Genomic DNA, 57,671 nt, shown 5'->3' with positions numbered 1-57,671 from the left:
TGTCGGCACCGCGCTGACGCTGTACGGGCGCGGCACGTTCGGATTGCCAGTCGACGATATGTTGGTCTGAGTCCGAATCCGGACCCGGGTCACCACCAGCCGACGAGACGATCCATCAGCAGCGTCGCACTGGCGAGATAGTCGCCGTACCCGCCGCGGAAAAAGAGCAGCGGAGTCCGCACCGACTCGATATTCAGATCGGTGACCCGACCGACCACCAAATCGTGGTCACCGATCTCGACGACCTGTACGAGCGTGCAGTCGACCCATGCCACGATGCCGTCCAGCACCGGATTGCCGAGCGGTGACGATGTCCAGGGCACGCCCTCGAACCGGTCGCCATTCCGAGCCGACAACCGTCGTGACATCGGTTCCTGATTGCCGGCGAGGGCGTTGGCGCAGAATCGGCCGGTCTCCTGGATGGTCGACAGCGTCGATGAGGACCGGTTCACCAGGAAAGACACCAACGGTGGCTCGAGCGAAACCGAAGTGAAGGTGCCGACGATCAACCCGTGCGGACGCCCCTCTGGTGTCGCGGTGGTAATCGCGACAACGCTCGTCGGAAAATGACCGAGCACGTCACGGAAGCGTCTGGCGCCCATCGATACCGGATCCGGAAGCGGACTCATAGGGGTCCTCACCTCTCTTGCGGACGGCCCGAGCCAACGGCCGACTGGAACGCAAGTTTGGTCAGGAAACCGGGTGGACCTGTGGTCCTTTCCGCTCAGCGGAAACCGTCCGGGATAGGTGTGGGATCTCAGAACCACTCGCCCCGTTCGCCGAGCGCGACGATTCGTCCGAGGGTCTCGGTCAGTGCCGGGCTCTGCGGCTCGTCCTGCACGACAACGGGTTCGAAGCGTGCCGAATGTTTGCGCGCGGTGTCACCCATCAGCTTTTCCGATATCGCATGCGCGGTATTGGCGACGAGGGGTGCCAGCCGCTCGAGTGGTGCTCGCACGTCGCCGACAAGCGAGATCCCACCGACCGGACCCTTGGGACCGCGAACCGCCGCACCGACGCAGGCGATGTTCTGGAAACATTCGCCACGCTCGAAAGCCAGACCACGGCGTGCACGGATGCGAATCAATTCCTGATGCAGGACCTCGAGATCGCCGATGCTGTGCGCGGTCTGCTTGGCCAATACATCGCGGTACAGATCGTCGATCTGTTCCGGCGACAGCCACGCCAGCATGCTCTTTCCGATGGCTGTGCAGTGCGCCGGTACCCGGCCACCGACCACCGAGGGCACCTGGACCGCGGCCTTGCCCCCGAACTTGTCCAGGTAGTACGCCTCGGCGCCGTCCAGCACAGCCAGATGCACCACCATCTCCGTGCGCACCGACAGATTGTGCAAGAGCGGGAACGCCGCTGCCCGCAACGCACCGTGCCCCTCTTCCCGGCCACCGAACCCGAGCGCCCGTTGACCGAGGCCGTAGTCACGACCGTTGCGCTCGAGCCACCGCAGCCGAACCAGTTGTTCCAGAATGCGATGGGTCGTAGAGCGCGGCAGATTGGTGCGCCCGGCGACATCCTCGAGCGAGAGCCGGATCTGCGGACCACCGAACGCATCCATGATCAGCGTCATCCGCTCCACCATCGACGGTGGCGACTCATGCCGTTCGGCGGTGGCGACCGCATTGTCATTCACCACTGAGGCCATTGGCCAGCCTCCTTCTCAGAGCTCGAACCTCAGCCGCGAGTGTAGCGAAAGACAGCCACCCTGAGGTGGCGATATCGGAATTAAGTTCCCTCTTTAGGGGCAATATCGCCGATATCGATCGGACCACCGCAGGCCGCGCCGAGCAGGCCCGAGAAATCGACACCTGAATCGGTCAATGCGGCTCGGCAGGCGGCGACATCTTTGTGTAAAAAGGGTGCGACGGCGGCGGCGAAGGATTCGGATCCGCCGCGGTCGGCGATATAGCGCCCCGCCGTCGTACCGCCGCTGCTGATCGCGAGTGCTTCGAGCATTACACCTTCGTCTATCCCAACCCCGCGACCTAACGTCAGACCTTGCAGGGTCAGCTGCGAGACCGCGGCGAACAGCAGGTTGTTGATCAACTTCACCCGCAGTGCCGAACCCCGCCCACCGGTTTCGATGACGGTTCCGGCATAGCAATCGACGACTCGGCGCGCGATCGAGACGTCTTCGGGTGTGCCACCGAGGAAGACCACCAGCTCACCGGCGCGCACCGCCTCCGGTGTGCCGCTGAATGTCGCATCCACGACCGCGGCCCGTCCGGTCGGCGCGAACCGGTCCAGACTGTGCAGCACCTCCGGCGTCCCGGTGGTGTGCGACAGCAGGATCGTGCCCTCGGCCATGGCGCCGACGACCTCGGGCAGCAGCGTGGATATCTGGTCGTCGCCGAACAGGCAGCTGACCACGACATCCGCGGCCGCGATATCCCGGATCCGATCGACGGGCTCCGCGCCGAGTGCAGCCAGCCGGTCCCGTACCTCCGGCCGCCGCGCGGACAGCCGGACCCGATGCCCGGCCGCCAGTAGGCGCTCCACCATGGCCGCACCGATGCGTCCTGCGCCGATGAATCCGATCGTCAGTGCCGTCATGATCGGTTCCGTTGCTCCCGCACGATATCGAGCAGTTCCATCCGGCTCACCTTGCTCGATGGCGTGCGTGGCAGCTGGTCCAGAACCACGACTTGCACCGGCACTTCGTACGGCAGCAGGTGTGCACGACAGAGCGCGACGAGTTCGTCGCTGTCGGGAGGTATCAGTCCCGGTTCGATTTCGATCGCGGCAACGGGCACATGTCCGAGCCGGGCGTCGGGCAGTCCGGCCACCGCGGCCTCGCGCACCGCCACATGCGATTCCAGCACCCGCTTGACGGTCTCCGGCTGGACCTTGAAGCCGCCGCGGATGATGGCGTCGTCGGCACGTCCGTCGATCCAGAGGAAGCCATCGACATCGATCCGCGCCAGATCGCTGGTCTGGACCCACTCTCCGGCGCCTTCCCCGGTCTGCGCGGTGCGCACCTCGAGCCGTCCGGTCGTCCAACCGCCGAGTTCGACACCGTCCTCGCCGGTCACCCGCAACTCGACGCCGGGGAAGGCGCGACCGGCGCTGCCTGCCTTCAGGTCCCACCACTGCTCGTGCAAGGCCAACGTCCAGCCAGCCACCGCGCCCGCGAATTCGGTTGCCCCATAGGTCATGAGCACCGGGATGCCATATGTGCGAAAGAAGGAGTCCGCCAATTCTTTCGGGCAAGGCGCCGTTCCGGAGGTGACGACCTGCAGGCTCGCCAGTCGCTCCCGCGACACCCCCGAATCGAGTACGGCCCGCAGCGCCGCAGGCACCAGGCTCACGGCCCGCAACCGATGCCGCTCCACGGCGCTGACCCATGGTTCCAGGACGAACTTGGGCATGAGAATCATCCGCCGGCCCATGGCCAGGCAGGCCAGTGCCCGCCACAGGCCGCCGATATGCACGAGCGGCGCGTTCACCAGTACCGCGGATCGGGACAGCAACCGGTCTCCCCGTGCCGTCTGCCCTCCGGAAGTCAATGCCTGATCCAACTGCTCGGTCCGCAGATGCACCCGCTTGGGCACACCGGTCGTCCCCGAGGTCAGCATTTCCACGACGGTTCCCGGATTGGTCACGGCGCAGGCACGGAGCTGGCCACCCACTCGTCGCACCGAGCCGTCGTCCGGTAGTTCCATGGCGATACCGGCCGCCGTGGCGGCATCGAGCACGCCATCACGGGCGAGCAGCTCGGATCCGCACACGACCGCGGGCAGATCACACGCGATGATGTCGGCGGCCAGCCGCGGCGCCGGCTGCAGCGGAGCGAGCAGCACGACGCATCGACCGGACGCGATCAGCGCGGCGACCACCGCGACATGTTCGGGCCGGTTCTCCAGGACCACACCGACTCGGGACCCCACACCTAGACCGGCGGATTCCAGCGCATCGACGACCGAGCGCGCGGTCGCCTGGATCCGCCCCCAGGTCCACCAGATCTCCTCGTGCTCGATCGCTTCGGCGTCGGCCGGAGCCTCGGCGAGCAGCCGGGTCAGCTGGTCGCGAATCCCCACGTGGTAATGCCTTTCGATTGTGTTCACCAGTCGAGGCGCAGCGACATCAGGCCGTACATGTTTCCGGTCTGCTCGAGCTGCTGTCCGGGCGCGATCCGGTAGTCCGGAATCCGCTTGTGCCACTCCTCCATCGCGACATTCAGCTCCAGTCGCGCCAGGTGCGAGCCCAAGCAGCGGTGCGGACCCGAACCGAAGGCGATGTGGTTGTTCGTGGCGCGCTGCAGATCCACCTCGAGCGGATTGTCGAACCGCTCGGCGTCCCGGTTGCTCACCGCGAGCGGCAGCATCACCATCTCGCCGGATTTCACCGGACAGCCGCCGATCTCGGTGTCCCGCATCGCCTTTCGCGCCGGGATGACAAACGAATAAACGCGCAGCACTTCCTCGATGCCATTGGCGATCAGCGACGGGTCGGCGACGATGGCCGCGCGATCTTCATGGTGCGCGGCGAAGTGGTACATGGCCCAGCCGATGGCGATGGGGACCGTGTCGAAACCGGCCTGGAACATCAGGATGCAGAATGCGTGCATATCGGCGTCGCTGAGAAGCTCGCCATCGATGCGCCAGGTCATCATGCGGGACAGCAGATCATCGCGGGGGGCGTCGCGACGCAGCGCGATCTGCTCTTCGAAATAGGCCGACGCGGCGGCCATCGCGGCCATCTGCCGACGGTGGTCGGGATCCTCGGCGTGCGGTAGGTGCAGCATCTCGTGCACCCATTCCAGGAATTGCTCCAGATCCTGCTCGGGCAAGCCCATCAGCCGCATGAAGATCAGGGTCGGGAACCGGCGCGCGAACTCGTCGAGGACATCCGCGCCGCCTTTGGGCTGCAGCCGGTCGATCATGTCCGCCGCGATCTTGCGGATCTCCGGCTCGCGGGCGGCGACCCATTTGGGACCGAACTCGCTGCCCAACAGCCGCCGCCATTTGGTGTGCAGCGGCGGATCCAGCATTTCCGGAATCCAGAGGAACTTCGGATTCGGTTCGAGGACCGTCACCGAGGTGCTGGAGAACGTCCGCCAGTCCTGTAGCGCCTCTTGGACCGCCTGGCCGTCCGTAATGACCCAATAACCCTGTGCGACAGTGCTCCTGAACGCGGAGTGGGTGCCGGCGAGCCGGTCCCACTGCTCATGATGGCTCAGTAGCGGGCCGGATAGTCGATTGTCGTAGTAGTAGGCGGGCACACCCTCATGGGTGCCGCGGGGCTCGAGTGTCATAGGAGTTCCTCTCGCTCGTCACAATCCGGCCGACGGTGTGGTCGACAGAAACGCGCCGCCCGGACCGACATCGAGGGCCTCGCCGTACCACGTCTGTCCCCACTGCAATTCGGGGATCTTCCACTCGAGTGCCTGCCAATCCGGATCCATGATCAGGTAGCCGCCGGAGTAGAGTTCGACGCGGTGACCGGAGCCCGGATCGTGGATGTAGAGATACATCGCCTGACCGATGCCGTGCTTACCCGGACCGTGCCCGTAGTCGATCTCGAGATCACGGATCTCGTCCGCGGCTCGCAGAATGTCGTGGTAGTTCTCGATATTGAAGGCCACGTGGTGGAACGCCCCGTTCTTCTCCTCCCCGTTGACACCGATCGCGATATCGTGCACCTGCGGGGTCACCGACAACCATGAGGCCAGGATGGTCTCCGGGAACTGCGGAATCATCGCGAACTCCCGGCGCTTGAACCCCAGCGCATTGCGCAACCAGCCCTCGGCCTGGTTCACCGTGGTCGGGCTGCACTGCACGTTCAGATGGTCCAGCCGCCGCACTCCGAAACCGCGGCGGCGCGAGCTGTTGCTGAGCAGCTTCGAACGCAATTCCGGTGGGGCAACCGGCTTTTCGATGTCGTAGTAGAGCTCGAACGGATGCTCGCTGCCGGGGACCAGGAAGCGGATCGCGGTGCCGCGGCCGAGCTCGTGATCGGCGGGCAGCTCCACTGCCTCGATCTCGGACTCGGTCAGCTGCTTGTGGAACAGCTCGACATCCTGCGGCCGCTTCACCCGGAAGCTGTAGCTGTTCACCCGTGCCTCGTCCTGCTGGGTCAGCACCAGCGAGTGGTGCACCAGTTCCTGGTACCCGCGCAGATAGGCCACGCCGTCGGATTCGGCGACCACCTCCATGCCGAGCAGGTCCCGGAAGAACCAGATCGAACGCGGCAGATCCGGCGTCCCCAGGTTCAGGCCACCGGCGTGGGCAATCTGCGGGCCGGGATCGTAGTCGTGCGAACCAGCCATGCGAGCTCTCCTTCGAGTCGGAATGTCCTGCTGGCTGGCTAGTTTGAGGAGGAACCGGGCAGCACATGCCGGACTTCCCGGACACTGGGATCCGCCGGATTCCGACGAGCCGCCACGGACGGCTCCTGCACCACGACCGGTGCGATCCCGCTCAGCGGAATCTCACCCTCTGCTCGACATGGTCGGTCGCACACTCGACGGACATTCGATCCCCCACTCCGCTGCCGCACGGTGAAATCAAGGAGACAGCAATGGCCGCTGACGAGGAAACTTACGACGTCGTGGTAGTCGGTTCCGGCGGCGGTGGCCTGGTCGGCGCCTACGCGGCGGCCGCCCGCGGGCTGCGCACACTGGTACTGGAGAAGACCGCGCTGATCGGTGGCACGACGTCGTATTCCGGTGCGGGACTGTGGTTTCCGGGCAGCGCCCCGATCGCGCGCGCGGGCGTCGAGGATGATCCCGAGGCCGCCCGCACCTACCTGCGCGACGTTGTCGCCGACAACTCGCGCGAGCCGCTGCAGGATGCCTACCTGCGGACCGCACCCCAACTGATCGACGACCTCGAACAGAACCCGCTGTTCGGGTCCTTCGCCTATCAGCCCGTGCCCGAATACTTCTACGGGCGTCCCGGATCGACCGCGACCGGGCGAACCGTGTTCCCGCAGGAAATCTCGGTCGCCGAACTCGGAGACCTCGCCCCGCTCATCCGCCGCTCCGTCCCCGAAGAGCGCTGGGGTATCGACGAAGGACCGGTGCTCGTCGGCGGCCGCGCACTGATCGGCCGGGCGCTGAAGGCATTCCTGGCAACGGGCAACGGCTCCTACCTGCTCGAGACCGCCCTCACCGAACTGCTGGTCGATGACGGCCGCGTCACCGGTGTGGTGGCGGTCAGTGGCGGCGAGCGCCGCACATTCCGCGCGACCCGCGGCGTGATCCTGGCCGCGGGCGGTTTCGAACACAACCGCGAGATGCGCGAGCAATATTCACCCGTGCCGCTCACCGGCGAATGGTCCCACGGCGCGCCGGAGAACACCGGTGACGCGATCCTGGCCGGCCGCGCGATCGGCGCGGCCACCGATCTGCTCGACGAAGCCTGGTACGTCCCTGGTGTGGTGCAGCCCGACGGCCGGCCCGTCTTCCATACCGGCACCCGCGGCGGGATCTGGGTCAATGCCGAGGGCGAACGCTTCATGAACGAGACGCAGCCCTACGACCGCGCCGGGCACGAAATGGCCCGGCTGCAACGCGAAACCGGCATTACGCACAGCACCGCGCACTGGGTATTCGACCACCGGCAGCTCGAACGCGACAGCATCGGCGGCGACCCGGAGCAGCCGGTGCGTCCGGAGTGGTTCGCGTCCGGCGCTCTGCGCCGCGCCGATACCCTCGAAGAACTGGCCGAACTGATCGGCGTGCCGCCGGAGAAGCTGCGCAAGTCGATCGAGGAGTACAACGGCTATTCGAAATCCGGTGTCGACGAACGTTTCCACCGCGGCGAGGCGCCGTGGGACCAGATGTTCCAGTACATCGTCGGATACCCGGCCGATCCCCGGCAGAACTACCTCGTGCCGCTGGCGACCGACCTCCCCAACCCGTTGCTCATCCCCGTCGACACCCCGCCCTACTACGCGGCCACTGTCGTGCTGTCCGATATCGGAACCAAGGGTGGTCTGGTGACCGACGAGCACGCTCGCGTACTCCGCTCGAACGCAACGCCGATCGAAGGTCTCTATGCGACCGGCAACACCATGGCCGCAATGTCCGGCGGCGCGTACCCCGGCGCCGGCACACCGATCGGTTCGAGTCTCGTCTTCGCGTATCTCGCCGCACTCGACCTCGCCGGATCAACCGCATAGGAGTCGGCCATGACCCGCGTAACCGAATCGACCCTGTCGGGAAGGTCGTTCCTGCCTGCCGCACTCGAGATCGCACTGCGTTGCCCAGCCCGATCCGACTACATCGAACTGCGCTTCACGACCTCGGCGGGCCCCTGGCAGTGGTGCTTCCCCGAGCCGCAGCACCGATACGCCGACCCGAGCGCCGCCACCTCGATCGCGTTGGCATTCGGGCGATACGGCGCACAGGCGCATCTGATTCGAGCAGGTGGACTCGGCCCCGCCCTCCCGAGCTCCGCGGCCCTGCCACTGATCCTCGCCGACGCCCGAATCCTGGTCGAGCGCAGACTGATCACCCCCGGCTTGTCCCCGGTCTCCGCCAAAGGCCCTGCCGCATAATGAAATACGGTCGTTGCCCGGGCACTCGTCACGGGCAACGCACCGGGCTTCAGGAGAGAAAATGGCTACACCCGTGTGGCGCGGATGCCGCGTTGTGCGATGACGTTGGTACTCAACGAGAACCGTGAAGTTCTGTTGATGTACCGGCATCGGTTCATCATCGACAAGTGGGTGTGGGAATTGCCCTCGTGCCATACCTGCGGCATCGTGGGCTGGACGCTTATTCGCGATACGCGCGAAGACGGTTGATGCCATCATTCCTTTCTGAACTGACTCAGCCAGCTGTCGAGCTGGCTGTCGAGAAGCTCACGCGACTCGGTCAGCTTCTGGAGGGCGTTGGGGGTGCCGACGAGTTTCCCGAGCGCCTTGGCCTCTCCTTGCCGGTCGCCGAGCTCGCGGTAGAGGTTAAAAGTCTGCTGATACAACTCGACTGCCCCCGCGTGGTCACCACCCGCACGACGCGCCTGCGCGAGTTCATAGAGGGCGTCGGCTTCGCCGTGCCGGTTGCCGAGTTCGCGGTAGATGACCAGGGCCTGCTGGAGCAGCTCGCCCGCCACCGGATATTCACCAATCGCAAAGCGCACTCGGCCAAGCTCGTAGAGGGTGTTGGCTGCGTTGCTCCGTGCACCGATCTCGCGGTCGATGGCCTGTGCCTGCAGATACAATTCGACAGCGGAAGCGTAGTTTCCAGTCACGTAGCGACCGAAACCGAGCTCGAAGAGGGTGTTGGCTTCGCCGTGCCGACTGCCGACTTCGTGGTAGATAACCAGGGCCTGCTGGAACAACTCCGCCGACGCCGAATACTCCGCACTCGCACGATGCATTCGGCCGAGGTCGTAGAGGATGTCGGCTTCACCGAGCCGGACACCGAGTTCGCGGTAGACGACCTGCGCCTGCTGGAACAACTCGCCCGCCACCGAGTGCTCACCGGTCGTCGAATGTATTCGGCCGAGCTCGTATCGGATGTCGGCTTCACCGTGCCGGTCGCCGAGTTCGCGGTAGATGACCAGGGCCTGCTGCAACAACTCGCCCGCCACCGAGTGCTCACCGGTCGTCGAATGTATTCGGCCGAGCTCGTAGAGGATGTTGGCTTCGCCGCGCCGGCTGCCGAGTTCGCGGTAGATGACCAGGGCCTGCTGCAACAACTCAGCCGAGATCGGATATTCACCAACCGCGAAGCGCACTCGGCCGAGCTCGGAGAGGATGTTGGCTTCGCCGGGCCGGTTGCCGAGTTCGCGGTAGATGGCCTGCGCCTGCTGGAACAATTCGGCCGCCGTCGAGTATTCACTAACGGCGAGACGCACTCGGCCGAGGTCGCAGAGGGTATCGGCTTCGCCGAGCCGGTCGCCGAGTTCGCGGTAGATGGCCTGCGCCTGCCGACACAACTCGGCCGACATCGCAAGCTGACCCTTTGTCTGATGTATCAAGTTCAGCTGGTAGAGCGTGTCGGCTTCCGCTTGGCGGTTACCGAGTTCGCGGTGGATGTCCAACGCCTGCTGGAACCACTCAGCCGCAACGGAATACTCCCTGATCATGTAACGGGCACGACCGAGCTGGTAAAGGGAGTCGGCCTCACCAAGTCGAATGCCGAGTTCGCGGTAGATGTCCAACGCCAGCTGAAACCACTCAGCCGCGGCCTTGTACGCATCTGTAGCAAAACGGGCCAAGCCGAGCTGGTAGAGGGAGTCGGCCTCGTCGTACCGGTCTCCGATTTCTCGGTGGATGTCCAACGCCAGCTGAAACCACTCGGCCGCAACGGAATACTCCCTGATCATGTAACGGGCACGACCGAGCTGGTAAAGGGAGTCCGCCTCACCACGTCGATCACCGAGTTCGCGACAGATGCCCAACGCCAGCTGAAACCACTCAGCCGCAACGGAATACTCGACGGCCCGGTACCAGGTACGACCGAGCTCGTAGAGAGCAAAGACTTGATGATGACGATCACCGAGTTCGCGGTAGATGGCCAACGCCAGCTGATAGAGCTCTGCCGCCGCCGAATACTCATTTGTCTCGGAACGTACTGCCCCGAGACCGACAAGAGTGGTGGCTTCGCCAGCGGAGTGGCCGAGTTCGCGGTAGATGTCCAACGCCAGCTGATACCACTCGGCCGCCGCCGAATAGTCACCTGCTGTACTTTGGGTCCAGCCGAGCCCGAAGAGAGTGTCCGCTTCGTCGCATCGCTTGCCGAGTTGGCGATAGATGCCGAGCGCCTCGTGATACCACTCGACGGCCGCCGAGTACTCACCGAGCGCATAGTGGGTCCAACCGAGGTAGAAAAGGGAACCGGCGGCATCGGGCAGGCTTGCGATCCGGCGGGCGGTCGCGGCGGCGCGCTGGTGGAGTTCAATCGCCAGGGGCCAGGGGCCGTCTGCTACGAGCAGTTCGGTGAGCATGCTGGTCAGGGCGATCAGCTGAGTCGGCCGATTGTGGGCCGCAGTGTAATCAATACAGGCCAGCAGGTTTTCGCGTTCGATCCGCATCCAATCCAACATCGGCTGATCGGGGTTGGTGCCGGTGGTCTGATAGTGCTCCAAGAGCCGATCCACAGCATCGGTGCGGTCTTGGATCGGGTCGCCATCTGCAACGGCGTGGGCGTATTCGCGTACCAGATCGTGAAGTCGGTAGCGGCCGGCACCAATCTCGTCGAGCAGGTGGTCGGTATAGAGCGCGTCCAGTTCGTTGCGCGCGACCTCGGCGGGCATTTCAGCGAGAGCAGCGACAGCATAGGCTTCGAGGTCCGGGCCCGGGTGCAGCCCCAGCCGCCGGAACAATCGCTGCCGCCCAGCGGGCAGATCCTCGTACGACAGCGTGAACGAGGCCTTCACCGCGCGATGGCGCGCATCGAGGTCTATATGGATCAGGCGGTCGTTCGTCGCGGCAAAATCGGCGGCCAGCGCGGGAACCGTCCAGCTCGGGTGAGATGCGAGCCGTCTGGCCAGCAGTGTGATCGCCAACGGCAGATACCCACACAACCGCACGATCTCCGCGACCGCGGGCTGGTCAGCATCGGCCGGGGCGCGGCCTGCCATCGTGCTGAACAAACCCGCCGCAGCACCGGGGTCGAGGGTATCGACCGAGACCGTCACCGCCGCGCCGAGCGTGCTCAGGCGCCGTCTGCTGGCGATCACCGTCAAACATCCAGTCCCCGACGGCAGCAACGGTTCGACCTGCGCCGGGTCGAGCGCATCGTCAAGCACCAGCAACACCCTCCGATCACGGGTCCGGTCCACCCACAGATCTCGGCGCGCACCGACAGGTTCGGGAATAGTGCCTGGCTCGACACCCAGATTGGTCAGCAGTCGTGCCAGCAGGTCGGCGGATTCGGCCGGTGTCTGTTCAGGGGTATGGGCGTTGAGGTCGAGGAAGTAGCGACCATCGGGGAACCTGTCGGCCAGCAGATGCGCAACCCTGGTCACCAGCGCGGTCTTACCCGCACCAGCCATACCATCCACCGCGACCACCCGAGCTGTTTCCGCGGCGGCGAGGATCTGCTGTACCTCATTGTCACGGCCGACGAAAGTATCCAGATCAGGGCGTAATGTGTCGATCACTCCCGCGTGCGGGGGAGGACGTTGCTGCTGATCACCATCGGGGGTGCGCCGCCGCTGAAGATCGGTGATCGCGTAGGCGACACGGTTTTTCAGCGTGAGGTAGCTGCGGTGACGAACCGAGTCGGGACGGACGATCGAGAAATGGTCTCCTGGCAACGCGCCCACGAACCGGTCGGGGAACACCGACCTGGCCGACTGCGGCGACACCACTCCGTCGCTTTCAGCGGCGAACAGCCACATCGGAATCCGCATCGCTGGATCCTCGGCGTGCACGATCCGATTCAGCACCTCCTTACGGTTCGCGGTGATCTGCCGGTTGATCGGACGCAGCGACCGTTCCTGCCGGTTACGCAGCATCGGCACCATCGACAGCCACTTGCGCGCGGAGTACAGCAACAACGATCCCTCGTTCGGACAGGAGAACATCACGATCCCCGCGATTGACGCCAACTCCTCGGTCGTCCCTCCACGCACTCGATCCGCCAGATACTGCTGCACCACCAATCCACCCATACTGTGGGTCACCAACACCACCGCACGCCCCGCCGGGACTTCATCGACAAGCTTGACCCGCAGACTCTCCGCCACCTCCGACAACGCAGGAATCCGCCGCAATGGATGCAACTGGAACGGGCGAGTGTCATAGGCGAATTTGTCCACCTCGACACTGCCAGCGAATTCCTTATCATCAGCGATCACCTCTTCGAACGCCTCCCACGTCTGCGCCCCCGAGATGAACCCGTGCACGAACACCACGCTCGTCAGCGAACCCACAACCCCTCCTGACATCGCCGACATCAGCTCTCCCCGACCGGCATTCGAGGCGCACCCCGGCTTCACCCATTCATCGTGACCGACAAACCAGCGTTACGACACACCGATCCACCTCGTCCACACCCGGTGAACCCGCAGCCCATAGCGTGTTTTATGGTTCGGCCGTGTCCCGATCCGCTTCGTATGACGTATCTCGATCTCCCGTTACTGCAGACGATCTCGACCGTGCCGTGCAACTTGCCGTAGCGACCCTTGGTGAGGCGGACCCAATGGCGTGGCACGGCAAGGCCGGATCGCTGGAATGGGACTGCTGGGAAACCGTTGAGCACCTCAGTGACGATCTCTTCGCGTACGCCGTTCAACTGGGTCCCCGGACACCACCCTTGGATAGCGAGGTTGCCTTTGTGTGGGAGAGTCGACGGCCTGGCGGCCCAGCGAACGCCATTCACGCGAACCGCGCGGCTGGGCCCGCCGGTCTGTTGCAGGTACTCGAGGCCAGCGGCGCCCTGCTGGTTGCCATCGTGCGCACGACGTCTCCGCAGACCCGCGCCTACCACGTTTTCGGGGTCTCGGACCCAGAGGGTTTCGCCGCAATGGGAATCGTTGAGGCCCTGGTACATACGCATGATCTGGCCCAAGGGCTCGAGCTCGCCTGGAGCCCGCCCGCCGATCTGTGCTCGCGCGCACTCACCCGGCTATTTCCGGACGCACCGGCGTCCACTGATCCGTGGACCACTCTGCTGTGGGCTACTGGACGCGCCGAACTAACCGGATGCCCGTCCCTCACCACATGGCGCTGGGACGGCACACCCCGGGCGTAGGACTCGGGTTCCTGGCTCCCAGGAGAGGCCCGCACCGACAGAGAACGATCACCGCGAGCATCGCACCGCCACCCACGATGACCAAGCCCGTCGGCCATGCCCGACGGCTCGCCGTTGCGCGGGGCACGGCACCCGATCAGTCGGATGCTGGGAGGGGCCTGGCTTCCTTGAGCACCAGCACTTCGCCGTCGATGGCGGGGACACCGGGACCTGGCTTGGTGCACAGCAATTCGACTGTCGCATCGGCGTTTGTGTAGCGCTTGCCTATGGCGGTGCCGCCGTTGGAGGCGTTCGGGGCGGTGCCGTTCTTTTCCGCGGCGGAGAGGACTGCGGGGACGCCACCAATGGTGAGTTCGATCGGATCGGCTGGGATCCGCACGACGATTAGTTCTGTTGAGTCGACTGCGCTGAAGATGCGGGTGCCGGGCTTCAGGGATAGGGGCATGGATTCTACCTCTCTAACGGGCGCTCAGGTCTTCGAGGACGAGTCTGCGCAGGAGCTTTCCGGTGTCGGTGTGCGGCAAGGAGTTTCGGAAGACGATTGTTTCCGGGGTTTTCGAGCCGCGGAGGCGGGACCGGACGAGGGTGCGTAGTTCTTCGTCGGTTGCGAAGGCGCCTGCGCGGAGTACTACTGCGGCGGCGAGGGTTTGGCCCCATTCGTCGCTCGGGGGGCCGACTACGCAGGCCTGGACTACTGCGGGGTGGGACAGGAGGACTTCTTCGATCTCTGCGGGGGCTATGTTTTCGCCGCCTCGGATGATCGTGTCGTCGGCTCTGCCTTCGATGTATAGATATCCCTCGGGGTCCACGTGGCCCTTGTCGCGGGTGCAGAACCAGCCGTCGGCGTCTAGCAGACTGCCGGTGGCGTATTCGCCGGAGATCTGGTCTCCGCGTAGGAAGATGACGCCTGACTTCCCCGGGGGCAGGGCGTGGCCGTCGTCGTCGCGGATCTCGATCTCGATTGTGGGGAGGACCTGGCCCGCCGAGGACAAGCGGGCTTGGATCAGTGGGTCGTTGGAAAGGAGTGCGGCTCGGTGGTCTTCGGGGGCGAGGATGGCGATTGTCGATGCTGTTTCGGTCAAGCCGTAGGCGTTGACGAATCCGACGTCGGGGAATCGCGTAAGTGCCTCGCGCAGTATGCGTTCGGAAACTTTCGCGCCGCCATACGAGAGGGAGCGCAGCGTCGGGAGGGGCGCGCTATCGAATCCGGCTACCGCGTCCACGATGCGCGCCAACATTGTCGGGACCACCATCGCGTTGGTTATGGCTTCCGTGCGGACCGTGTCGAGCCATGCCGATGGATCGAAGGCGCGCAGGTACACCAGTCGGCGCCCGGCGAACAAGTTCGACAGCATGTTGGCGACGCCTGCGACGTGGTAGGGCGGGACTGAAACCAGTACTGCCTCTTCGGGATCGGCGCTGCCGAATTCGACGGTGTTCAGCAGGTAGGCCATCAGGTGTCGGTGCCTGAGCAGCGCCGACTTGGGGGCTGCCGTTGTGCCGCTGGTGTACAGCACGACCGCCACCGCGTCGTCGTCGAACCACGGATCCATGGGCGGCACGTCGGTGGGCAGACCGGCCAGCCAGTCGTCGAAGACGAGTGCACCTGCTGACACTCGCGGCGCGGTCGCCGCGTCTGCCAGCACGAGTGCCTCTGGCTGCCGTTCGATCAGACTGTTCAGTTGGGTGTCGTCCAACCGGTAGTTCACCGGCACGAACGGCACCCCCGCGCACGCCGCGGCCAACAGAGCCACCGGCAGCAGTGGATGGTTCTCCCCCGCGTAAACCAGCGCGGGAGAATCGCGCAGCGTGGCTGCTCCACCCTTCGCCATGGCACCGAGTTCGGCCCCGGTCACTCGCCGGTCGGCGTCGCCCAACAGGATACGGTCGGCGAAGCCCGACTCGATCATCTCGACCATTGCTGAGAGATGCATGTCTTCAACAACTTTCGGAATGTATGGTGGCGTGATTCGCTGCGACATAACCGAATACCGCTGAGGCGGCGATACTCGCCCCCGCTCCGAGGTACTTCCGTCCCATCACAGAGGCAGTGCAGTTGCCAGTCGCATACAGACCGCTGATCGGCTCCCCATCGGCATTCAATACTCGGGAGAACTCGTCACAGAGCAGCCCGCCACTGGTACCGATATCGCCGGGGTAGAGCGCGGCCGCGTAGAACGGCCCCTTCTCGATCGGACCCAGGCTCGGATTCGGCTGGTGGGTGCGGTCACCATAGAACCGCTCGTGGTCGCCCTCGCCGCGATGGAAGTCCTCATCGACGCCGGTTTCGGCGAACAGATTGAACCGATCGATCGTCTCGCGGAGCGTGTCGGCGGGGATATCGCACTGGCGCGCAAGCTCTTCCAGGGTGTCAGCACGCTTCAGCACACCGCCGGTGATCAACTCCTTCGGGGTCCAGCCCGCGGGGGCCATCCCGAACGTGTAGTGCGACCGATGACGCGAATCGATGATGAGCCAGGACGGAACCGCCGCGCCGTTCTCGCGATGCCGCGCGTACATCTGCTGACCGGCCTCCTGATACGAGCACGCCTCGTTGAAATATCGAAGGCCTTGCGCATCGACGATGAGCGAGCCCGGCTTGCACCGCTCGGACAGGCACATGCCGGGGGTGCCGTCGGGCATGATCCACGAGGGCATCCACCATGCCTCGTCCAGCATGTCGGTCGCGGCTCCCAGGCCAGTCGCGATCTGAATGGCCTCCCCGGTGTCCCCCGGGTTGGCCGAGGTCCAGTCGGCGCCGACAGGTAGCCCGTCCGAGTGCTCCTTGCGCATCGCCTCGTTGCGGGCGAAACCGCCTGCGGCGAGCAGGATTCCGTCCCGGGCACGAACGCGCACGTCCTTGCCGTCGCGATGGATGACGGCACCGACGACCCGGCCGTCTTCGACGACGAGATCCGTTAGCGCGGACTCGGTCCAGATCGGCACCTCGCGCCGCAGCAGCGCATCGATCAATCGGGCGATCAAGGCCGCGCCATTGGCCGCCAACTTCTTTCCGCGAATGCGCCCGCCGACCGTGCGCCGCCCGACCCTGGCCAGGGTGGCCATGCCGATTCGCGTGCGCATCAACGACATCGCCCCCGCCTCCACGGTGTAGATCACCATGGCGCCTGAGAAGCCGGGCCGGATCCGGTCGAACCACGCACCGAGCTTCTTCTTGTCGAAGACCTCCGGTTCGATCGACCTGCCCCGCGCAGATCCGCCTTCAATCCCACGGACTCCGGCGTAGTAGTCGCTGTACCCTTCGCAGCGCCGAAATTCCAGACCCTCGGATTCGAGGAACCCGACCATCTCGATTCCGGAATTGATGTAGGTCAGTCTCCGGGCCGGAGACGATGCCGGGCCCGCATCACCGACAACGGAGTCGAAATAGGCCAGGGCGGTGTCGAGCGAATCGGATACATCCTCGCGCTGCATGAGTAGATTGTTGGGCAGCCACATCACGCCACCCGACATGCAGGTCGATCCGCCGAGCAGGTCGGACTTCTCCACGACGAGAACATCTTTGCCGAGGGCACGGGCACGCAATGCGCCGACGACCCCGGCACCGCTGCCGACGACCAGGAAGTCGGTCGTGTGGTCCCAGTCGTTCATCACTTTCCCCTGCCCATTGCAGGCGCCTGCCCTATGACACCGTCGTTTGCCAGTGCGGCGATCTCGGATTCACTGAGTCCGAGTCCTGCCAGCACTTCCTGGTTGTGCTCCCCCAACAACGGCGCGTGGCGCGTATGCCACCGTTCAGGACCGTCCGACAAGGTGAACGGCACCGTGCTGTGCCGGACCGTCGGGTTCACCGGATGCTCGACATATTCATAGAAGCCGCGCGACTCGAGCTGCGGCAATTCGGCGATGCGATGCGGTTGCATCACTTTGGCCACCGGAACTCCGGCATCCCACAGGATTTGGACGATCTCCCCCGCGCTGCGCTGCCCACACCACGCGGCGAGATTCTTGTCGATGAGGTCGTGCTGCTCGCGACGCCCGCTGGCGGTGGATAACTCCAGCTCCGTCGCCCAGTCCGGTCGACCGATCGCTTCGCGCAGACCCGACCATTGCTCATCGGTGGCGACCGCGACTGCGACCCAGGAGTCGTTGCCGCCGTATTCGTCGACATCGGCGGTCCGGTAGAGGTTCTGCGGCGCCGCCTCCGGTCCCCGATTACCGTCGCGCACAAGGAGTTGCCCGTATGCGGAGTGCTCGATGACCTGTTCGGCGGCGACGTTCATCGCGGCGTCCACCATCGCCGCCTCGACGAGCATGCCCGCGCCGGTGCGCCGCCGATGTTCCAGCGCGAGCAGCAGCGCGTTGAGGGCGTGCAGACCGGCATTCGGATCGCCGATCGAGAACGGCTCGACCGGGTTCTGATCGGGATGGCCGGTCAACCAAGTGAGTCCGGACGCATCCTCGATGATGTAGGCGAAGGCCGGATTGTCCCGCCACGGCCCGTCGAGGCCGAATCCCGGCATCCGGACCATGATCGCGTCGGGGCGCAGGCTGCGCACCGTCTCGTAGTCGAGCCCGATCTGCTCGAGCACCCGGGGGGTGTAGTTCTCGACGATGACGTCGCAGCTCTGGATCAGCCGGTGCAGCACCTCGATCCCGCGCTCGCTTCGGAAGTCCAGCGTCACGCTCTTCTTGTTGGTGTTCAGGCTCGAGAATATCGGCGAACGTTCCCACCACTGTTCCTCACTGAGCGGGACACCGGCGATGAGCCGGGTTCCGTCGGGCCGGGTGGTCGACTCGACGTGGATCACTTCGGCACCGAGCATGGCGAGCAAGTGCGTGCAGGACGGCCCGGCCCAGAAGGCGGTCATATCCAGCACGCGAAGTCCGTTGAAGGGCAACCCTTTCGCGCCGTCTCGTCGAGCTGCCGGGGGTGTGGCGCGATATCGTTCCCCGTGCTCGTCGAGGCGGGGGGCGGGCCGAGGCGCCGGCGGTGGCTCGGATCCCAGGCGGAACGGCGGGGCGGGCTGGGTGTAGCCGTCGCGGGGGTTGGCCACGAATGATCCGCGCGCCCGGTAATGCTCCATCTCGGCGATGTTCTCGCCATTGGCCACCAGGGAATTGGGAATTCTGAAAGCCGTTGCCAGCTCCCGGATTTCCTCGACGGTGTGCTCGGCGAACCAGGGGGCGATTTCACTCGCCAGGTCGCCCGCCCGCCCGCTGATCGAGAACGGCGCGCTCTCGTCGATCCACTCCGGATGCCCGACCATCGCGCACAGGTCGAACCACTGCTGCGCGGTCCCGCACCCGACGGCCACCATTCCGTCCTTGGCGCTGGCCACTCCGGGCACCATGAGCCCTCGCCCCGGCCGCATCAGCCGACCCAGCGCCTCGAAGAAGGTGACGGAATAGTAAGTGAGACTGAGGATTTGGGTCTCGAGCATGGAAAGGTCGACCAGCTCGCCCACGCCGGTACCGAGTGTCCGCGCCCGCGATGCCAGGGTGCCCGCGGCGGCATAGGCCCCGGCAACCCATTCGCCGATTCGGCCTCCGACATAGACCGGAGCACGGTCTGGCGCGCCGCGACCGAGCCCGATGATCCCACCCGACCACGCCTGCAGCGTGAACTCGGTAGCCGGTCGATCCTGCCAGGGACCGTGCAGACCGAATGGGGTGATCGAGGTGACCGTCAGATGAGGATGCCGGTCATGAATGGCTTCCGGAGTGAACGACGGATGCTCCGCGACACTCGATCCGCGACTCCAGACCACCGCGTCCGCCCCCGCCAGCAGTCGGTCCACGAAGTCGATCTCATCCGGATCGGCGACGACACTGCGCTTCGAGCACGCGAGGAAACCGAACAGCGCGCCGTCGGCGCCGGCCGGGATTTCGGTGTGCGACGCCGACCAGCTGCGCAGCCGATCACCTTCCGGCGCTTCGACTTTGACGACCTCCGCGCCTGCATCGGCCAGCAGCTTCGTACAGTAAGCTCCGGCGATCCCACTGGAGAAATCGACGACGACATAACCATCGAGCGGTTCCACGAGCTAGTCCTTCCGCTCCCGAGCGCGCTTGCTCAGCCGCCATTCCGGCGGAAATTTGCTGTCGTTGTCCTTGACCGCGTTATTGATTCCGCGATTCATGGCCTGGTCGAACATCATGTCGTCGGTGTCGGGCGCCGCGAAGCCGCCGACCGTTTCGAAAAGTCCGCTGATCATGCTGCCCAGGTATTCGCCCTGGTACTGCTTCATGAACTCGAAGAAGGACTTCTGCATGAAAACCGTGTCCGTCGGCCGATTGCTGGCGCAGGCCTGTGCGTACTTGTCCACTTCCGCTTCCAGCTGGTCCCTCGGGACGACGCTGTTGAGGAAGTTGCACTGGTACATTTCGGCGGCGGTGAACGCTCGCCCGGTGAATACCATCTCCTGGAATTTGCGCAGGCCCATGGTCTGCGCCCACCACCACATGCGCGGCGCCCACCCGACGTAGCGGAAGGCCGGATGGCCGAACAGCGCGTCGTCGGAGGAGATCACCAGATCGGCGTCGGCGGCCTGATAGAAGTGCCACCCGTAGCAGTAGCCCTTCACCTCCAGAATGCTGATCTTCTTGAAATCCTGGAGGCTGCGAATTCCGGAGTGGGAGTTGGCATACCACGAGCTGAGTGTCGCGCCGTGCCGGAACGAACCCTGGGGCGGATAGGTGACTTCGTCTGCGCCGATGCGGAATTCGGCGAGCTTCGGCCCCTGATCGGGGCTGGTGTGCGCCGCCATGAATTCCGGCAGGTCGGCACCGGTGCCGAGATCATCGCCCTCGCCACGGATTACGAGCACCTTGACGTCGTCGTCGACACTTGCGCGGTGCAACAGGTCGGCGTAGCGCACCCGGGCGGCGATAGTCGGCGCATTGAGGTGGTCGGGCCGGTTGAAGGTGATCGTGGCGATCTTGGTTTTGGGATCCTTCTTGTAGAGGATGATTTCCTCGGCGGACGGCGCGGACTCACTCATTCGCTGCTCCAATCACGATGCCCGCGTTGGGAGTTCCACGACGGGCCGGACGTCAGCACCTCGGGTCCGTCTGCGGTGATGAGCACCATCTCCCGTCCGAAGACGGCGCCGATGCCCTGCTCCCAGACGTAACCGGTGACGGCTAGGACCATCCCGGGTTCCAGATGCTCCGCGGCGGCGGTGGCCGGAAGTTGCGGCGATACCACGGGTGCGTCGAACCCCAGCCCCAGCGCATGGGCCACCGGCAGTGGCGGCAGCGGTTCGCCCGCGGCCTCGTATGCGCTGAGGAACTCGCTGGCGAGTCGACCCGGCCGACAGGCACCGAGCAGACGCGACCAGAGCTGATCCCACCGCTCGTAGAGCGCACTTGTGCCGTCTTTCGGCGCCCACGTCGGCCAGGTCCGGCCGATCTGGGCGATGTAACCGTTGCCGATGACTCCCGCGGAGAAAGCCACCAGGTCGCCGGGCTGTGCGCGCCGGTCACCGGACGCGCGCCGCCACGGGTGATCCGGTGCGGTCACCCAGGCAGCGTCCTGGGTGGCCGGGGTACTCATGCCCCCGGCCGCCATCGCCTGCAACATGACTCCGGTCAGGGTCTTCTCGGTGACCCCGGGCCGCAGTTCGGCAACCGCCGCCGCCAGGCCCGCTTCCGCGATGCGGATCGAATCCCGAAGCACCACAATTTCTTCGGGAGTCTTGATCCGCCGGGCGGCACGCATGGCCTGTTCACCGTCGACCAGTTCCGCCTGTGGAAATGCCATCGGCAAGAACTGGGAGAACAGCGGGGACAGGGCATCTGTGCCCACCCGCCTGGCGGTGGCGGCACCGCCGATCTGGCGCAGCACCCCCACGAGGTTGAGCGGATTCCACATGATCCCGTACAGGTTTTCGTGCGGAATATCCTCGGGAACGCCTTCGTCCCAGGTGCTCAACAGATGAATGTCGCCGGTTTCGCGGACGAGGACGCATCCAGGACCGAACGGCCTGGTACCCGCGGTCCACAGCTGCGGTGTACCCGTGACATAGCGAATATTGGCCTGCCTGCCCAGTACGAGCAGGTCGAGGTCGTGGGCTTCCATCTGGGCCAGCACGCGCTCCCGTCGCCCGAGACGGAGTGCGCGTTCGTCGGCCAGGATCTCAGTTGCCATAGGGCGCGTAGGTGTAGTCGGTCAACGGAATGAAGCCTTCCTCGGTGATCACGATGATCTCCTCGCTGCGGTAGCCCCCGGTGCCGTCCTCCCACACCACCGGTTCCAGCACCACCACCGTGCCCGGCGCGAGGACGAAGTTCTTGTCGAAGTCTTCGCCCAGATCCGTACCGATCATGGGCATCTCGGCGGGGCCGACACCGATGCCGTGCCCCAGATAGAAGTGGGGCAGCCAGGGCTTTTTACCACCGTTGGCGTCGATGGCCGCCCTGGCCAGTTCATTCAGCGAGGCTCCGGCGCGGGTCACCGAGAGGACCGCGTCCAGGATCTCCCGCCATCTGGTGAATTGCGCCTGCTGTCTAGGGGTGGGGTCCTGGCCCACCACCCAAGTCCGGCCGAAGTCGGAGCAGTAGCCGCCGTAGCTGATGCTCACGTCGGTCCACAGGACATCGCCGCGCGCCAACTCGCGTTCGGTCGTCAGCAAGGGCAGCGCGAGATCGTCGTGTACGGTCCAGACGCCTTCTGCCTTGCTTTCCGGCATGACCTGCCAGATGGGGTCGAGAATATTGGCGGTGGCGCCGAGTTCGAACGCCCGCCGCACGAAGGCCGCCGACAGATCGATCTGCCGGATTCCGGGTGCCAGCGCCGCGTGGACATCGACCATCGCGGTGTCGGTAATCCGGCACGCCGTGCGGATACAGGCCAGCTCGTCCTGGGTCTTGACCAATTTGGCCGCGCTGAGCACCAGAGCGGCGTCGGTGGGCGGACCGGACGGGAACAATTTCTGATCCGCGCGTCGCATCGCACCCGTGGACTGGTCCACTGCCACCCGCGCCCCGCTGGGGACGAGCTCGGCCAGGATCCGCGCGAAATCCGTTACACCTTCGTCGAATTCGAGATAGACCGGTCCGTGGACATAGTCCGCGGGCAGCTCGGATTCGGTGGCCGCGCCCTCCCGGAAGGGCAGGAACAGGTGCGGCCACTCGTCGTCTACCAGGACCACCGCGACCGGGCACTCGATATGCGAAAGACCGGCGTCGCCGAGCGGCCAGCTCGCTCCGGTCGCATACATGACGGATTGATCTTCGAGGAGTACCAGCGCGTCCACGCCCTGCTCCGCCATCGCCGCCCGTAACCGGGCTCCGGTTTCGCGCCGCATGCGGGCGCGATCCGGTTCGTCCGGAATCCGGATCGACGTCCCTACCGCTGTCGGAGAATTAGTCATTCGATACCCAGGAATTTCTTGATATTGCCGCTGACGATTTGAGCTGCCTTTTCCGGGCCGACGGCGTCGATGACCAGCTGCAGCGACTTCTCCGAATAGCCGAAAGTGCTTTCGTTATGCGGATAGTCCGTGGACCACATCACGTTGTCCACGCCGATCTGGTCGATCTGCTGCAAGCCGAGCGGATCCACCATGAACGCGGCGCTCATATGCTTGTTCCAGTAGTAGCGCACGTCGTGCTGCAGTTTCGGCTCGCACATGTGCTGGTAGGACGCATACAGATGCTCGCCGTCCTGCAGTGCCGACGGAACCCAGGCAATCCCGCCCTCGAACCAGCCGATCCGAAGTTTCGGATGCCGGTCGAGAATGCCGGAGAAGATGTACCTGCCGAACATCTCCCGGAACGAGTCGACATTGACCATCATCCCGACCACGATGGTATTGAACTCGCAGGGGGCCTTGAGCCCGGTCTCCCCGATGTGATGGGAAATGGGCACGCCCGAGGCTTCGATCTCGTCCCACACCGGGTCCATCGCCGTGCTCGCGTAGTCGATCTGGTTGCCGTCGGCGTCCGTACCGGGGTTGAGTGGCAGCAGAAAAGTCTTGAGCCCCAACGACTTCAGCTCTTCAAGGGTCCGGCGCGTACCGGCCGGATCCCACCAGTTGATCAGGCCCGCAGCGTAGAACCGTCCCTTGGAACGCTCCTGCAGCCCCGCCATGTACTGGTTGTAGATCCGGAACAGGCGCTCGCGCATTTCCTTGTCGGAATGGAAGAACAGCGCCAGGACGGCATTCGGAAACGCCAGCTCCTTGTAGACGCCGTCTTCGGCCAACTGCTCGATACGGGCCTCGAGGTTGCCGCTTGCCGCGCCGACGAGGTCGTCGTATTGCATCAGGACGGCACTGAACTCGGGCGGGAGGAACGAATGCCCGACGGCGCCGACCTGATAGGCCCCTTCCTCATACCAGATCCGCGGTGCCTGAGCCTTCAGCTCATCGGGAAGATACTGGAAGAAAATATCGTCCGAGAGCGAGATGTGATTATCGGCCGAGAACACCTCCGTGCCCGGGGGCAGACCCACGTCGCCCGTGGCGTTACCGTGCCGGTTCTTCGGCGCGCCGTAGCCCTCGGGTGGGTATAACGAGACGTTCTTCGTCGGGCTTGACATCACTTGCCTCCATGCATTTCTTGTAGGAATTGGTCACCACTCGACCGGCAGCTCGTAGACCCCAAAGGCCAGCCGGTCGTGCTTGAAATCGATCTGGTCGATCGTCGTCGCCAGCCGCAGCGTCGGAATACGCCGGAACAGTGTCTGGAAGACGATCTGCAGCTCCGCACGGGCGAGCTGCTGGCCAGGACATTGATGCCGCCCGTGACCGAATGCCATGTTCTGGTTGGCATTCGGGCGGTCGGAATCCAGCCGGTCCGGCTCGGGAAAGGTGTTCGGATCCCAGTTCGCCGGAGCCAGGTCGATGATGACGCCCTCCTCGGCACGGATTACCTCGCCACCGATCTCGATGTCCTCCATGGCAACTCGCCGCTGCCCGGTATGGATGATGCTGAGATACCGCAGCAGTTCCTCGATGGCGTTGGCCAGCACCTTCGGATCGTCGGTGTCCCGGACGACCGCCAGCTGTTCCGGATGCTCCAGCAGGGCGAGCACACCGAGACCGATCATGTTCGAGGTGGTCTCGTGCCCCGCGACCAGCAGGCCGACGCCCTGCATCGCGGCTTCCCATTTATCGATCTCACCGGCCTTGACCCGCTCCGCCAGATCGGACACCGCGTCCTCTGCCGGATTCTCGGCCTTGGCCTCCGTCAGCTCCGCCAGATAGTTGAGCAAGCCGAGGACATTCTGCTGCGACTCCTCTGCGGTGGTGTATCGACCCAAGCCGACATCACTGTGGCGCTGGAAGAATTCGTGGTCGGCGTAGGGCACGCCCAGCAGCTCACTGATGACCAGCGACGGCATCGGCAGCGCCAGCGCCGCGACGATATCGGCCGGTTTCGGACCGGCGAGTATGGCGTCGATATGCTCGTCGGTGATCTTCTGTATCACCGGCCGCAATGCCTCGACCCGCTTGAGCGCGAACGGTTTCGTCAGCATTCGCCGGTACCGGGCGTGTTCCTCCAGGTCCCGGTTGAACACCGACGCCGGACGCGAGTGCGACATCGCCTTCATGCCCTCGTTCCAGTGCGGAAATCCTGGGCGGCGATCGTCGACGCTGACCCGCGGGTCATAGAACAGCGACCGCGCTTCGGTGTATCCGGTGACAACCCACGGCTCGCTGCCGTCCCAGATCCGTACTCTGCTGAGCGGTTTCGCGGCGGCCATATCGAGCAGCTGAGGTGGCGGCGCGAAGGGGCAGCGCATCGAGCGCTCCATCGGATATTGGGGCACAGCGGCGTCGGTGGCGGTACCGATCGATGTTTCGGACATGGTCTCCGTCATTCCTCGATATGGATGGCGCGCGCGGGGCAGGCCGCAGCTGCCTGATGGACGTCGTCGGCCCGGTCTGGCGCCGGATGTTCGTTCAGCAATACGACGACGCCGTCCTCGTCGCGTTGGTCGAATACGTCGCCCGCGTACAGCGCGCACTGACCGTTCGCAAGGCATTTGTCTTGGTCGACAATCACTTTCATCGAACGTCCTTGACCTGGCTCTTCATGCCCGCGACGGTGCCACCGTCGACCGGCAGGATCGTGCCCGTCACATACGCCGACCGGTCGCTGCCGAAATACAGCGCGGCCTCGGCGACATCGCGAGCTTCGCCGTCTCGCCGCAGCGGTTTGGTATTTCGCATGATCTCGCGAGCGGCGCCGACAAATCTGTCGGCTTCCTCCGCACTCATGTTCGCGACGGCCGAGGCGAGCAGGGATGTCGGAATGTTTCCGGGTGCGATGCAATTGATTCGGATATCGGCGGCGGCGAATTCCATCGCGGCCGATTTGGTGAAATGTATTACCGCCGCTTTGGATGCGCGATATGACATCACGCTGGCGCCCGCCTGAATACCGCCGATCGAAGAGACATTGATGATCGAGCCGCCCCCGTTGGCAACCATATGGCGTGCCGCCTCCCGCGTTCCCGCCATCACACCGAGCAAGTTGACACCGAGCACCTGATGGAAATCGGCGAGGTCGTCATCGAGGAATCCGGCATGCATCGCACCGGAAATGCCCGCGTTGTTGACCATGATGTCGAGACCGCCGAATCGCTCGACGGCGGTGGCGACCAGCTGGGTGACCTGCTCGGGGTCCGCGACATCGGTCTTGGTGAAGATGACGTCCGCGCCGAGGCGTTCGGCCAGTTGTTCACCGCCATCCGAATCCCGGTCGGCGATGACGACCCGGGCGCCTTCGGCCGCGAACAGCTCGACAACGGCCTCACCGATTCCAGCCGCGCCGCCGGTAACGATGGCGACTTTGCCAGCTAATTCATTCACCACAGCGTGTATGCCTTTCATCGACGGCCGAATGAGCATTGGCGACCGGCTGCCGCCCGATACTCGGCGTGTGATACGAAAAATCTTGGACAACAAGGGATCCCATGCAGACTGGTCGAGTTTCACCAGGCGCTGCGCTCATGGCCGATGCTATTGACCGCACGAATTTCGCGGGTCGCCGTCTCACTCAGTAGAAAACCGAGTTACCGACCCGTATCGCGGCGATCAGCAGCTGGCCGGAGCGCCGCCCTGCAACTTCAGCAGACCGCAGAAGGTCGCCGCGGCGACCTTCCACTTCCCGTCGACGCTGATGGCCTTGCCCGCCTGATTCGGCAGGGCCGGGTTGCCGTTGATCAGGACGGTGTAGGTGACCGAGGCATGCGTGCTGTCGTCGAGCTTCACATTGGACACCGTCGCCGTGGAACCGGCAGCCATCGGACTGCTCGCCTGCGCCGCCAGCGTCGGGGCGAATGTCGAACCGTTCTCCACGAGACCGGCTTTCGTGTCGGCGGGGGTCTTGCCGTCGAAGAATGCGACGAAGGCGTCGGTGATTTCCTTGACCGCCGGGTCGTTCGAATCGGCCTGCGCGGAAGTGGCCTGCGCCGCCGGGGCGCTCGTCGCCGTCGTGGTGGTGCTCGCGGAGTCGTCGTTCGAGCTGGAACAACCGATGACAGTTGCCGAAACCACTGCCATGGCCCCGGCGGTGGCCAGTACACGGCGAACGAACAGATGGGTCATAGTGCGTCCTTGTGAAGGGGGGTGTGTTGGAAGACACATGAAAGCCCTCGATGACGCATCGCATATCCGTTGTTCCGCTCAGCGGGCAAAGCGTGCTCTTAGCTCATCGGCGCGACGGCGCTGAGTGCGACAACCACTACCGCCGTGCCCCGGTCTCGACCGCATCACCAAAGGTCGCCGCACGGATATGCACGAATTTCCGGTGAGTAGGACGAATGCGCGGACGACGGATGCGACCTCATATCGTCCGCCGCCAAGAGCCGCCTCATGTGACTCCCATCTCATCGTTTCTCCCCCTGGAGCGTTCTATGTCCGCTACCACCACTCCTCCACCGGATGAAGTCGACATCGCCGTCGACACCGGTCGGCTCGAGAACGCCTCGCGACTTCGCATCTACGCGGTGCTCGCGCTCATCGTGCTGATGACCGAGGTCGTCCCCGTTCAGTACACGATGATCACCCCGGCACTGCACGATATGAGCGCCACCTTCCCCGACGTCGGGGCCAACATCAACTGGGTGGTCATCTTGATCGGCCTGGTCGGTGCCTCCGCGACACCGCTGCTGGGCAAAATGAGCGACATCTGGGGCAAGAAGCGGTTGTTCGTGGCGTGCGGCGCGCTGTTCGTCGTCGGCTCGTTGATCGACGCGGTCACCGACAACTGGACGCTGTTCCTGATCGGACGTGGTCTGCAGGCGTTCGCCGTCGCCAGCCAGTTCATTGCCTTCGGCCTGATCCGGGATCTGATGCCGCGGCGGTTCGTGGCGACCGCGCTCGGTTTCGTCGGCGCCGGGATCGGTATTGCCGCTGCGATAGCGCCGGTGATCGGCGGTGTGATGCTCGACCACTTCTCCTGGCGGTCGTTGTTCTGGGGTCTGGGCGGTTTCACCGCCGTGATGACGCTGCTCGTCGTGCTCGTAGTTCCGGAATCGAAGCTGCGGGTACGCGATCGGATCGATCCCTTCGGCGCGGTGCTGCTGTCCGTCGGTACGCTGCTGGTTCTGCTCTACCTGGACAACGGCCAAAGCTGGGGTTGGGGCCGCGCGACCAGCGTCGCCTGGCTGGTTGGCGGACTGCTGCTGCTGGCACTTTTCTTCGTGGTGGAAACCCGGGTGAGCCGCCCGATGATCGACCTGCGGCTGTTGTTGAACCCCAAGGTCAGCATGGTGCTGCTGATGTCCTTCTTCGGTGTCGGCATCATCGCGATACAGCCGCTGACGCTGGCGTACATGACCCAGACCCCGAATGCTGACGGACTGCGCGACCAGGTCGCACAAGGTGTCGTGGCCAAAGCCCATGAGATGACCGGAGCCACGCTCCCGGTCGACATGGTGAAAGTGGTCCTCGATCCCAGCTACAGCTATGGCAACGGCTTCACCATGTTGCAGTACGCGCTGCACGTCGGACTCTGGGCCGGACTCGTCGCCGTCATCGCCGGTCCGCTCGGCGGCTGGCTGGCGCACCGATACGGCGCCCGCATTCCGGCGATCCTCGGCTTCGCCGTCAATGTGGTCGCGGGCGTTGGCTACCTCCTGGTCGACTACAGCTGGGCCACCTATTCGGTGTTCTACGCGCTGTCCGGGATCGGGTTCGGCTTCTTCTACGCCGCCGTGGCCAATCTCGTCGTCGACGCGGTACCGCAGGAACAGCAAGGCATCAGTACCGGCATGCTCGGTGTCACCATCAACCTCGGCACGTCGGTCTCCCTCGCCGTGGTCACTGCCTTGCTCAACAACAACCCGATCAAGGCGAACATCGACGTCATGGGCAACCACGCCGTCCAGCCGATACCCCAGGTATTCGCCGACAGCGGCTACACCCAGACTTTCTGGCTCGCAGTGGGCACCGCTGTGATCGCACTGGTCCTAGCGGTAATCCTGCGGCACGGCCGCGCGGCGGCGCGTGGCGGCGCCGACCACGCGGAGTAACCCACTCCCGCAACACAATCCCCCGCCGACTGCCGTCACCCATCGTGCCCACGTCTGGTCGGCGGGCCCGACCTCCCACGGATGTCGTCAACCCCCTGCACCCACCGACATCCGTGGGAGGTCCCTCGAACCCCCGCGCGAAATCCACTGCCGCGGTCCGGTATTCCCTATCTCAACTTCGTCGTGGGATTCGACGCCGGAGGTCCCCGAGGCCCGTGCGCGAATTCACTTCCGCAGGCCAAAATTCCTTCCCCTCGACATCGCCGCGGGAGTCCCCGAGGCCCCGTGCGCGAAGTTCACTCCCGCGGGCCGGTATTCCTTCCCCTCGACATCCCGCGGAATTCGCCGCGGGAGATCCGCCGAAACCCCACGCGCGAATCCACTGTCGCGCGGGTCGGTATTCCTTGCTCTCAACATCCCCGCGGGATCCGATCCCCGCGGTCTGGAGGTCGATCAATCTATGTCCGCATTCCCGCGCCGGTCGTTTCTCGGTGGCACCGCCGGTGCCGCAATCGCATTGGCGGGTACCGGAATTGCTGCCGGTAGCAGCGGTATCGCAACAAACATGAGGACGGTCCCGCTCGTTCGCGAAGACCATCGGGTCATCGTGATCGCGTCTACGGCAGTTTGAACTGGGACGATCCCACGAAAGCGGCCACGGTCATCCAGGCATCGATCCCGCCGGCGGGCATAGATGCGCGCACCACCATGCTGGTCGGCTACGGCGTCAGCAATGCCCGTGGACGCTTCGAATACGACTCGGGCAAGGACGAGGCCGTGCTGCGCTGGCCCAAGGACGGCGACGCGGTGATCCAGAACGGCACCATCGGTCCGCTGGTGCAGAAGATCGCCGGTCCCGCAAGCGTTCTCGGCGATACGAACCTGGCGGCACCCTCCACCTGGCACCCGCTCGGCGGTGCGAATATGGGTCCGGTCTGCGATCTGGAGGGCCGCGTGCACGGACAGCGTGGACTCTATGTGCTCGACGGTGCGCTGATCCCGGGTAACAGCGCGGCCTGCAACCCATCGATGACCATCGCCGCCGTCGCCGAACGCGCACTCGACAAGCTAGTGGCGCAAGACGTCGGTTCGATCATCTGACCACCCGGCGGGGTCGCCCCCTCAGAGGGCGACCCCGCTAGTGCGCGCGCCCGTTGCGAGCCGACGAGAACGCGTCGAATCCTTCATCGAGCAACCCCGCCAGATCGAGTTCGCCATTGGATGCCGACCAGCGCTCGACGGCGATATTCAGACAACTCGTCGCCGCGGCGACCTTGATCTCCACCGCGATGGGGACCGGCCCCGACACGCCTGCCCGCTCGGCCAGCGCCGCGGTGAGTGCCGGTCGCCAACTGTGCTGTTTCTCCAGCTGCCGCCCGGACAACTCCGGGGTGTCGAAGATGAGTCGCGTCATGGCGAGCGCGGCGACCGGGTCCTGCAGATAGAACTCGATGACCCCGCCCAATGCCCGGCGCAGCGCCGTCCAGTCGTCCTCTTCGGCGGGCCGGGCGCGTAGCGCGTCCGCGAACTGGTCGGCGTGCGCGTCGAACGCGCTCAGCACCGCTTCCTCCTTGCTGCCGAAGTAGCGCAGGAGTGTGCTGCGGGATACCCCGGCAGCCGCGGCCATGTCATCCACGGTGACGTTGTGGAACCCCCGCTCACGGGTCAGCTCATAGGCGACCTGTGCGAGGTCGGCTCGCACTGCGGCGCGGGCGATCATTCTCGTGCGCTTGGTTCCGCTCATGGGCATGACGCTACCCTTTGCAATTTCGTGACATAACTGAGTTCTGCGCGCTAGTCTGACACTTAGTCTCATTAATGAGGCTAAGTTTCTAATCGCGCCGGTGCGCGGAACTGCCAAGAAAGCAAGGTGTCAACGTGTCGGATTTCTTCGTCGTATCGGGCGATACACACATCATCGAGCCGGTCGACCTGTACAAAACCCGGCTGCCAAAACATCTTCGGGACCGCGCACTCTGGGAGGAGGAGTTCACCCTCGACGAGCCGATCGTGGCGGGCGGACACACCGAGTTCAAGAAGCTGCACACGGTCGGGTTCGACGGTTGGACCATCTCCAAGTACCGGCAGCTCGGCGGGCGGACACCGGACGGCGAGCCGGAGAACATCATCCGGGATATGGATCTCGATGGCGTCGACGCCTCGGTGATGTTCCCGAACCTGTCGCTGTTCGTCCTGTTCACCGACGACCACGAGCTGTCTATGGCACACGCGCGCGCGTGGAACGACTATGTCGTCGAACGCTATCTCCCGTACAAGGATCGGATGCGCCCCACGGCGGCGATCCCGCTCACCGACATCCCGGACGCGGTCGCCGAGATCGAGCGGTGCGCACGCATGGGATTGGGAGCGCTCCTACTGCCGGAGATCCCGCCGCTACCCTACTGGTCGCGGGAGTACGACCCGGTCTGGGCGGCCGCTCAGGCGCACGGGTTGCCGGTGTTCTTTCACGTCGCCACCGGTGGAGTAATGGTCAAGGAGTCGGTGTCGGAAACGGCGACCACCGTCAAGGGCCTGATGACAGCCATGAACATGGGTAAGGGACAGCTGACCGACGATATGGTCGCGGGCCGCACCATGGGCGGCGGGAACACCGCATCGGCCAGCCCGCAGGCGATCATCGCATCGCTCATCGGCGGCGGTGTGTGTGAACGATTCCCCGACCTGCACTTCAACCTCACCGAGTTCGGTGCGGGCTGGCTGGTCTCGTTCATGGGCATGATGGACAAATCCTGGCGGACCGGCATCGGCCAGGACGCCGATTGGTGGCTCGGATTCTGGGACGACACTCGCCCGCCGAACGACCAGCCGACCATGGGAAGGCTGTTCGCCATCAACGGGAAATGGCCCTACCCCCTCTCGCCCAGCGAATACCTCCAGCGTCAGATCCATGTGCAGTTCGCGGACGACCCGGTAGCCGTCAAGGCCCGCCACATCACCGGCATGTCGACCGTCATCTGGGGCAACGACTACCCACACGCGGAAGGCACCTTCCGCAGCAGCAAGGAGTGCATCGACTTCAACTTCGCCGGGGTTCCCGACGACGAGCGGGCGATCATCCTCGGCGGCACTCTGGCCGATGTCGTGGGCTTCGACAAGAGCGTGAAGAAGGCCCCGGTCAACGTCGCCTGACTGGTCAGCGCCCCCGCCACCGCGGTGGGCGCTTTTCCAGGAATGCGGCAACACCTTCTTTCAAGTCTTCGCTGCGCATTACCCGGGCTACGGCTTCGGCGGTGGCATCCCAACCGTCGGCATCGGACGCGTCGTGCTGAGACGCGATCGCCGCCAATGTCGCGCCGACGGCCACGGGTGACGAGGCACAAATGTCATCGGCGATTTCCAGTGCCGTATCGAGTGCGTGGCCCGCTTCGGTGACGCGGTTCACCAGCCCGAGTTGATGAGCGCGTTCGGCGTCGAATACGGCGCCGGTGATCAATAGCTCCTTGGCTATGTGCAGCGGCAGGGCCCGCAGTGTGCGGAAGAGCGCGCCCGAGGAGGCGACCACACCGCGCCGGGTCTCCGGGAGTGCGAAACGAGCTGTGCGCGAAGCGACTACGAGATCGCAGGCGAGGACGATCTCGAGACCACCACCGAAGGCAGGCCCCTCGACCGCCGCGATCAGCGGCTTCGCCTGGCGACGGCGAATGATGCCGTACTCTCCGCCCCGTTCGGTGCCGCCACCGGCCCCGTCCCTCAGATCGGTGCCCGCCGAGAACACCGACGCGGTCCCCGTAAGTACGCCGACCCAGAGCGTCGGATCGTCCTCGAGCAGGTTCAGCGCCGCGTCGATGCCCTCGGCGACCGCTCGATCGATGGCATTGCGTTTCTCCTCGCGGTCGATCCGAACCACGAGCACGCGGCCGCGTCGTTCCTGACGGACAGTCATCGAATCGCCCTGTTCGCGGGGATGGCCGTGGCCGAGCCAGTCGTGCCTTTCATGCGGGAATCCTATCGACGTCAGCATAATGAGGTCACCTCTACATCGATCCTGCCAGCAAGTTACTGAACTCGTTGTAACTAGTACACCCATTAGCTAACTGGCCGAAGTCGGTGACACGACCGGGCACTTGACCAGCCGAGTGCCGCTGACCGAGAAGTGGCCGCATACGCCCTTCGGCGGCGTCGGGATCAGTGGTTACGGCAGAGAAGGCGGGCAGGCCGGGATCGACGAATTCCTGCGCTACAAGACGGTTTCCATCATCGAACCGGAGTGATCCGAAAAGGGGCCGAGGCAATGCGCCTCGGCCTCTTTTCTATGCACACCTCAAGCCGCGGTGGCGTCACCTAGATAGCCGCGCAGCAGTTCGTCACCGGCCTGATCGGCGGCACCCGACCAGGCGATCCGCCCACGCTGCAGGATGAGGCAGTGATCGGCGAAAGCCAGTGCGCGACTGGCGAACTGCTCGATCATGATCACCGCGACACCGGCCGCCCTGGCCCGCTGCAGGCTCTCGAAGACCACATCGACCATCTTCGGCGCCAACCCGAGCGACATCTCGTCGGCGATCACCAACCGCGGTTCGACCATCAGCGCCCTGGCCAGCGACAGCATCTGCTGTTCACCGCCGGAAAGGGTGCCCGCGGCCTGACGCTGCCGTTGCTGCAGCACGGGAAAGATCTCGAAGGCATGCTCGATGGCCGCGGCACTGCGCCGCCGATCGGCCGCGGTGGCCATGCGCAGATTCTCCAGCACGGTCAGGGTCGGGAATACGCCGCGGCCTTCGGGCAGATGCACCAGGCCCGCGCGCCGGATCCGGTCCGGCGTCGCGCCGGTGATGTCGCGGCCGTCGAGTTCGACGATTCCGTCCACCGGCGTCACGAGCCCGGACAGCGCCCTGGCCAGGGTGCTTTTTCCGGAACCGTTCGGCCCGAGCACGGCGAGCGCGCTGTTCGGATGCACATCGAAGGTCACGCCCTGCAGTGCCTGTGCGGCGCCGTAGCGGACGCTCAGGTCGCGGACGGCGAGCAAGGCAGATGTGGGGGTCATGCCGAGGTCCTTTCCTCGTCGGGGCCCGCGCCCAGGTACGCGGCGCGCACGGCCGGATCCGCGCGGACCTCGGCCGGGGTTCCTTCGCTGATCTTGACGCCGAAGTCGAGCACATGGACGACATCGCTGAGCCCGAGCACCAGATCGACATCGTGCTCGACCAGCAGCAGCGAGACACCGTGGTCGGCCACGACACGGGTGAATGTGCCCGCGAGCTCATCGGTTTCGCGTGCGTCCAGCCCCGATGACGGCTCGTCGAGCAGTAGCACATTCGGATCGACGGCCAGCGCCCTGGCGATCTCGACGAGCCGGCTGGTGCCCAGCGGCAGCCCGGCCACCGGCAGATCGGCATGCCCGGTCAGTTGCAGTGCGGCAAGGATCTCGTCGACCCGTCGGTCCTCGTCGGCGGGGGCGCGGCGGAAACCGCCCGCCGTCACGAGGTCGGTCCACATCCGGCTGCGGGCGTGCCGGAGCCGGTAGCCGAGCACTACGTGTTCGCGGACGGTGAGTCCGGAGAAGAGCTCCGGATGCTGGAAGGTGCGGGCCAGGCCGCGCCGGGCCCGCGACTGCGCACTCGCCTTGGTGACATCGTGACCGTCCATCAGGACGGCGCCGGAACTCGGTTTCAGCAGTCCGGACAGCACCGCGAACAAGGTGCTCTTGCCCGCGCCGTTGGGGCCGACGAGACCGACGATGGAGGCGGGTGGGACCTGGAGGTCGACGTCGTTGAGGGCGACGAGTCCACCGAAGCGGACGGTCACACCTTTGGCCTCGATCCGCGGTGGGGTTGGGTCGGTGGTCATGCCAGGTCTCCCGGGGTCAGCTGTGGTTCCTCGACGCGCTCGCGGGATTGCTCCACCGCCGGTGTCGTCTCGGAACCCGTTGTTGCCTTTAATATTTCGGAGCTTTCGACGGCGGGCCGTCGGCGCTGCCACCAACGAATGACATCGTCGAGTTGCCGCGCGTGCATCGCGACGATCCCGTCCGGATTGCGGGCGAGCATGATCGCACCGAAGCCGAACATGATGACCGGGATCTCGGCCCAACTCGTGGGCAGGTAGGTCTGGAACACGCTGGGCAGCACCGCGAAAGCCACCCCAGCGACCAGCGCGCCCATGATCGACCGTGCGCCCAGGGTGACCAGAACGGCCAGCCAGACCAGACCGGTGAACGCATTGAACGAATCGGGCAGTGCCGACTGGTAATTCAGCGCGAGAAATCCGCCGCCGATCGCCGCGACGAACGTGGCGAGGGCCGATACCAGCACCTTGATCGGAAGAATGCTCAGGCCGAGCGTGCGCGAGCCGGGTTCGCTCCACCGGACCGCGGTCACCGCGAGTCCCGCGGTCGAACGCCGCAGATTGACCACGAGCAGACCGAGCCCGATGAACACCACCAGGGCGAGCAGAGCGAATGTCGCGTTGTCCGCGGCCCATTCGGGGCGCGGCATATAGATGCCCTGGCCGGAGTTGTAGAACCGGTCCCGCATGAAGATCAGGTTCTGGGCGAGCAGGCCGAAGGTCAGCGTGACCAGGGCGACGTACAGGTTGCCGAGGCGGATCGTCAGCAAGCCGAGGATCACGCCGATCGGCACGATGCACAACGCACTGACCAGGACCGCCACCAGCGGCGACCACCCGGAATTGGTGGTCAGATCAGCCGCGAAGATGGCACCCAACCCCGCGAAAGTGATCTGACACAGCCAGATCATGCCGCCCTCACCGGTGACCAGCGTGAACGACAGCAGCGCGATCGCGAGCGCGATACCGGCACCGACCAGACCGGCCCAGAAGTCCTCGAGAACCAGGGGCAGTACCGCGACGATGACCAACGTCACCACGGCCGCGACGGGTGCGGCCGTCGGTCGGGTCCGCCCGGTGCGTGATCCGCCCGAGCTACCGGGCGCTCCGGCATTGGCCGTGCGGATCGCGCGATCGAGCGCGCCGCCCGCCGTGGTATCGCCCGCCTGTCCACGCACCGCGTAGTACAGCAGGAAGACCAGCATGAACATGAACGGAATGCTGGGCACGATCTGCGCCGAGAACGGGCTCTGCGGGTCGAGGTAACGCTGGATGACATTGGTGACCACACCCATTGCGAGCGCGACCGAGACCGCCATCGGCAGACTGCGCAGCCGCGCCGCGACCACCGCCGCGAAGGCGGCCGACATCAATGAGGTCATGCCCTCGACCGTGAGTCCCGCGGTCGGGGCGACGAGAACACCCGCGAGTCCGGCCAACAGTGCACTGAATGCCCATACGCCGAGCGACACCCGGGTCGGGCTGACTCCGGACATAGCGGTCAGCGCCTCGGAGTCGACCAGGGCACGAACCCGCAGGCCGATATCGGTATACCGGAGCAGCCCGGTGCCGACGAGCAAAACCACCGCCAGGCCCGTATAGGTGATCACCTGGTTCATATCGACGACCGCCCCGAATACGTGCAATATCCGCAGCGGTTGGGGAGCAAGGCCGGGTGCCGTGGTGTTCACCAGGTGTCCCAGCACCAGGTTGACCAGCGGTGGCAATGCGACCGACAGGCCGATCGTCGCGACGATCTTGACCAGCGGTGAGCGCAGTCGCAGGTAGCGGAAAAGCAGCACATAGAGCGCGATGCCGAGAGCCGGGCCGAACAGCCCGATCGCGACGACGGCCGCGAGCGGCATCGACCACCCGTGTTCGACGTGCAGGAAGTAGTAGAAGCGGGCGACGGCGAAGGCCATGGCGCCGAAGGCGAAGTTGAAAACGCCCGAGGAAACGTAGGTGACGACCAGCGATGCCGCGGCGATTGCGTAAATCGCTCCGAGGGCTAGGCCGGCGAGAACGTAGGAGAGCAACGGTGAGGCCCCTAAAAGTTCGACGCTCTGAAGGTACGGGTAAGAGTGCGCTAATAGAGGGTCATCGTCAAGGATTTTGTCCGGATTCTTCGTGAAAAACGGATACAAAGGGTACTGAATATGCTCCACTGTAGCCCTCAGAGCCGTTCCGGCACCGTAGCTGGATCGGCGATAGCTAGAGGAGTGCAGATGCGCAGAGTCGGTGCGATCGCAGCATGGGTGTGCGCCGCAATGTTTCTTGTTCCTGCGTGCGGCAGCGGCGGCTCCGGCGGCCCGGCCGATACGAGTGGGCCGGTCAAGGTGGGCGTGCTGACCTCGCTCAGCGGCGCCGCGACCGCCAACTACGCAGGTACCGAACCCGGGGTGAAAGCCCGCTTCGCCGCATACCAGGCGGCGAACGGCAAGTGCGCGGCGCGCGGCTTCGACGTCGTCATGGGTGATGACCAGTCCACACCGCAGGGCGCGTTGACCGCAGCACAGAAGTTGGTGCAGCAGGATCACGTCTACGCGGTACTGCCGGTGAGCACGTACTTCTACGGCGCAGGCCAGTACGCGGGCACCCAGGCGAGCAAGACGCCGTTCCTCGGCGCCGGCTTCGACGGCGGCGAGCAGTGGTTCAACCCGAAGTACGACAACCTCTTCGCCGCGACGGGTGGTACCGACTACAACAAGACCGCGACGACCCTGGGTGACTACTGGAAGAAGATCGGCGGCACCAAGGCCGCCGTGCTCTCCTACAACACCCCGAGTGCCACGAAGTCGGCGGAAGGCGCCGCGCTGTCGGCCGAACACGCCGGACTGACGCGCGGTTATGTCAACATCCGCATTCCGTTCGGGACTACCGATGTCGGTCCCTATGTCCTCGGCATCAAGGAATCCGGTGCCGATGTGCTGTACGCGCCGGTCATTCCGGATACCGGATTCGCGCTCATGACCGGTCTGCGGCAGGCCGGGGTCGAGATGAAGTCCGTGCTGCTGGCCACCGGCTACGGGGCGGATCTGCTGAAGTCGCCGCCGGCGATCGCGGCGGGCCAAGGCGTCGGCTTCATGACGTCATTCGCACCGACGGAGATGAATACCGAAGCGACTCGGGCATTTTCGGCGGCGCTGAAGCAGTATGCGGGCTCGGAGAGCGGTATCCCGTCCTTCTCGATGGCGGTGGGCTGGGTCAGCGCCGACCTGCTGATCGAGGGGCTCGAGAAGGCCGGTTGCAACGCAAGCCAGGAGCAGTTGATGTCCGCGCTGCGTACCGACAAGACCTGGACTGCCGGTGGATTGTTCCCGAAGCCTGCCGATTTCGAGAACCGCGGCTCTTACTCGGTCGGCTCCCCGGGCAACTGCACCTTCATCTCCATCCTGCGCGGCGACAAGTTCGTGCCGGACACGAATGGCGCTCCGGCCTGCGGCGAGCAGATTCCGGACCTGAAGGTCGTGCCGAAGTAGACGTCCCTCCACATCGAAGTCCGAGGGATCCGAAAGAAAGAGAACACAGGATGAGGAAAATCGCAGCCACCGGTGTGTTACTGGCAACCGCGCTCGCTGTAACCGCACAGGCCGGTGTCGCCGCACCACAGGCCGACGACGGCGTCCATTACACGACGAACGTCACCGACAAATCCACGATCGTCAGCACCGATGCCGGTTCGATGGCCGTGGAAGACGGGATATTCAAGATCAAGGCAGCCAACGGGATCACCCTCGCCGGTGCCGAATTGGCTTTCCGGGTGGACGATTTCGTCTTCCCCATCGCCGCGGAGATCACCGATCGCACCGCCACACTGACCCCGCAGTTCGACGTTGAACACGCGGTGTACACCCCGGTCGCCCTGCCCTATGAGGACCAGGCCCCCTGGAAGACCCCCTACGACCGGGAACAGGCCGCGTTCGGCCGGATGATCAGCACCATCACGGCGGGTTCGACGATCGGCACCATGGTCGGCGGCATCGCCGGCGGGGCCGTCGGCTGTGTTCTGGGCGGCATCGCAGGCGCCACCGTCGCCTCGGCGACGATCGTCGGTTTGTTCGGCGCGTTCATTCCCGCGGCGGCCATCGGCTGTATCGGCGGGATCGTGGCCATCGGCGCGCTCGGCACCCTGGCCGGACAGCTCCTGGTGACCGCACCGGTCGCGATCATGGCGGCAATCCAGTACTTCACCACGATCAACTCGCCGATGCCCGCACCGAAGTAACCCGAATCGCCGAAGGCCTGACAGGGACGCCCGCATCGCTACCGCGAGCACTCTGGCCGCCACAACCAGAGTGCTCGCCTGAGCGATGACGCCGATCAGCGCGACCGGCGCAGACAAAAGCCCCGTACCTCGCCACCAAACGAGGTACGGGGCTCTTGATGTCAGCGGCGCTCAGTCACAGTGGAAGGGTTGTCGCACAGTTACTTTCGGTTGGTCCGAGCCGCGAATCGGCGCGCCACGTCCACCACATCCGAACGCCAGCGCAACTTCGCCCGCGCCTCCAACGCCAGGGCATGGGCCAGGCTGGTGCCTTCACCATCGGCAAGCAGTTCGAGTGTCCCCGCGACGGCATCCGGGTGGGCTAGGCGGATCAAATCCGCTAGCTCCCAGGCTCGGTCGAGCAGCCGATCGTGTGGGACGACCTCGTTCACCAGCCCCACCACCAGGGCCCTTGCCGCATCGATCCGCTCCCCCGTCAGCATCATCTGACGCGCCAGACGCACACCCACCGCGCGGGGCAGCAGTGCGCTCATCCCCCACCCCGGCGGCAATCCGATCGCGGCGTGCGTGTCGGCGAAACTCGCATGCTCCGAGGCGATGAGGAACGAACAGGACAGCGCCAATTCCAATGCGCCGGTGTAGCACAACCCGTTGATGACCCCGAGTGCCGGCGTGCGGGCCGCCCGTACCACCGCCGCCGGATCGGTGCGCGCCCCGCGCGGTGACCCGGCACCGTTTCCCAGCGCCTCTTTCAGGTCGATACCCGCCGAGAATGCCGGATCGGTTCCCGTGAGCACGACCAATCGGGTCGTCACATCGGCATCGGCGGCGCGCATCGCCGCGATCAATGCCCGGCGCATTGCGATCGTCATGGCGTTGCGCACCCGCGGCCGGTCCAGGGTCAGCCACAGCACGCCGTCCACCCAGCGGCAGTCCAGACCTTCCGTACTCAACTCCTCGGCGTTCAGCCCCGCAGCACCCAGTCCTTCGTCCGGCCTCTCGATCACGGCCGCTCAGACCGTCAGGACCAGTGCCGACCCCATGCCGCCGCCCGCGCACATGGCCGCGACCGCCGTACCACCGCCGCGACGGCGCAATTCATGGGCCAGGGTCACCACCATCCGGGTGCCGGTGGTCGCGATCGGATGGCCGAGGCTGCAACCGCTGCCGAACGGATTGACCCGCTCGGGATCCAGGCCCAATCCCCGCACGGCGGCCACGGTCACCGATGCGAAGGCCTCGTTGATCTCGAACAGATCCACATCGCCGATGCCGATCCCGGCGCGGTCCAACGCCTTTCGGATCGCCTCGATCGGCGCGAGGCCGGTACGCACCGGATCGACGCCGACGCTCGCCCACGACCGCACGGTGGCCAGCGGTGCGAGCCCGTGTTCGGCGGCCAGTTCGGAACTGGCGACGACCACCGCGGCCGCACCGTCGTTCAATCCGCTGGAGTTACCGGCGGTGATCGAGAAACCCTCGATCTCCGGATGCAGCGGCTTCAGCGCCGCGAGTTTCGCCATGCTGGAGCCGCGGCGCGGATGTTCGTCGACGTCGAAGACCGAGACCCCGCCGTCCCGGTCGGTGACTTTCACCGGGACGATCTCGTCGAGGAACCGGCCGGCGTCGATCGCCGCGATGGCCCGCTCGTGCGACCCGAGGGCCCAGGCGTCCATCTCCTCCCGGGACACCCCGGCCAGCCGCGCCGTATTCCAGCCGACGAGCATCGCCATATCGTTGCTCGGCGCCTCGGGCGTCGACACGTGCGACGGCGAGCTCCATGGGTCCTGCCAGTCGTCGGTACCGGGAATCCGCCGACGCGAAACGGGAGCGGTCGAGAACGACTGGGTCCCACCGGCGATCACCGCGCGGTCCATCCCGGCCAGCACGCTCCCGGCGGCGGTCGCGATACTCGCCAATCCGGAGGCGCAGTGCCGATTGTGCGCCAAGCCGGGAACGTGCGTGAGCCCGGCTTCGATCGCGGCATACCTGGCGATATCGCCGCCACCGGCCACCGATTCGCCGAGCACGATGTCATCGATCAGCTCCGGCGGCACGCCGCTGCGTTGCGCCGCCTCCCGGACAACGACGGTGGCGAGATCGAAGGCGCTGGTGTCGCGCAGAGTGCCCTTGCGGGCGGTGCCGATGGCGGTACGGCAGGCGGAGAGTAAAACGGCGTCAGTCATATAATTCGTTGTACTCTATTACCGCGCTGCCGGAAAGATTCGCGGCGAAAAGCGTGGTGAATCTCGACTCGAGATGTAAAAAAGGATACCTTCGCAATGACGTTTATGTCTTCGGCATCGGGTGGTGACTGATGAACTTCGAGCTCAGCGACGAGCAGACGATGTTGTGCGCTGCCTCGCGCGACCTACTGTCGGACCGGGCGCCGATCGCGGCGTTACGGACCTGGATGGAGCGCGACGAAGACGTCGACCCACAGCTGTGGCGGCTGACCGCCGAGCTCGGTTGGCCCGGCTTGGCGCTACCCGAGGAGTACGGCGGTGCGGGCCAGGGGCTGGTCGAGCTGACACTGGTCGCCGAGGAGATCGGGCGCGGGCTCGGACGCGGTCCGTTTGTCTCGACCGCCGTCGTCGGTGCCGCGATCGCCGCCGCGGGCGCACCCGCACTGCGGGCCGAGGTGCTGCCCGCACTCGCCGAGGGATCCGGTTGGGCCACTTGGGCTTTCGCGGAACCGCGGGCACCGTGGACGCTGGACGGGGTGCACGCCGAGGCCCGCAGCGACGGGGACGAGTTCATTCTCGATGGGGTCAAGACCGCGGTGCAGGATGCGGGCGGCGCCCGTTGGCTGCTGGTCACCGCGCGACACGAAGGCGTTCCGACATCTTTTCTCGTCGACCGGGACAGCGCCGGGGTCACCGTGCGGCGTCAGCAGGTCCTGGATCTGACGCGCGCGTTCTACGAGGTCCGGTTCGAGCAGGTGCGCGTCCCGGCCGAGCGCCGCCTCGAGGTCGGGGCCGCCGATGTGCAATGGCTGCTCGACTACGCCTCGGTACTGCGATGCGCCGATGCCCTCGGGGTCATGGCGCGCATGCTCGAACTCACCGTCGAATACACCGAGGCCCGCGTGCAGTTCGGGCGGCCGATCGGCACGTTCCAGGCCGTCAAGCACGCGTGCGCCGATATGGCGATGTTCGTGCACGGCGCCCGTGCGGCCACCTACTACGCGGCGATGGCCGCCGATGCCGATGACGCCACGCGCGCGGCCTGCGTCGCGGCCTCGTATACCTCTTCCGCCGCTGGGGAGGTCACGGCCCGTGCCCTGCAATTACACGGTGGCATCGGCTTCACCTGGGAGCACGACCTGCATCTCTACCTGCGCCGAGCCGAGACCGACGCCGTCCTCTACGGCGGCGTCACCGTCCATCGGGACCGGCTGTGCACCCTGCTGCAACAGTCCCCCGCATCCGTCTGAACGACAAGGAATTCCATGGAAATCAAGGGTAAGAAGGCCGTCGTATTCGGCGGCGCCTCCGGTATGGGCCGGGCCAGTGCCGAACTGCTCGCGGCGCGCGGTGCCGATGTCGCGGTACTGGACCGCCCCGGTACGGCGGGCGCCGAGGTCGCCGCCGCGCTCGGCGCCAGCTTCCACCCCGTCGACATCACCGACTTCGTGGCGACCGAGCAGGCACTCGCCGACGCCGTGGATTCCCTTGGCGGACTACATGTCTCGATCACCACGGCAGGTGGTGGCAAGGCCAAGCGCACGCTCGGCAAGGACGGTCCGCACGACCTCGAGACCTTCCGTCAGGTGCTCGACCTCAATGCCGTCGCGACCTTCAATATCAGCAGGCTCGCGGCGGCGCATATGAGCCGCAACGCGCCGGAAGATCCGGAGGATACCGGCGAACGCGGCGTCATCATCAACACCTCCTCGATCGCGGCCTTCGAAGGTCAGATCGGTCAGGTCGCCTACACCGCCTCCAAAGCCGCCATCGCGGGCATGTGCCTGACCATGGCCCGTGATCTCGGCTCTCTCGGTATCCGGGTACTCGCCATCGCGCCCAGCCTGTTCGAAACCGGTATAACGGCCAAAATCCCGGACGAGGCGCGGGCGCAGCTGGTCAAGGACGCCGCCTTCCCCAAACGGCTCGGCCGTCCGGAGGAGTACGCCAAACTCGCCCTCGCCATCATCGACAACCCGATGCTGAACGGCCAGTGCCTGCGTCTCGATGCGGGCCAGCGGTTCGCCCCGAAGTAGTCGCGGTTTCGAACGCGAAAGTTCAAGTCGGGCATCACATTGCGGTGCCCTGTTCGAAGGAGGGACGCGATGTCCGAACATGAGGGCAAAATCGCGATCATCACTGGAGGCGGCCGCGGCTTCGGTAAGGCATTCGGCACCGCATTGTCGGAACTGGGCGCACACGTCGTACTCGCCGATATCGACGGCGAGGTCGCCGAATCCGCAGCCGCGGAACTGATCGCGCATGGCCGCAGTGCGACCGGCGTGGCCTGCGATGTCGCCGACGAGGACGGCGTCGCCGCGATGATCGACGCGGTTGCCGAACGCCACGGCGGTATCGACATCCTGGTCAACAATGCGGGCCTGCACGCCGCATACAACAGGCCGTTCACCGAACTCGGCTTGGCCAACGTCCGGCGGGTGTTCGACGTCAACGTCATGGGCGTGGTCAACTGCACGCTCGCGGCGCACAAGGCGATGACCGGGCGCGAGGGCGCATCGATCGTCAATATCTCGTCGTCGGCGGCCTACGCCAACCGCACCGTCTACGGCGTCTCCAAACTCGCCGTACGCGGCCTGACCATGTCCTTCGCCCGCGAATTCGCCCCCGACGGCATCCGCGTCAACGCGATCGCACCCGGTTTGATCTTCACCGAAACCATTCGGGCCGAACTCGCTCGCGACGAGGCCGAGCGCGTCATGGGTCAGCAGATCCTCCAGCGCGAGGGCGAGGAGCGCGACATCGTCGAGGCACTGCTGTACCTGGTCTCGTCGAAGGCGTCCTTCGTCACCGGCGAAACGCTCCGTGTGACAGGCGGTTTCGCACTCTCCGTCTAACGTTGCGCCGAATTCCCCTGCGCAACAACAACTGAGGCCGGGTATCGCAATCGAATTGCGATACCCGGCCTCAGTCTCGGATCAGCGGTCCAGTGCTCGTCTCAGCGCCCCGCCCAGTGCTCGTCGACGAATCGTCGGATTTCCCCGGCCCTTTCCCGGTCCTCCGGTGCGGTCCCGAGGAACATGCCGTGACCCGCAGCTTCGAAGACATGCAGTCCGCCCCGACACCGGCCGCGCGCAGCTTCCGGTGCAGGCGCACGGTGTCCGACAACAACACATCGCGGGTGCCGCTCAGCAGCAGGGTCGGCGGGAAGCCCTTCGTGAAATCCCTGAACAGCGCAGAGCTATGCGGTCGCGGGCTCCGCCTCGACAGCATCCTTCGCGGCGAGTTCGGCTTCCTCGCCCTTGATCGCCTTCAGCAGTACCAGCGGCGTCGCGACCTTCCAGACGAGGTAGACGATCGCCGGAATGCCCTGGGCCAGAATGCCATTCCACGCGAAGGGGCCGGTCTTGTTCAGGAAGACGAAGGCGCCCGAGATGAGCAGGACCCCCAGGAGCATGCTCAGGTGCGCGTACCAGCGCGGGAAAATCGGCTTGTCGCGCTGGTCGAAGTAGGAAGCGAACCCGATCGACCAGACCTGCAGGACGAAAATACAGGCGTTGCCCACATACATCAGCCAGAAGATGTCGGTCATCGCGGACAGGACATCAGGGGAATGGCTTTCCGGCCGATATGCGGCGGCGGCCAGAATCGCCAAGGGGTAGAAGAAACCGGTCGGCGCGACGACGCCGGTGGTCAGCTGAACCATCGACAGCCAGCCCCAGCCGCCCTCGACCCGCCTCATCTGCATGCTGGTCGCGACGACGTATGGATATTCGAATGGCACGGTCAGCACCATGATGGCCACACACAGCAGAATCCCGTGCTGATGCTCGATCAGGAAGTCGCGAATCTCATTCGCGGACATCGTCGGACTCATGGGCGAAAGCAGGTCGCCGATCCCGTAGGCGGCCAGCATCAGTACCAGGACCAGGAATCCGCTCCACGCCGACCAGCGCTGTAATCTGAAATAGATTGACTTTTTCAACGGATCTCCTTCGATCTCTGCACTCATCGCCAGCAATTCCGTCCCGAGGACGAAAGCTCCCCTAGTGTGATGACCCGCACATTCGACCGTCGGCGAACTTCCGCAGAGCGGGACGGCCGCACAGCCGCCCCATCGTCCGCGCCGCGTATTCCCGTTCAGCGGCAGCCGCGTGCGGGCCGGTCGTGTTCCGGCTGGAGTACGCGGTGCTCAGGGCGCAGGATTACGGCATGGACAACGATGTAGCCGAGGCGGTGCGCGGGCTGCTGCCGGAACTGGCCGAACGCGCGGCGCAGGTCGACGTGACCGGAGAAATACCGGAACAGACGATGACCGACCTGATCGCCGCCGGCGTCTTTCGGCTGCTGCAACCGAAGTGGAGCGGGGGCCTGGAGGCCGATCCGAATCAGTTCTACGACGTGGTCCGGATGATCGCGGGCACCTGCGGCTCCACCGGGTGGGTGGCTTCGGTGCTCGGGGTAGTTCCCTGGCATGTGGCACTTTTCGACGAGCGCGCACAACGCGAGGTGTGGTCCGATCACCCGAATGCGCTGATCTGTCCGTCCTATGCGCCGGTCGGCCGATTGACGCCGGTCGAAGGGGGCTACGAACTCAGCGGACGTTGGCGCTTCGCATCCGGCTGCGCACACGCGTCATGGGCGGTACTCGGCGGCACTGTCTACGCCGAGAACGGTGATCCGGTGGATATCGTGTCCGCGCTGGTACCGCGCGCGGATTACCGTATCGACAAGGTGTGGGACTCCGTGGGCCTGCGCGGCACCGGCAGCCATGACCTGCACATCGATCGCATCTTCGTCCCGGAATATCGAACGACGCGCAACTACGACGTCACCCACCGGCGTGGTCCGGGCCAGAAACTGAATACCGGTCCGCTGTATCGCATGCCGTTCGGAACGATGTACAGCTATTCGGTCACCGCGCCGATGATCGGTTTGGCGGAAGGCTGCCTGGAGAAATTTCTCACGCGAATGCGCAATCTCAACCGACCGAGTTTCGGCGGCGGCAGCCTCAGCACGGACCGGTCCGTGCAGATCGCCGTGGCGCGGGCCGAATCGGATGTCGACGCCGCCGTGCTGCAGTTGCACCGGAACCTGCAGGACCTGTACGAACGCGCGCGCCGCCGCGAGGACATCCCGATGGAGCTGCGGCTGCGCGGCCGCCGGGATCAGGTGTGCGGCACCGAACGCGCGATCACCGCGATCGATCTGGTTTTCCAGGCCGCGGGCGGCATGTCACGACGCCGTGGCAATCCGATCGAACGGGCCTGGCGGGATGCGCATACGGGCAGTATCCATGCCGGTAACGATGTCGAATCGTCGCTGGCGCTGTGCGGCCGCGGCTCGTTCGGGTTGTACGTCGACGACATGCTGGTCTGACAGACGACGACCCCAATGGCCTGCCCTGCCATTGGGGTCGTCGAATTGCGCACTGCTACACCGGGTTCAGGTGACTACCAGCCGACGAGCTGGTCCAGGACAAGCGACGCGCTGGCGAGGTAGTCGCCGTACCCACCGCGGAAGAACAGCAGCGGAGTACGCACCGACTCCACCCGCAGTTCGTGCACCTGCCCGACGACCAGAACGTGGTCACCGATCTCGACGATCTGGGCAACGGTGCAGTCCACCCACGCGACAACACCGTCCAATACCGGATTGCCCAATGCGGACGACTGCCACGTCACGCCCTCGAACCGGTCGCCACCCCTGGACGCCATTCGCCGCGACACGTGTTCCTGGTTGCCCGCCAACGCATTTGCGCAGAACCGCCCGGTCTCGCGGATGCGTTGCAAGGTTGTCGACGACGTGTCCACCAGGAACGACACCAGGGGCGGGTCGAGCGAGACGGAGGTGAACGTCCCAACGATGAACCCGTGCGGGCGCTGATCATCGTCGAGGGTGGTGACCGCGACCACGCTCGTGGGGAAATGGCCGAGCACATTCCGGAAGTGGCGCGTATTGATCGCCACCACCGTCTCCGGCACGAGCGAGTGGTCGGCTGTGTTGATGGTTCGCTCGCTCATATCCGTCCTTTCCTATCCGCTCGTGTCAGACCATCACGACCATCGACGGCGGCAGCTCGAGCCCCATCTTGACCAGTGCATTCGCGTGATAGGCCGTACCGGGAACGTGGACCATGTGCTGCATTGCCATATGCGCGTCACGCCAGTACCGCTGGATCGGGTTACTCCGCCGACCGGCGTTTCCACCGGAGCGCGCGAAGACCTCGTCCAATGCCGAAACCGCCCGCCAGGCACAGCGGACCTGATTGCGCCGGATATCCAACCGGTCCTCCAGCGTGATCGGCTGCCCGGACTCCAGTTGGTCATACAGCCGACTTACGCCGTTGATCAGCTGAATCCGCGAAGCCTCGATCTCCGAAGCCGCCTCACCCGCGGCGTAGAGCGTGTACGGATCGTCGCGCACCTGGACACCGGTCACCGCGACGCGCTCGCGCTGCTGGTCCAGATGCACACGCAGTCCGCCCTCGCAGATCCCGATGACCGCGGAAGTCAACCCGAGCGGGAACATGGTGGTGAAGGGCAGCTTGTACACCGCGTCGGTAAGGCCGCGCTTTTCTGCCGCCGCACCCTGCATGATCTCGTCCTGGACGATGACGCGGTAGTCGGGCAGGAACGCCCCCTCGATCACCACGTCCTTACTGCCGGTACCCGAAAGGCCGACCACGTCCCAGGAATCGTCGATGATCTTGTAGTCCGCACGCGGGACGACCACATGCAGCACGGTCGGCGGCCCGGCGGGCTTCCCGGTGCCGTCGCCGAGCAAGGCGCCGAGGAAGACCCACTCGCAGTGGTCGGTGCCAGAGGAGAACGGCCATCGCCCACTGAGCCGGTAACCGCCCTCTACCGGATCGGCGACGCCCATCGGCATATAGGGCGAGGCGATCCAGGTGTCCGGGTTCTCGCCCCAAACCTCCTGCGGCAGACGGGGATCCATCTGCGCCATCTCCCACGGATGAACGCCGACGACGCCACATACCCAGCCCGCGGCGGGGTCGTGCTGCGCGACCGCCATCACCGCTTCGGCGAAATCACGCGGATGCGCTTGGTAACCGCCGAACTCCTTGGGCTGCAGCAGCCGCATCACCCCCGCCGAACGCAGCAGTTCGGCGGTCTTATCGCTCAGCTTGCCGAGCTTCTCGTTCTCCTCGGCGAGTGCGGCCAGTTCCGGCCCGAGCTCCTCGACACGTTGGACTACTTCGTGTGCCACGACGCACACCTCCTACTTACTGGGAAACTACAGGTGCCGCCGCGACGGCCACCGAAAGTGCCGATCTGGCGAGGGGATTGGCTCATTGTGATTCCTTGGTCCATTCGGTCACCACAGACTTTCCGCTCACTGGAAAGACGCATGGTGCGTCGGCGTCGGGCGACTATGAGGCGGTTGGTTTGCGGGTGAGGAATTCGATCGCCACCCGCTCGAAATCGGACTTGCGCTCGATCTGCACCCAGTGCCCGCAGCGGGCGAAGGTGTGCAATTCGACATCGGGCAGCCAGCGGTTCGCGAAGTGCGCCTGGTCGTAGGGCAGCATCCGGTCGTCGCGACCCCACAGCATCAGCGTCGGCGTCGTGATGGTGGCGGCCTTCGTCCACAGCGGCGTATACGTCTGACGCAGCTTCGGATCGAACATCGAACCGAAGATCGCCTTCATCCGGTCGATCACACCCTCGGCGGTGGCATTGCGCATGCGTTCGTCGACGAGTTCGTCGGTGATCAGCGCGGGGTTGAACACCATCGCCTTGATCCAGGCGATCATCCGGTCGCGGGTGGGATCACCGAGGAATTCGAACAGTCGCTGGAAGCCCTCGCTGGGTTCGGCCTGGAAGATACCGACCGACAGTCCACCGGAGCCCATGATGGCCATCCGACGCACCCGTTCGGGATACAGGGCGGCCAATTCCGCCGCCACCGCTCCGCCCATGGAGTTGCCGATGAACACCGCGGAGTCGATGCCGAGGTGATCCATCAGCCGCGCGATCCGCTTCGCGGCGACCACCGGGTAGATCTCGTCGAGTTCGGGCAGCGCGCTACCGCCGAAGCCGGGCAGATCGGGTGCGATCACCCGGAACTGCTCACTGAAGACCGGCAGATTGTGCTGGAAGTTCGACCAGGCACTGACACCGGGACCCGAACCGTGCAACAGAATCAGCGGCTCACCCTCACCCACCTCGTGGTAGTTGAAGGTGAGCCCGTCGACATCAGCGGTCCGCTGCGTCATTTCAGGCCCGCGGACGGCGAGGTGCTGAGGAATCCGGCGCCCGGGCCGACATCGAGGACATCGCCGTACCAGGTCTGGCCGTACTGCAGCTCGGGCACCTTCCACTCGAGTGCCTGCCAGTCCGGATCCATGATCAGGTAGCCGCCGGAGTAGAGCTCGACGCGGTGACCGGAACCGGGATCGTGGATGTAGAGGTACATCGCCTGACCGATGCCGTGCTTACCCGGACCGTGCCCGTAATCGATCTCGAGATCACGAATCTCGTCCGCGGCCCGCAGAATGTCGTGGTAGTTCTCGATATTGAAGGCGATGTGGTGGAAGCGCGCCTTCGCGTCCTCACCGTTCACCCCGATCGCGATGTCGTGCACCTGCGGGGTCACCGACAGCCAGGACGCCATGATGGTCTCCGGGAACTGCGGAATCATCGCGAACTCACGGCGCTTGAAGCCCAGCGCGTCCTGCAGCCACTGCTCGGATTGGTTCACCGTGCTCGCGCTGGTCTGCACGTTCAGATGGTCGAGGCGGCGCACGCCGAAACCGCGGCGGCGCGAGCTGTTACTCGGCAGCTTCGAGCGCAACTCCGCTGGCGCGAGCGGCTTTTCGATGTCGTAGTAGAGCTCGAACGGATGCTCACTGCCCGGCACCAGGAACCGGATCGCGGTGCCGCGGCCCACCTCGTGCCCGGCGGGCAGCTCTATCGTCTCGATCTCCTGCCGCTGGAGCTGCTCGTAAAACAGCTCGACATCCTGCGGGCGCTGGACCCGGAAGCTGTAGGTGTTCACCGTGGCCTCATCCTGCTGGGTCAGCACGAGCGAGTGGTGGGTGAGCTCCTGGTAGCCGCGCAGGTAGGCCACGCCGTCGTCGGTCTGCGCGACGACCTCCATGCCGAGCAGGTCGCGGAAGAACCCCAGCGAACGCTCCAGGTCCGTCGTGCCGAGATTGATGCCACCCGCGTGGGCGATCCGAGGGCCGGGATCGTAGTCGTGGGAAAGAGTCATGCGAGCTCTCCTTGAAATCGATTGACGGCCAGGAACGCTAATTCGTGTGGCGTGCGCCACCAGGAGAATTTCCGCCCACCGGAAGCCGCGCGTTCGCGGTGGCCGGAGGAAGCACTGCTTCCGCACAGCGGGAACCGATCCCGGCCCGATCGCCGCAGCCCCCACACTCGGGAGGTCCATGCCCCGGGTGACCCAGGTCACTGGGCGGGCGATGGCAGGAGATTCGCGGTCCGGAAGCAAGGAGATGGATATGCCCGCTGACGAGGAAACCTACGACGTCGTGGTCGTCGGGTCCGGAGGAGGGCTGGTCGGCGCCTACGCCGCCGCATCTCGCGGCCTGCGCACGCTCGTCATCGAGAAGACCGATCGCTTCGGCGGCACGACCGCCTATTCCGGTGCGGGACTGTGGTTTCCGGGCAGCGCCCCGCTGCGGCGCGCGGGCATCGAGAACGATGCCGAAACGGTGCGCGGCTACCTCCGGGAGATCGTCGACGATCCATCCCGCGAAGTCATGCAGGATGCCTATCTGCGCACCGGTCCGCAGCTGATCGACGAAATCGAGCAGAACCCGTGGTTCGGGTCCTTCACCTACCAGCCCGTGCCCGACTACTTCGCGGAGAAGCCCGGCGCGACGGCCGCGGGCAACACCATCTTCCCGGCCGAGATCGAGGCCGCCGAGCTCGGTGATCTCGCCCCGCTGATCCGCGACCTACTCCCCAACGAGCTCTCGGGCGCGGAAGCCGGACCCCTGCTCACCGGCGGCCGCGCCCTCATCGCGCGAGCGCTGAAGGCGTTCCTCGAGACCGGGAACGGGTCCTACAAGCTCGAGACCGCGCTCGAGAGCCTGATCGTCGAGGGCGACCGGGTGGTCGGCGTGGAGGCGGTCAGCAAGGGCGAGCGCGTCCGGATTCGCGCTACCCGCGGCGTCATCCTCGCCGCCGGCGGATTCGAGCGCAATCGCGAGCTGCGCGAGAAACACAAGGTCGCCCCGTACCACGGTGACTGGTCCGACGGCGCTCCGGGGAACACCGGCGACGCGCTGCAGGCGGCCGTCGCGATCGGAGCCGCCACCGAGCTGCTCGACCAAGCGTGGTACGTCCCCGGTGTCGTACAGCCCGGCGGACGGCCGGTCTTCCACACCGGTACCCGCAGCGGCATCTGGGTCAACAGCGTGGGCGAGCGCTTCATGAACGAACTGCTGCCCTACGACCGGGCCGGGCGAGAGATGCTGCGGCAGCACAAGGAGACCGGCGTCGCGCACATTCCGTGCCACTGGATCTTCGATCAGCGCCACATCGACCGGGACAGCTTCGGCGGCGACCCGGCCGTGCCGCCCCGCCCCGAGTGGTTCGAATCGGGTGCGCTGCGCAAGGCCGACACCATCGAGGAGTTGGCCGACCTCATCGCCGTGCCCGCCGAGAACCTCCGCAAGTCGATCGAGGAGTTCAACTCCTACGCCGACAAGGGGGTCGACGAGAAGTTCCACCGGGGCGAGACCGTCTGGGACCAGATGGCCCAGTACATCGTCGGATTCCCCGCCGGACCCGTGATGAACTACGTGAATCCACTCGACAACAGCTACCCGAACCCGCTGGTGGCGCCGATCGACACTCCGCCCTACTACACCGCCACAGTCGCGCTTTCCGACATCGGCACCAAGGGCGGCCTGAAGACCGACGAGAACGCCCGCGTACTGCGCGAGGACGGCGAGCCGATCGCGGGCCTGTACGCGAGCGGTAACACGATGGCCGCCATGTCGGGTCGGGTTTACCCGGGTGCCGGGACACCGGTCGGCTCCTCCCTCGTCTTCTCCTATCGTGCGGCACTCGACCTCGCGGGGGCCGCCGTTTGACAGGTGGCTCGATCCCCGAGATTGCTTGAGCACGAGCAATATTCAGTAACCTGAGCCTCGGTCGGGAGCGAACAACTCCCGGCCGATACCAGGAGCGCCCGGCGGCGAGAAACAGCCGGGATAGAGATCAGTACCCTTTTTTCGGCAAATGTTCTCTGTACCGATCTGTATAAATTTGAGCGATTTCCGCCAAAACGGTGCCTTCGCGTGGTTAGACTGGCCGCTGAAGTTCGAGTCTCCGAAGTAAGGAGGCGCTGAAATGACCTCAATGTTGAGGATCAGTGAAGCTGCCGACGCCGCAGAGCAGTCTGCGTTATCCCCATCGCTGGTAGAACGCATGACGTTGATCATGGAATCGTTCGGGGGCGCACAGACGCGCCTCACGCTCGAGGAGGTCAGCGGCCGGACCAACATACCCCGGTCCTCGACCCATCGCATTCTGAAACATCTCGTTCAGCTGCGCTGGCTGGAACGCGACGGCAGGGAGTACGGCCTCGGATCCCTGGCATTGGGTCTCGGGGGCCGAGAAGACGGCCACAACGCATTGCGTGCCGCGGCATTCCCGCCGCTGCATGCGCTGGCGGTGCGCACCGAGATGGTCGTGCACCTGGCCGTATTGGACGGCACCGAGGTCTACTACCTGGATAAATTCGGTGGCCGGGCCGCGGTGGAAATTCCGTCGCGAGTCGGTGGCCGCGCCCCCGCCCACTGCACGGCCATCGGCAAAAGCATGCTCGCCTGGTTGTCACCCGAGCGGGTCGACAAACAATTCAAGGGCGCGATCCAGAAGCGAACCACCCGAAGCATCAGCGATATCGGGATCCTGCACCAGGAATTGAGCCGGATCCGGGCGCGCAACGGCCTCGCCTTCGAGCGCGGCGAATGTTATTCACATATCGCCTGTGTCGGTGCCGCGGTGCGCGGGCCGGACGGGCCGATCGGCGCGATATCCATCGTCTGCGACGCCCAGGCCGCACTCGAACGACTGGCGCCACTGGTCGCCAATACCGCGCACGCGATATCGGAGAAGCTGTTCGGCGTCGCGCCGCAGCCGGAACGGCCACGGCACGTACCGGCCACACCACGGATCGCGTTGCCCAGCGAGGCGCTGGGCGAACTGGTCGCCATGGGCGAGCGGGGCGCGTGGTTCTGAAATAACGAACAGCCCCGCACCACCGTCGGTGCGGGGCCGCCGAATTCCCTTATTCTGCCTGCGCTTTCGGCCGCCAACTCACGGCAAGCAAAACCGCCGCGCCGCCGACTCCCCCGACCACCGCAACGGCCAGTCCGAGACCACCGGCGAGCGTCGCATCGATGCCGAACGCACGATCCAACGACGCCTCGCCCGGCCCGACGGCCGCGACACAGGCGGCCACCACCGCCAGCATCAGCACGTATTCGTAGCCGTCCTTGAATACGAAGAAGCCGTTCTTCCGATGCGCGATGACCGCGGCCACCGCCATGCTGCCGACGATGAACGCCGCCGCTGGCGCGGTGAGCAGTCCGGCCGCGAAGGCGATTCCGGCCGCCAACTCCCCCGCACCGCTCAATGCCGCATGGACCCGGGGCGGCCGCAGCCCCATCGAGGCGAACCAGCCCGCCGTACCGGCCACACCCCCCGGGCCGAACAGGTGGTTATAGCCGTGCGCGGCCATGGTCAGGCCGACCACCAGCCGAAGCGCCAGGATTGCGGCATCGATCATTGTCATGCGAAAAGAGACTCCTCATTGTCGATATCCGGCTACGACGTCCACAGCCGCGCACAGGGCAGTGGAAGCAGCCCCTCGTAAAGCTTCGTATCGATGTCGACGTCGACGCCCAATCCCCGTACGGCCGCCGCGAAACACTCGGCAGCCTCCCGGGCCGCGCGATACTGCAGCGTGGGGTGCCCCCGAAAACGCACTCGGATACGGCAATCGTCGCAGCGTTGGCGGGACCGCCGCAGCGATATCGGCTGCCAGGCGGGCTGGCGCTCGAACACCGTCGATGTGTCGTATCGGGCCATTGTCGTTTCCTCGTCGTGCAACTATCGGTGTGCCGCTTCCCGCACGAAGGCAGCTCGAACGACAGACCAATTCAGTGCACTTAATATAGACTCCGCGATTGGGCGCGAGTAGACGAGTGTGACCCACGCCACATATATCTCGGGACTATCGCCGACCGGTACCGGCGGGCAGTAATTGCGTCAGAAATGACAGCGGCGTCCGGCGCAGCGCCGGATCGGTACCGATGAGCGCGACGATTGCGGGCTCGATGGCGGCTCCGGCATCGGCCGCCAACCGCGGCAGGCCGAGTTCGGCGCACTGCGCCAATACCGGATCCAGCACGGCGATGGCCTCTTCCAAGCGGTCTGCGGTTGCCAGGCAGCACGCCGATAGCAGTCGCGCCTCCAATAACGCCCGCGGGCGGCGCTGGCGCTCGAGGCCGCGCACCAGCCGTTCAGCCAATACGGTGGCGTTCTCGGCGGCCCCGGCCGAGTGATCCGTCAATAGCAGCCGTATTGCCGAATCCCACTGGATTTCCGAGGTGAGGATGGTGATTCCATCTCCTTCGGCGCGGTAGGGCTCTAGCCGCTCCAGTGCCGCGGCCTCGTCCGCGGCGATGGGCAGGCCGAGGCGGATTCGCTCGTTGACGATGCGGGCGGCCAGCCGGGGCAGCGCGAGATTGCGGGCCATCTTCGCGCCCTCGGCGAGTCGCTCCCGCGCCGCTCCGAGATCGCCACGCAGCGCCGCGATCCGCGCGCCGATTCCATATGTTGCCGATACGAATTCGACCGCTCCGCCCTCGGGCCCCGCCTTGACGCTCTCGTCGAGCAGCGCCTCCGCTTCGTCGAGTTCGCCCCGCCAATAACACAGCGCACCGAGCAGTGCGCCCGTCATACGCGTGATGTAGGAATGGCGACCGGTTTCCAGTGCCAGCGACCGAGCGGTTTCCAGATGCGCCTGCGCCGCCGCGATATCGAGTTGCTCGAAGGCAGCCACACCGGTCAAGCCGTAGCTGTGCAGTAAGCCGGTCGGCCCCTTGACCCGGGCCCGATGCGGCGCCACCCACCGCTGCCACCGGTACACCTCGTCGAAGTCGAACCGATAGAGGGCGGCTGCCGATCCGACACCCGCCGCGATGGTCGCGATGAACGGGTCGACCTCCGGCTCGAGCCGATGCGCGACGTACTCCGGCAATTCCGCGAATCGGTCGGCGGTGAGTCGGCACGCGGCATGCGCCAGCACGGCCTCGAGATGGAGTCCGGCGGTGTCGTCCGCATCCGGTCGATCGGCACCGAGCACCGCGTCGACCCGATCCAGGGCCGCCTCGGCGGCCACCGGCCGCTGCAGCGATATATTGCCCCAAGCCACGAACAGTTGCAGGCGCGCACTCGATACCGCGACCGCGGTCGGCAGTTTGGCGACCAGCCCGAGCAGGGTGGCCGTCCGGGCACTCTCCAGCAGTTCCGTCGCGCGCTCCTCGATCAGGCGCAGCGCACCCGCCGAATCGCGGGCGGTCAGTGCGTGATCCACCGCTTCGTTCAACATCGCGTGGTCGGCGAACCAGTCGGCCGCGATGCGGTGCAGCCGGATGCATCTGTCGGGATCCTGTTCGGCGAGCCTGCGGCGCAGAAAGTCGCCGAACATGCGGTGATAGCGGAACCACTCGAAGTCGTCGCCGACATTGTCGCGCAAGTCGACATTGCGCAGGAACAGATCTCGGGCCTTGACCTGCTGCAACAGCTTTGGGGCCGTGGGGCCGGACAGCGCTTCGGCCAGTCCGGCGCAGATCTTCTCGGTGATCGAGGTCGCCAGCAGAAAGTCCAGCAGGTCCGGATCGAGCGTGTCGAGCACGTTTTCGACGAGGTACTCGCCGATCGCCTCATGCCGGCCCGACAGTTGATTGATGAACTCGGCGGGATCACTGCTGCCGCGCAGCGACAGTGAAGCGAGTTGCAGCGCCGCGATCCAACCTTCGGTCGAGTCGAGCAGTTCGGCGACCTGCGACCTGCCCAGCGTCAGGCGATTGATGTCGAGCAGGAACGCCGCCGATTCGGCATCATCGAATCGTAAGTCGTCGGAATCTATTTCGACCAGTTCGTCGCCGACGCGCATCCGGCTGAGCGGCAATCCCGCACGCGTTCGGCCGGTGACGATCACCTGCAGGTGATGACATCCGTTGTCCAGCAGGAATTCCATGGCGGCGCGGGTACCGGCATCGGTGACCAGGTGCCAGTCGTCGATGACGACGGCGAGCGGCGCACCGCTGTCGTGCGCTTCATCGATGAGCGATGCCAGCACGTAGCGAGTTGCATCGTTGGAACGCTCCTCCAGCATCGTCACCAGCCCGCCGGCCAGATCCTGGCGAGCCCGGCGAATCGCCTCGACCAGGTGGGCGAGGAACCAGACGACATTGTTGTCGTCGTGGTCGATCGTCAACCACGCGACCGGCATCCCCTGTGCGGTAAGAACATCGCGCCACTGCGCGGCCAGTGTGCTCTTGCCGAAGCCCGGCGGCGCGTGGATGAGCAGCAGCCGGCGATTGCCGCCCTCCTGCAGTTTGCGCAGCAGCCGCGGTCGGTCCACCAGGGGGCGGCCCGAGGTCGGCGGGCGGTATTTGGTCGACGCGACCGGCGGTGGCACGGTGGTCCGCGGGCCGGTCCCGCGCTGTGCGGGCACCATTATCGGCCCGGACCGCGGTTCGTGCGCATCCCCGGGCACCGCCATGGCGTCCACATCGAGCCCGCAATTCCGTTGGACATCGCGCAGCAGATAGCCGAATTCGACTGCCGTACGCGGTCTTCGGTCAGGATCAGTGGCCATCGCGGCTTCGATCGCGGCGCGGAGTTCGGCGGGGACGTCGACTTCACCCAGGTCGAGCCCGGGTGTCGAGGTGACTCGAACGAAGTGCGCGAGCACGGCCTCACCGGACTGGCGTTCGACGGCCGCGTGCCCGGTCAGCAGGCAGAACATGGTGGCGCCGAGGCTGTAAACGTCCGAAACCGCAGTCGGCGGCGCGCCCCGCAGCACCTCGGGTGCGATGAATGCCGGTGTGCCGGTGATATGTCCGGCAGAGGTCTCGAATCCCCCGCCGATATGCGCGATGCCGAAGTCCGCCAGTTGCGGCTCTCCATAATCGGTCACCAGAATGTTCGCGGGCTTCACATCCCGGTGCAGCGTGCCCGTCGCATGCGCCGCGGCGAGCGCCCCGGCGATCTTCACCCCGATCGACAGCAACTCCTGCCACGGCAGCGGTCCCGTCGCGCGCAATCGCGCATCCAGCGAACCGCGCGAATGGAAGGGCATGAC

General features: G+C 65.4%; 50 protein-coding genes and 1 pseudogene (2 of these 51 only partly in view). 17 read left to right on the top strand and 34 right to left on the bottom strand.

What is annotated here, in order from left to right; all coding sequences use genetic code 11:
• Positions 1-70 carry the final stretch of a 3-hydroxy-9,10-secoandrosta-1,3,5(10)-triene-9,17-dione monooxygenase oxygenase subunit gene (gene hsaA / locus ACZ60G_RS27340; RefSeq protein ID WP_465813544.1) on the top strand. It extends 1,091 nt beyond the left edge of the window, so 70 of the gene's 1,161 nt are visible here — the last part of the coding sequence; its start codon lies off the left edge, out of view; it ends in the stop codon at positions 68-70.
• Positions 71-89: 19 nt separating this feature from the next.
• On the opposite strand, the gene ACZ60G_RS27335 is transcribed toward hsaA (ACZ60G_RS27340), so the two are convergent.
• The 6 genes from ACZ60G_RS27335 to ACZ60G_RS27310 form a co-directional block, all read right to left on the bottom strand.
• Positions 90-629, bottom strand: a complete 540-nt coding sequence (locus ACZ60G_RS27335; protein ID WP_465813543.1) for a flavin reductase family protein — start codon at positions 627-629, stop codon at positions 90-92.
• A gap of 128 nt (positions 630-757) precedes the next feature.
• Positions 758-1,660 (bottom strand): IclR family transcriptional regulator, encoded by a 903-nt coding sequence (locus ACZ60G_RS27330; protein ID WP_465813542.1) that lies wholly within the window; start codon positions 1,658-1,660, stop codon positions 758-760.
• Positions 1,661-1,740: 80 nt separating this feature from the next.
• On the bottom strand, positions 1,741-2,568 hold the full coding sequence (locus tag ACZ60G_RS27325; protein WP_465813541.1) for an NAD(P)-dependent oxidoreductase: 828 nt from the start codon (positions 2,566-2,568) through the stop codon (positions 1,741-1,743).
• On the bottom strand, positions 2,565-4,052 hold the full coding sequence (locus tag ACZ60G_RS27320; RefSeq protein ID WP_465813540.1) for a class I adenylate-forming enzyme family protein: 1,488 nt from the start codon (positions 4,050-4,052) through the stop codon (positions 2,565-2,567). The genes ACZ60G_RS27325 and ACZ60G_RS27320 overlap by 4 nt, the downstream gene beginning before the upstream one ends.
• Positions 4,053-4,075: 23 nt before the next feature.
• A complete protein-coding gene (locus tag ACZ60G_RS27315; RefSeq protein WP_465813539.1) occupies positions 4,076-5,269 on the bottom strand; it encodes a cytochrome P450 in 1,194 nt (397 codons plus the stop codon).
• Positions 5,270-5,287: 18 nt separating this feature from the next.
• Entirely contained in the window at positions 5,288-6,283 is a 996-nt protein-coding gene (locus ACZ60G_RS27310; RefSeq protein ID WP_465813538.1) for a VOC family protein, read from the bottom strand.
• A gap of 251 nt (positions 6,284-6,534) precedes the next feature.
• On the opposite strand from ACZ60G_RS27310, the gene ACZ60G_RS27305 reads away from it, so the two are divergent.
• From ACZ60G_RS27305 to ACZ60G_RS27295, 3 genes are all read left to right on the top strand, one after another.
• On the top strand, positions 6,535-8,139 hold the full coding sequence (locus ACZ60G_RS27305; RefSeq protein WP_465813537.1) for an FAD-dependent oxidoreductase: 1,605 nt from the start codon (positions 6,535-6,537) through the stop codon (positions 8,137-8,139).
• Between the two features lie 9 nt (positions 8,140-8,148).
• The gene (locus ACZ60G_RS27300; protein WP_465813536.1) at positions 8,149-8,517 is read left to right on the top strand and encodes a hypothetical protein; all 369 of its coding nucleotides are present in this window, start codon (positions 8,149-8,151) and stop codon (positions 8,515-8,517) included.
• 99 nt (positions 8,518-8,616) lie between these two features.
• Entirely contained in the window at positions 8,617-8,766 is a 150-nt protein-coding gene (locus ACZ60G_RS27295) for a hypothetical protein (protein ID WP_465813535.1), read from the top strand.
• A gap of 5 nt (positions 8,767-8,771) precedes the next feature.
• On the opposite strand, the gene ACZ60G_RS27290 is transcribed toward ACZ60G_RS27295, so the two are convergent.
• Positions 8,772-12,845 (bottom strand): alpha/beta fold hydrolase, encoded by a 4,074-nt coding sequence (locus ACZ60G_RS27290; RefSeq protein WP_465813534.1) that lies wholly within the window; start codon positions 12,843-12,845, stop codon positions 8,772-8,774.
• A gap of 269 nt (positions 12,846-13,114) precedes the next feature.
• Here ACZ60G_RS27290 and ACZ60G_RS27285 point away from each other — a divergent pair, with 269 nt between their 5' ends.
• On the top strand, positions 13,115-13,666 hold the full coding sequence (locus ACZ60G_RS27285) for a hypothetical protein (RefSeq protein WP_465813533.1): 552 nt from the start codon (positions 13,115-13,117) through the stop codon (positions 13,664-13,666).
• A 136-nt stretch (positions 13,667-13,802) separates the two neighbouring features.
• On the opposite strand, the gene ACZ60G_RS27280 is transcribed toward ACZ60G_RS27285, so the two are convergent.
• From ACZ60G_RS27280 to ACZ60G_RS27225, 12 genes are all read right to left on the bottom strand, one after another.
• Positions 13,803-14,111: a hypothetical protein gene (locus ACZ60G_RS27280; RefSeq protein WP_465813532.1), complete on the bottom strand. Its 309-nt coding sequence runs from the start codon at positions 14,109-14,111 to the stop codon at positions 13,803-13,805.
• A gap of 13 nt (positions 14,112-14,124) precedes the next feature.
• Positions 14,125-15,600 carry a class I adenylate-forming enzyme family protein gene (locus ACZ60G_RS27275; RefSeq protein ID WP_465813531.1) on the bottom strand — a complete coding sequence of 492 codons (1,476 nt, stop codon included), beginning with the start codon at positions 15,598-15,600 and terminating at the stop codon, positions 14,125-14,127.
• Between the two features lie 4 nt (positions 15,601-15,604).
• The gene (locus ACZ60G_RS27270) at positions 15,605-17,278 is read right to left on the bottom strand and encodes an FAD-binding protein (protein WP_465813530.1); all 1,674 of its coding nucleotides are present in this window, start codon (positions 17,276-17,278) and stop codon (positions 15,605-15,607) included.
• Positions 17,278-19,671, bottom strand: coding sequence for a CaiB/BaiF CoA transferase family protein (locus tag ACZ60G_RS27265; protein ID WP_465813529.1), 2,394 nt, complete (start codon positions 19,669-19,671; stop codon positions 17,278-17,280). Before ACZ60G_RS27265 ends, ACZ60G_RS27270 begins: the two co-directional genes overlap by 1 nt.
• A gap of 3 nt (positions 19,672-19,674) precedes the next feature.
• On the bottom strand, positions 19,675-20,631 hold the full coding sequence (locus ACZ60G_RS27260) for an enoyl-CoA hydratase/isomerase family protein (protein ID WP_465813528.1): 957 nt from the start codon (positions 20,629-20,631) through the stop codon (positions 19,675-19,677).
• Positions 20,628-21,779, bottom strand: a complete 1,152-nt coding sequence (locus tag ACZ60G_RS27255) for a M24 family metallopeptidase (RefSeq protein WP_465813527.1) — start codon at positions 21,777-21,779, stop codon at positions 20,628-20,630. Before ACZ60G_RS27255 ends, ACZ60G_RS27260 begins: the two co-directional genes overlap by 4 nt.
• Positions 21,769-23,004 carry a M24 family metallopeptidase gene (locus tag ACZ60G_RS27250; protein ID WP_465813526.1) on the bottom strand — a complete coding sequence of 412 codons (1,236 nt, stop codon included), beginning with the start codon at positions 23,002-23,004 and terminating at the stop codon, positions 21,769-21,771. Before ACZ60G_RS27250 ends, ACZ60G_RS27255 begins: the two co-directional genes overlap by 11 nt.
• The gene (locus tag ACZ60G_RS27245) at positions 23,001-24,173 is read right to left on the bottom strand and encodes an amidohydrolase family protein (protein WP_465813525.1); all 1,173 of its coding nucleotides are present in this window, start codon (positions 24,171-24,173) and stop codon (positions 23,001-23,003) included. The genes ACZ60G_RS27250 and ACZ60G_RS27245 overlap by 4 nt, the downstream gene beginning before the upstream one ends.
• Positions 24,174-24,206: 33 nt before the next feature.
• Positions 24,207-25,445 carry a cytochrome P450 gene (locus tag ACZ60G_RS27240; protein WP_465813524.1) on the bottom strand — a complete coding sequence of 413 codons (1,239 nt, stop codon included), beginning with the start codon at positions 25,443-25,445 and terminating at the stop codon, positions 24,207-24,209.
• An 8-nt stretch (positions 25,446-25,453) separates the two neighbouring features.
• Positions 25,454-25,648 carry a ferredoxin gene (locus tag ACZ60G_RS27235; RefSeq protein WP_397028129.1) on the bottom strand — a complete coding sequence of 65 codons (195 nt, stop codon included), beginning with the start codon at positions 25,646-25,648 and terminating at the stop codon, positions 25,454-25,456.
• Positions 25,645-26,454: an SDR family NAD(P)-dependent oxidoreductase gene (locus ACZ60G_RS27230; RefSeq protein ID WP_465813523.1), complete on the bottom strand. Its 810-nt coding sequence runs from the start codon at positions 26,452-26,454 to the stop codon at positions 25,645-25,647. The genes ACZ60G_RS27235 and ACZ60G_RS27230 overlap by 4 nt, the downstream gene beginning before the upstream one ends.
• A 222-nt stretch (positions 26,455-26,676) precedes the next feature.
• Positions 26,677-27,189 (bottom strand): MTB12 C-terminal domain-containing protein, encoded by a 513-nt coding sequence (locus ACZ60G_RS27225; protein ID WP_465813522.1) that lies wholly within the window; start codon positions 27,187-27,189, stop codon positions 26,677-26,679.
• A gap of 308 nt (positions 27,190-27,497) precedes the next feature.
• Here ACZ60G_RS27225 and ACZ60G_RS27220 point away from each other — a divergent pair, with 308 nt between their 5' ends.
• Positions 27,498-29,117 (top strand): MFS transporter, encoded by a 1,620-nt coding sequence (locus tag ACZ60G_RS27220; RefSeq protein ID WP_465813521.1) that lies wholly within the window; start codon positions 27,498-27,500, stop codon positions 29,115-29,117.
• Positions 29,118-29,732: 615 nt separating this feature from the next.
• Positions 29,733-30,218 (top strand): annotated as a pseudogene (locus tag ACZ60G_RS27215) (GMC oxidoreductase); the annotation flags it as partial.
• A gap of 37 nt (positions 30,219-30,255) precedes the next feature.
• On the opposite strand, the gene ACZ60G_RS27210 reads toward ACZ60G_RS27215, so the two are convergent.
• Positions 30,256-30,861: a TetR family transcriptional regulator gene (locus tag ACZ60G_RS27210; RefSeq protein WP_465813520.1), complete on the bottom strand. Its 606-nt coding sequence runs from the start codon at positions 30,859-30,861 to the stop codon at positions 30,256-30,258.
• Positions 30,862-30,995: 134 nt separating this feature from the next.
• Between ACZ60G_RS27210 and ACZ60G_RS27205 the strand changes: the two genes are divergently transcribed.
• Positions 30,996-32,267 (top strand): amidohydrolase family protein, encoded by a 1,272-nt coding sequence (locus ACZ60G_RS27205; RefSeq protein WP_465813519.1) that lies wholly within the window; start codon positions 30,996-30,998, stop codon positions 32,265-32,267.
• A gap of 4 nt (positions 32,268-32,271) precedes the next feature.
• Here the strand turns inward: ACZ60G_RS27205 and ACZ60G_RS27200 are convergent, their stop codons facing one another.
• Positions 32,272-33,021, bottom strand: coding sequence for an enoyl-CoA hydratase-related protein (locus ACZ60G_RS27200; protein ID WP_465813645.1), 750 nt, complete (start codon positions 33,019-33,021; stop codon positions 32,272-32,274).
• A gap of 181 nt (positions 33,022-33,202) precedes the next feature.
• On the opposite strand from ACZ60G_RS27200, the gene ACZ60G_RS27195 reads away from it, so the two are divergent.
• Entirely contained in the window at positions 33,203-33,349 is a 147-nt protein-coding gene (locus tag ACZ60G_RS27195) for an aldehyde dehydrogenase family protein (protein ID WP_465813518.1), read from the top strand.
• 50 nt (positions 33,350-33,399) lie between these two features.
• Here ACZ60G_RS27195 and ACZ60G_RS27190 read toward each other — a convergent pair whose 3' ends face one another.
• The 3 genes from ACZ60G_RS27190 to ACZ60G_RS27180 are packed head-to-tail and all read right to left on the bottom strand — an operon-like array spanning position 33,400 to position 36,958.
• On the bottom strand, positions 33,400-34,122 hold the full coding sequence (locus tag ACZ60G_RS27190; protein WP_465813517.1) for an ABC transporter ATP-binding protein: 723 nt from the start codon (positions 34,120-34,122) through the stop codon (positions 33,400-33,402).
• Entirely contained in the window at positions 34,119-34,925 is an 807-nt protein-coding gene (locus ACZ60G_RS27185) for an ABC transporter ATP-binding protein (RefSeq protein ID WP_465813516.1), read from the bottom strand. The genes ACZ60G_RS27190 and ACZ60G_RS27185 overlap by 4 nt, the downstream gene beginning before the upstream one ends.
• The gene (locus ACZ60G_RS27180; protein WP_465813515.1) at positions 34,922-36,958 is read right to left on the bottom strand and encodes an ABC transporter permease; all 2,037 of its coding nucleotides are present in this window, start codon (positions 36,956-36,958) and stop codon (positions 34,922-34,924) included. The genes ACZ60G_RS27185 and ACZ60G_RS27180 overlap by 4 nt, the downstream gene beginning before the upstream one ends.
• A 189-nt stretch (positions 36,959-37,147) precedes the next feature.
• Here ACZ60G_RS27180 and ACZ60G_RS27175 point away from each other — a divergent pair, with 189 nt between their 5' ends.
• The gene (locus tag ACZ60G_RS27175) at positions 37,148-38,401 is read left to right on the top strand and encodes an ABC transporter substrate-binding protein (protein ID WP_465813514.1); all 1,254 of its coding nucleotides are present in this window, start codon (positions 37,148-37,150) and stop codon (positions 38,399-38,401) included.
• Between the two features lie 50 nt (positions 38,402-38,451).
• Entirely contained in the window at positions 38,452-39,147 is a 696-nt protein-coding gene (locus ACZ60G_RS27170; protein WP_465813513.1) for a DUF8020 domain-containing protein, read from the top strand.
• Between the two features lie 200 nt (positions 39,148-39,347).
• Here the strand turns inward: ACZ60G_RS27170 and ACZ60G_RS27165 are convergent, their stop codons facing one another.
• The gene (locus tag ACZ60G_RS27165) at positions 39,348-40,154 is read right to left on the bottom strand and encodes an enoyl-CoA hydratase-related protein (RefSeq protein WP_465813512.1); all 807 of its coding nucleotides are present in this window, start codon (positions 40,152-40,154) and stop codon (positions 39,348-39,350) included.
• Positions 40,155-40,160: 6 nt separating this feature from the next.
• Positions 40,161-41,333: a thiolase family protein gene (locus tag ACZ60G_RS27160; protein ID WP_465813511.1), complete on the bottom strand. Its 1,173-nt coding sequence runs from the start codon at positions 41,331-41,333 to the stop codon at positions 40,161-40,163.
• Positions 41,334-41,464: 131 nt separating this feature from the next.
• Here ACZ60G_RS27160 and ACZ60G_RS27155 point away from each other — a divergent pair, with 131 nt between their 5' ends.
• The 3 genes from ACZ60G_RS27155 to ACZ60G_RS27145 all read left to right on the top strand — a co-directional run bounded on the left by ACZ60G_RS27155 (position 41,465) and on the right by ACZ60G_RS27145 (position 44,188).
• Positions 41,465-42,583: an acyl-CoA dehydrogenase family protein gene (locus ACZ60G_RS27155; RefSeq protein ID WP_465813510.1), complete on the top strand. Its 1,119-nt coding sequence runs from the start codon at positions 41,465-41,467 to the stop codon at positions 42,581-42,583.
• 15 nt (positions 42,584-42,598) lie between these two features.
• Positions 42,599-43,369, top strand: a complete 771-nt coding sequence (locus tag ACZ60G_RS27150; protein ID WP_465813509.1) for an SDR family NAD(P)-dependent oxidoreductase — start codon at positions 42,599-42,601, stop codon at positions 43,367-43,369.
• 69 nt (positions 43,370-43,438) lie between these two features.
• Positions 43,439-44,188, top strand: coding sequence for an SDR family NAD(P)-dependent oxidoreductase (locus tag ACZ60G_RS27145; protein WP_465813508.1), 750 nt, complete (start codon positions 43,439-43,441; stop codon positions 44,186-44,188).
• A gap of 70 nt (positions 44,189-44,258) precedes the next feature.
• Here the strand turns inward: ACZ60G_RS27145 and ACZ60G_RS27140 are convergent, their stop codons facing one another.
• Both ACZ60G_RS27140 and ACZ60G_RS27135 read right to left on the bottom strand, forming a co-directional pair.
• Complete coding sequence (locus ACZ60G_RS27140) at positions 44,259-44,564, bottom strand: alpha/beta hydrolase (protein WP_465813507.1); 306 nt, start codon at positions 44,562-44,564, stop codon at positions 44,259-44,261.
• A complete protein-coding gene (locus ACZ60G_RS27135) occupies positions 44,533-45,276 on the bottom strand; it encodes a hypothetical protein (protein WP_465813505.1) in 744 nt (247 codons plus the stop codon). The genes ACZ60G_RS27140 and ACZ60G_RS27135 overlap by 32 nt, the downstream gene beginning before the upstream one ends.
• 227 nt (positions 45,277-45,503) lie before the next feature.
• On the opposite strand from ACZ60G_RS27135, the gene hsaA (ACZ60G_RS27130) reads away from it, so the two are divergent.
• Complete coding sequence (gene hsaA / locus ACZ60G_RS27130; protein WP_465813503.1) at positions 45,504-46,670, top strand: 3-hydroxy-9,10-secoandrosta-1,3,5(10)-triene-9,17-dione monooxygenase oxygenase subunit; 1,167 nt, start codon at positions 45,504-45,506, stop codon at positions 46,668-46,670.
• Between the two features lie 74 nt (positions 46,671-46,744).
• On the opposite strand, the gene ACZ60G_RS27125 is transcribed toward hsaA (ACZ60G_RS27130), so the two are convergent.
• From ACZ60G_RS27125 to ACZ60G_RS27110, 4 genes are all read right to left on the bottom strand, one after another.
• Positions 46,745-47,314 (bottom strand): flavin reductase family protein, encoded by a 570-nt coding sequence (locus ACZ60G_RS27125; protein ID WP_465813502.1) that lies wholly within the window; start codon positions 47,312-47,314, stop codon positions 46,745-46,747.
• Positions 47,315-47,339: 25 nt separating this feature from the next.
• A complete protein-coding gene (locus tag ACZ60G_RS27120) occupies positions 47,340-48,521 on the bottom strand; it encodes an acyl-CoA dehydrogenase family protein (protein WP_465813500.1) in 1,182 nt (393 codons plus the stop codon).
• Between the two features lie 163 nt (positions 48,522-48,684).
• On the bottom strand, positions 48,685-49,530 hold the full coding sequence (locus ACZ60G_RS27115) for an alpha/beta fold hydrolase (RefSeq protein ID WP_465813498.1): 846 nt from the start codon (positions 49,528-49,530) through the stop codon (positions 48,685-48,687).
• On the bottom strand, positions 49,527-50,528 hold the full coding sequence (locus ACZ60G_RS27110) for a VOC family protein (protein ID WP_063039323.1): 1,002 nt from the start codon (positions 50,526-50,528) through the stop codon (positions 49,527-49,529). The genes ACZ60G_RS27115 and ACZ60G_RS27110 overlap by 4 nt, the downstream gene beginning before the upstream one ends.
• Before the next feature lie 250 nt (positions 50,529-50,778).
• Between ACZ60G_RS27110 and ACZ60G_RS27105 the strand changes: the two genes are divergently transcribed.
• Together ACZ60G_RS27105 and ACZ60G_RS27100 are read left to right on the top strand one after the other, a co-directional pair.
• Positions 50,779-52,380 carry an FAD-dependent oxidoreductase gene (locus tag ACZ60G_RS27105; RefSeq protein ID WP_465813496.1) on the top strand — a complete coding sequence of 534 codons (1,602 nt, stop codon included), beginning with the start codon at positions 50,779-50,781 and terminating at the stop codon, positions 52,378-52,380.
• 259 nt (positions 52,381-52,639) lie between these two features.
• On the top strand, positions 52,640-53,533 hold the full coding sequence (locus ACZ60G_RS27100; protein WP_465813494.1) for an IclR family transcriptional regulator: 894 nt from the start codon (positions 52,640-52,642) through the stop codon (positions 53,531-53,533).
• 49 nt (positions 53,534-53,582) lie between these two features.
• On the opposite strand, the gene ACZ60G_RS27095 is transcribed toward ACZ60G_RS27100, so the two are convergent.
• Both ACZ60G_RS27095 and ACZ60G_RS27090 read right to left on the bottom strand, forming a co-directional pair.
• Complete coding sequence (locus ACZ60G_RS27095) at positions 53,583-54,089, bottom strand: DoxX family protein (protein ID WP_465813492.1); 507 nt, start codon at positions 54,087-54,089, stop codon at positions 53,583-53,585.
• A 441-nt stretch (positions 54,090-54,530) separates the two neighbouring features.
• Positions 54,531-57,671, bottom strand: the 3' portion of a protein-coding gene (locus tag ACZ60G_RS27090) for a protein kinase domain-containing protein (RefSeq protein ID WP_465813490.1). It continues 303 nt past the right edge of the window; the window shows 3,141 of its 3,444 coding nt (coding positions 304-3,444); its start codon lies off the right edge, out of view — the gene reads right to left on this strand; it ends in the stop codon at positions 54,531-54,533.

The sequence above is a fragment of the Nocardia sp. NPDC102475 genome, assembly GCF_055584605.1.
The sequence above is the reverse complement of the archived record's forward strand: the minus strand, read 5'-3'. Positions and strand labels throughout refer to the sequence as shown.

Coding starts and splice junctions, on each gene's coding strand:
- ACZ60G_RS27335 (WP_465813543.1), bottom strand. CDS start 629: ATGAGTCCGCTTCCGGATCCGGTATCGATGGGCGCCAGACGCTTCCGT.
- ACZ60G_RS27330 (WP_465813542.1), bottom strand. CDS start 1,660: ATGGCCTCAGTGGTGAATGACAATGCGGTCGCCACCGCCGAACGGCAT.
- ACZ60G_RS27325 (WP_465813541.1), bottom strand. CDS start 2,568: ATGACGGCACTGACGATCGGATTCATCGGCGCAGGACGCATCGGTGCG.
- ACZ60G_RS27315 (WP_465813539.1), bottom strand. CDS start 5,269: ATGACACTCGAGCCCCGCGGCACCCATGAGGGTGTGCCCGCCTACTAC.
- ACZ60G_RS27310 (WP_465813538.1), bottom strand. CDS start 6,283: ATGGCTGGTTCGCACGACTACGATCCCGGCCCGCAGATTGCCCACGCC.
- ACZ60G_RS27305 (WP_465813537.1), top strand. CDS start 6,535: ATGGCCGCTGACGAGGAAACTTACGACGTCGTGGTAGTCGGTTCCGGC.
- ACZ60G_RS27300 (WP_465813536.1), top strand. CDS start 8,149: ATGACCCGCGTAACCGAATCGACCCTGTCGGGAAGGTCGTTCCTGCCT.
- ACZ60G_RS27295 (WP_465813535.1), top strand. CDS start 8,617: ATGACGTTGGTACTCAACGAGAACCGTGAAGTTCTGTTGATGTACCGG.
- ACZ60G_RS27285 (WP_465813533.1), top strand. CDS start 13,115: ATGGCGTGGCACGGCAAGGCCGGATCGCTGGAATGGGACTGCTGGGAA.
- ACZ60G_RS27280 (WP_465813532.1), bottom strand. CDS start 14,111: ATGCCCCTATCCCTGAAGCCCGGCACCCGCATCTTCAGCGCAGTCGAC.
- ACZ60G_RS27275 (WP_465813531.1), bottom strand. CDS start 15,600: ATGCATCTCTCAGCAATGGTCGAGATGATCGAGTCGGGCTTCGCCGAC.
- ACZ60G_RS27270 (WP_465813530.1), bottom strand. CDS start 17,278: ATGAACGACTGGGACCACACGACCGACTTCCTGGTCGTCGGCAGCGGT.
- ACZ60G_RS27260 (WP_465813528.1), bottom strand. CDS start 20,631: ATGAGTGAGTCCGCGCCGTCCGCCGAGGAAATCATCCTCTACAAGAAG.
- ACZ60G_RS27255 (WP_465813527.1), bottom strand. CDS start 21,779: ATGGCAACTGAGATCCTGGCCGACGAACGCGCACTCCGTCTCGGGCGA.
- ACZ60G_RS27250 (WP_465813526.1), bottom strand. CDS start 23,004: ATGACTAATTCTCCGACAGCGGTAGGGACGTCGATCCGGATTCCGGAC.
- ACZ60G_RS27245 (WP_465813525.1), bottom strand. CDS start 24,173: ATGTCAAGCCCGACGAAGAACGTCTCGTTATACCCACCCGAGGGCTAC.
- ACZ60G_RS27240 (WP_465813524.1), bottom strand. CDS start 25,445: ATGTCCGAAACATCGATCGGTACCGCCACCGACGCCGCTGTGCCCCAA.
- ACZ60G_RS27235 (WP_397028129.1), bottom strand. CDS start 25,648: ATGAAAGTGATTGTCGACCAAGACAAATGCCTTGCGAACGGTCAGTGC.
- ACZ60G_RS27225 (WP_465813522.1), bottom strand. CDS start 27,189: ATGACCCATCTGTTCGTTCGCCGTGTACTGGCCACCGCCGGGGCCATG.
- ACZ60G_RS27220 (WP_465813521.1), top strand. CDS start 27,498: ATGTCCGCTACCACCACTCCTCCACCGGATGAAGTCGACATCGCCGTC.
- ACZ60G_RS27210 (WP_465813520.1), bottom strand. CDS start 30,861: ATGAGCGGAACCAAGCGCACGAGAATGATCGCCCGCGCCGCAGTGCGA.
- ACZ60G_RS27200 (WP_465813645.1), bottom strand. CDS start 33,021: ATGACTGTCCGTCAGGAACGACGCGGCCGCGTGCTCGTGGTTCGGATC.
- ACZ60G_RS27190 (WP_465813517.1), bottom strand. CDS start 34,122: ATGACCCCCACATCTGCCTTGCTCGCCGTCCGCGACCTGAGCGTCCGC.
- ACZ60G_RS27185 (WP_465813516.1), bottom strand. CDS start 34,925: ATGACCACCGACCCAACCCCACCGCGGATCGAGGCCAAAGGTGTGACC.
- ACZ60G_RS27175 (WP_465813514.1), top strand. CDS start 37,148: ATGCGCAGAGTCGGTGCGATCGCAGCATGGGTGTGCGCCGCAATGTTT.
- ACZ60G_RS27170 (WP_465813513.1), top strand. CDS start 38,452: ATGAGGAAAATCGCAGCCACCGGTGTGTTACTGGCAACCGCGCTCGCT.
- ACZ60G_RS27160 (WP_465813511.1), bottom strand. CDS start 41,333: ATGACTGACGCCGTTTTACTCTCCGCCTGCCGTACCGCCATCGGCACC.
- ACZ60G_RS27155 (WP_465813510.1), top strand. CDS start 41,465: ATGAACTTCGAGCTCAGCGACGAGCAGACGATGTTGTGCGCTGCCTCG.
- ACZ60G_RS27150 (WP_465813509.1), top strand. CDS start 42,599: ATGGAAATCAAGGGTAAGAAGGCCGTCGTATTCGGCGGCGCCTCCGGT.
- ACZ60G_RS27145 (WP_465813508.1), top strand. CDS start 43,439: ATGTCCGAACATGAGGGCAAAATCGCGATCATCACTGGAGGCGGCCGC.
- ACZ60G_RS27140 (WP_465813507.1), bottom strand. CDS start 44,564: ATGCTGTCGAGGCGGAGCCCGCGACCGCATAGCTCTGCGCTGTTCAGG.
- hsaA (WP_465813503.1), top strand. CDS start 45,504: ATGGACAACGATGTAGCCGAGGCGGTGCGCGGGCTGCTGCCGGAACTG.
- ACZ60G_RS27125 (WP_465813502.1), bottom strand. CDS start 47,314: ATGAGCGAGCGAACCATCAACACAGCCGACCACTCGCTCGTGCCGGAG.
- ACZ60G_RS27115 (WP_465813498.1), bottom strand. CDS start 49,530: ATGACGCAGCGGACCGCTGATGTCGACGGGCTCACCTTCAACTACCAC.
- ACZ60G_RS27110 (WP_063039323.1), bottom strand. CDS start 50,528: ATGACTCTTTCCCACGACTACGATCCCGGCCCTCGGATCGCCCACGCG.
- ACZ60G_RS27105 (WP_465813496.1), top strand. CDS start 50,779: ATGCCCGCTGACGAGGAAACCTACGACGTCGTGGTCGTCGGGTCCGGA.
- ACZ60G_RS27100 (WP_465813494.1), top strand. CDS start 52,640: ATGACCTCAATGTTGAGGATCAGTGAAGCTGCCGACGCCGCAGAGCAG.
- ACZ60G_RS27095 (WP_465813492.1), bottom strand. CDS start 54,089: ATGACAATGATCGATGCCGCAATCCTGGCGCTTCGGCTGGTGGTCGGC.